Source organism: Streptomyces sp. NPDC056144 (genome assembly GCF_042264145.1).
Taxonomy (GTDB): domain Bacteria; phylum Actinomycetota; class Actinomycetes; order Streptomycetales; family Streptomycetaceae; genus Streptomyces.
Genome location: NZ_JBHJVF010000003.1, coordinates 481,442 through 538,521 on the forward strand (window position 1 = coordinate 481,442; position 57,080 = coordinate 538,521).

General features: G+C 72.2%; 48 protein-coding genes and 2 pseudogenes. 37 read left to right on the plus strand and 13 right to left on the minus strand.

Annotation, left to right across the window (positions count from 1 at the left end; genetic code table 11):
• Positions 1–128: 128 nt before the first annotated feature.
• The 6 genes from ACFC0Z_RS13030 (at position 129) to ACFC0Z_RS13055 (ending at position 6,481) form a co-directional block, all read left to right on the plus strand.
• The gene (locus ACFC0Z_RS13030) at positions 129–1,127 is read left to right on the plus strand and encodes an ABC transporter permease (RefSeq protein WP_376436131.1); all 999 of its coding nucleotides are present in this window, start codon (positions 129–131) and stop codon (positions 1,125–1,127) included.
• Entirely contained in the window at positions 1,124–2,230 is a 1,107-nt protein-coding gene (locus tag ACFC0Z_RS13035) for an ABC transporter ATP-binding protein (RefSeq protein WP_376436134.1), read from the plus strand. Before ACFC0Z_RS13030 ends, ACFC0Z_RS13035 begins: the two co-directional genes overlap by 4 nt.
• A 14-nt stretch (positions 2,231–2,244) precedes the next feature.
• On the plus strand, positions 2,245–3,408 hold the full coding sequence (locus tag ACFC0Z_RS13040) for an ABC transporter ATP-binding protein (RefSeq protein ID WP_376436136.1): 1,164 nt from the start codon (positions 2,245–2,247) through the stop codon (positions 3,406–3,408).
• 81 nt (positions 3,409–3,489) lie between these two features.
• On the plus strand, positions 3,490–4,167 hold the full coding sequence (locus tag ACFC0Z_RS13045) for a trimeric intracellular cation channel family protein (RefSeq protein WP_376436139.1): 678 nt from the start codon (positions 3,490–3,492) through the stop codon (positions 4,165–4,167).
• A 22-nt stretch (positions 4,168–4,189) separates the two neighbouring features.
• Entirely contained in the window at positions 4,190–5,041 is an 852-nt protein-coding gene (locus ACFC0Z_RS13050) for a thioesterase family protein (protein ID WP_376436142.1), read from the plus strand.
• A 276-nt stretch (positions 5,042–5,317) separates the two neighbouring features.
• On the plus strand, positions 5,318–6,481 hold the full coding sequence (locus ACFC0Z_RS13055) for a cysteine desulfurase family protein (RefSeq protein WP_376436144.1): 1,164 nt from the start codon (positions 5,318–5,320) through the stop codon (positions 6,479–6,481).
• Here the strand turns inward: ACFC0Z_RS13055 and ACFC0Z_RS13060 are convergent.
• Positions 6,474–7,133, minus strand: coding sequence for an N-acetylmuramoyl-L-alanine amidase (locus ACFC0Z_RS13060; RefSeq protein ID WP_376436147.1), 660 nt, complete (start codon positions 7,131–7,133; stop codon positions 6,474–6,476). The genes ACFC0Z_RS13055 and ACFC0Z_RS13060 overlap by 8 nt on opposite strands.
• Before the next feature lie 60 nt (positions 7,134–7,193).
• Between ACFC0Z_RS13060 and mnmA the strand changes: the two genes are divergently transcribed.
• Positions 7,194–8,330 carry a tRNA 2-thiouridine(34) synthase MnmA gene (gene mnmA / locus ACFC0Z_RS13065; RefSeq protein ID WP_376436150.1) on the plus strand — a complete coding sequence of 379 codons (1,137 nt, stop codon included), beginning with the start codon at positions 7,194–7,196 and terminating at the stop codon, positions 8,328–8,330.
• Between the two features lie 7 nt (positions 8,331–8,337).
• Here mnmA and ACFC0Z_RS13070 read toward each other — a convergent pair whose 3' ends face one another.
• Positions 8,338–8,835, minus strand: coding sequence for a hypothetical protein (locus ACFC0Z_RS13070; protein WP_376436153.1), 498 nt, complete (start codon positions 8,833–8,835; stop codon positions 8,338–8,340).
• A gap of 92 nt (positions 8,836–8,927) precedes the next feature.
• Between ACFC0Z_RS13070 and ACFC0Z_RS13075 the strand changes: the two genes are divergently transcribed.
• The 9 genes from ACFC0Z_RS13075 (at position 8,928) to gatB (ending at position 19,571) form a co-directional block, all read left to right on the plus strand.
• On the plus strand, positions 8,928–9,467 hold the full coding sequence (locus ACFC0Z_RS13075) for a TIGR00730 family Rossman fold protein (RefSeq protein WP_376436155.1): 540 nt from the start codon (positions 8,928–8,930) through the stop codon (positions 9,465–9,467).
• Between the two features lie 7 nt (positions 9,468–9,474).
• Positions 9,475–10,173, plus strand: a complete 699-nt coding sequence (locus tag ACFC0Z_RS13080) for an SDR family oxidoreductase (RefSeq protein ID WP_376436158.1) — start codon at positions 9,475–9,477, stop codon at positions 10,171–10,173.
• 2 nt (positions 10,174–10,175) lie between these two features.
• Positions 10,176–11,177, plus strand: coding sequence for a methionine synthase (locus ACFC0Z_RS13085; protein WP_376436161.1), 1,002 nt, complete (start codon positions 10,176–10,178; stop codon positions 11,175–11,177).
• A gap of 33 nt (positions 11,178–11,210) precedes the next feature.
• Positions 11,211–13,391: an NAD-dependent DNA ligase LigA gene (ligA, locus tag ACFC0Z_RS13090; RefSeq protein WP_376436164.1), complete on the plus strand. Its 2,181-nt coding sequence runs from the start codon at positions 11,211–11,213 to the stop codon at positions 13,389–13,391.
• A 312-nt stretch (positions 13,392–13,703) separates the two neighbouring features.
• The gene (locus tag ACFC0Z_RS13095; protein WP_376436167.1) at positions 13,704–15,854 is read left to right on the plus strand and encodes a putative bifunctional diguanylate cyclase/phosphodiesterase; all 2,151 of its coding nucleotides are present in this window, start codon (positions 13,704–13,706) and stop codon (positions 15,852–15,854) included.
• Between the two features lie 113 nt (positions 15,855–15,967).
• A complete protein-coding gene (gatC, locus tag ACFC0Z_RS13100) occupies positions 15,968–16,264 on the plus strand; it encodes an Asp-tRNA(Asn)/Glu-tRNA(Gln) amidotransferase subunit GatC (RefSeq protein ID WP_360812591.1) in 297 nt (98 codons plus the stop codon).
• Between the two features lie 6 nt (positions 16,265–16,270).
• Positions 16,271–17,770: an Asp-tRNA(Asn)/Glu-tRNA(Gln) amidotransferase subunit GatA gene (gene gatA, locus ACFC0Z_RS13105; protein WP_376436171.1), complete on the plus strand. Its 1,500-nt coding sequence runs from the start codon at positions 16,271–16,273 to the stop codon at positions 17,768–17,770.
• On the plus strand, positions 17,767–18,030 hold the full coding sequence (locus tag ACFC0Z_RS13110; protein WP_376436173.1) for a hypothetical protein: 264 nt from the start codon (positions 17,767–17,769) through the stop codon (positions 18,028–18,030). The genes gatA and ACFC0Z_RS13110 overlap by 4 nt, the downstream gene beginning before the upstream one ends.
• A gap of 29 nt (positions 18,031–18,059) precedes the next feature.
• Positions 18,060–19,571: an Asp-tRNA(Asn)/Glu-tRNA(Gln) amidotransferase subunit GatB gene (gatB, locus tag ACFC0Z_RS13115; RefSeq protein WP_376436175.1), complete on the plus strand. Its 1,512-nt coding sequence runs from the start codon at positions 18,060–18,062 to the stop codon at positions 19,569–19,571.
• Positions 19,572–19,673: 102 nt separating this feature from the next.
• On the opposite strand, the gene ACFC0Z_RS13120 is transcribed toward gatB, so the two are convergent.
• Both ACFC0Z_RS13120 and ACFC0Z_RS13125 read right to left on the minus strand, forming a co-directional pair.
• Positions 19,674–20,132, minus strand: coding sequence for a hypothetical protein (locus tag ACFC0Z_RS13120; RefSeq protein WP_376436178.1), 459 nt, complete (start codon positions 20,130–20,132; stop codon positions 19,674–19,676).
• Between the two features lie 75 nt (positions 20,133–20,207).
• Positions 20,208–21,152: a hypothetical protein gene (locus tag ACFC0Z_RS13125; protein WP_376436181.1), complete on the minus strand. Its 945-nt coding sequence runs from the start codon at positions 21,150–21,152 to the stop codon at positions 20,208–20,210.
• A 129-nt stretch (positions 21,153–21,281) separates the two neighbouring features.
• Here ACFC0Z_RS13125 and ACFC0Z_RS13130 point away from each other — a divergent pair, with 129 nt between their 5' ends.
• From ACFC0Z_RS13130 to ACFC0Z_RS13155, 6 genes are all read left to right on the plus strand, one after another.
• The gene (locus ACFC0Z_RS13130) at positions 21,282–22,277 is read left to right on the plus strand and encodes an ArsR/SmtB family transcription factor (protein ID WP_376436184.1); all 996 of its coding nucleotides are present in this window, start codon (positions 21,282–21,284) and stop codon (positions 22,275–22,277) included.
• Between the two features lie 132 nt (positions 22,278–22,409).
• Positions 22,410–24,650: an MMPL family transporter gene (locus ACFC0Z_RS13135; RefSeq protein ID WP_376436186.1), complete on the plus strand. Its 2,241-nt coding sequence runs from the start codon at positions 22,410–22,412 to the stop codon at positions 24,648–24,650.
• The gene (locus ACFC0Z_RS13140) at positions 24,628–25,200 is read left to right on the plus strand and encodes a GNAT family N-acetyltransferase (protein WP_376436189.1); all 573 of its coding nucleotides are present in this window, start codon (positions 24,628–24,630) and stop codon (positions 25,198–25,200) included. The genes ACFC0Z_RS13135 and ACFC0Z_RS13140 overlap by 23 nt, the downstream gene beginning before the upstream one ends.
• A gap of 35 nt (positions 25,201–25,235) precedes the next feature.
• Complete coding sequence (locus ACFC0Z_RS13145; RefSeq protein WP_376436192.1) at positions 25,236–25,796, plus strand: hypothetical protein; 561 nt, start codon at positions 25,236–25,238, stop codon at positions 25,794–25,796.
• Positions 25,797–25,991: 195 nt separating this feature from the next.
• On the plus strand, positions 25,992–26,189 hold the full coding sequence (locus tag ACFC0Z_RS13150) for a hypothetical protein (protein WP_376436195.1): 198 nt from the start codon (positions 25,992–25,994) through the stop codon (positions 26,187–26,189).
• 6 nt (positions 26,190–26,195) lie between these two features.
• The gene (locus ACFC0Z_RS13155; RefSeq protein ID WP_376436197.1) at positions 26,196–29,255 is read left to right on the plus strand and encodes an AAA family ATPase; all 3,060 of its coding nucleotides are present in this window, start codon (positions 26,196–26,198) and stop codon (positions 29,253–29,255) included.
• A gap of 114 nt (positions 29,256–29,369) precedes the next feature.
• Here ACFC0Z_RS13155 and ACFC0Z_RS13160 read toward each other — a convergent pair.
• The 3 genes and pseudogenes from ACFC0Z_RS13160 to ACFC0Z_RS13170 all read right to left on the minus strand — a co-directional run.
• Positions 29,370–29,465: pseudogene (locus ACFC0Z_RS13160) on the minus strand (DUF6191 domain-containing protein); the annotation flags it as partial.
• Between the two features lie 12 nt (positions 29,466–29,477).
• Positions 29,478–30,623: a PQQ-dependent sugar dehydrogenase gene (locus tag ACFC0Z_RS13165; RefSeq protein ID WP_376436200.1), complete on the minus strand. Its 1,146-nt coding sequence runs from the start codon at positions 30,621–30,623 to the stop codon at positions 29,478–29,480.
• Between the two features lie 197 nt (positions 30,624–30,820).
• Entirely contained in the window at positions 30,821–31,843 is a 1,023-nt protein-coding gene (locus tag ACFC0Z_RS13170; protein ID WP_376436203.1) for an aldo/keto reductase, read from the minus strand.
• A 75-nt stretch (positions 31,844–31,918) separates the two neighbouring features.
• Between ACFC0Z_RS13170 and ACFC0Z_RS13175 the strand changes: the two genes are divergently transcribed.
• The 7 genes from ACFC0Z_RS13175 (at position 31,919) to ACFC0Z_RS13205 (ending at position 42,545) form a co-directional block, all read left to right on the plus strand.
• Complete coding sequence (locus ACFC0Z_RS13175; RefSeq protein ID WP_376436206.1) at positions 31,919–32,884, plus strand: 2-hydroxyacid dehydrogenase; 966 nt, start codon at positions 31,919–31,921, stop codon at positions 32,882–32,884.
• Between the two features lie 570 nt (positions 32,885–33,454).
• Positions 33,455–36,280: a putative bifunctional diguanylate cyclase/phosphodiesterase gene (locus ACFC0Z_RS13180; RefSeq protein ID WP_376436683.1), complete on the plus strand. Its 2,826-nt coding sequence runs from the start codon at positions 33,455–33,457 to the stop codon at positions 36,278–36,280.
• A gap of 227 nt (positions 36,281–36,507) precedes the next feature.
• Positions 36,508–38,358: an acetolactate synthase large subunit gene (locus ACFC0Z_RS13185; RefSeq protein WP_376436208.1), complete on the plus strand. Its 1,851-nt coding sequence runs from the start codon at positions 36,508–36,510 to the stop codon at positions 38,356–38,358.
• Positions 38,359–38,389: 31 nt separating this feature from the next.
• The gene (gene ilvN, locus ACFC0Z_RS13190; RefSeq protein WP_360812721.1) at positions 38,390–38,917 is read left to right on the plus strand and encodes an acetolactate synthase small subunit; all 528 of its coding nucleotides are present in this window, start codon (positions 38,390–38,392) and stop codon (positions 38,915–38,917) included.
• 119 nt (positions 38,918–39,036) lie between these two features.
• Positions 39,037–40,038: a ketol-acid reductoisomerase gene (gene ilvC / locus ACFC0Z_RS13195; protein ID WP_376436211.1), complete on the plus strand. Its 1,002-nt coding sequence runs from the start codon at positions 39,037–39,039 to the stop codon at positions 40,036–40,038.
• A 237-nt stretch (positions 40,039–40,275) separates the two neighbouring features.
• Entirely contained in the window at positions 40,276–41,865 is a 1,590-nt protein-coding gene (gene serA, locus ACFC0Z_RS13200; protein ID WP_376436214.1) for a phosphoglycerate dehydrogenase, read from the plus strand.
• A gap of 98 nt (positions 41,866–41,963) precedes the next feature.
• On the plus strand, positions 41,964–42,545 hold the full coding sequence (locus tag ACFC0Z_RS13205) for a TetR/AcrR family transcriptional regulator (RefSeq protein ID WP_376436215.1): 582 nt from the start codon (positions 41,964–41,966) through the stop codon (positions 42,543–42,545).
• Here the strand turns inward: ACFC0Z_RS13205 and ACFC0Z_RS13210 are convergent.
• Together ACFC0Z_RS13210 and ACFC0Z_RS13215 are read right to left on the minus strand one after the other, a co-directional pair.
• Positions 42,517–43,508: pseudogene (locus tag ACFC0Z_RS13210) on the minus strand (NAD(P)-dependent alcohol dehydrogenase). The gene ACFC0Z_RS13205 and the pseudogene ACFC0Z_RS13210 sit on opposite strands and share 29 nt — an antisense overlap.
• A 183-nt stretch (positions 43,509–43,691) precedes the next feature.
• Complete coding sequence (locus tag ACFC0Z_RS13215; RefSeq protein ID WP_376436218.1) at positions 43,692–44,804, minus strand: PucR family transcriptional regulator; 1,113 nt, start codon at positions 44,802–44,804, stop codon at positions 43,692–43,694.
• Between the two features lie 190 nt (positions 44,805–44,994).
• On the opposite strand from ACFC0Z_RS13215, the gene ACFC0Z_RS13220 reads away from it, so the two are divergent.
• Positions 44,995–45,936 (plus strand): proline dehydrogenase family protein, encoded by a 942-nt coding sequence (locus tag ACFC0Z_RS13220; protein ID WP_376436220.1) that lies wholly within the window; start codon positions 44,995–44,997, stop codon positions 45,934–45,936.
• A 32-nt stretch (positions 45,937–45,968) separates the two neighbouring features.
• Positions 45,969–47,600, plus strand: a complete 1,632-nt coding sequence (gene pruA, locus ACFC0Z_RS13225; protein WP_376436223.1) for an L-glutamate gamma-semialdehyde dehydrogenase — start codon at positions 45,969–45,971, stop codon at positions 47,598–47,600.
• Positions 47,601–47,696: 96 nt separating this feature from the next.
• On the opposite strand, the gene ACFC0Z_RS13230 is transcribed toward pruA, so the two are convergent.
• The 3 genes from ACFC0Z_RS13230 to ACFC0Z_RS13240 are packed head-to-tail and all read right to left on the minus strand — an operon-like array spanning position 47,697 to position 49,836.
• Positions 47,697–48,440 (minus strand): hypothetical protein, encoded by a 744-nt coding sequence (locus ACFC0Z_RS13230; RefSeq protein WP_376436226.1) that lies wholly within the window; start codon positions 48,438–48,440, stop codon positions 47,697–47,699.
• A complete protein-coding gene (locus tag ACFC0Z_RS13235; protein WP_376436229.1) occupies positions 48,437–48,787 on the minus strand; it encodes a PadR family transcriptional regulator in 351 nt (116 codons plus the stop codon). The genes ACFC0Z_RS13230 and ACFC0Z_RS13235 overlap by 4 nt, the downstream gene beginning before the upstream one ends.
• A gap of 44 nt (positions 48,788–48,831) precedes the next feature.
• The gene (locus ACFC0Z_RS13240; RefSeq protein ID WP_376436231.1) at positions 48,832–49,836 is read right to left on the minus strand and encodes a zinc-binding dehydrogenase; all 1,005 of its coding nucleotides are present in this window, start codon (positions 49,834–49,836) and stop codon (positions 48,832–48,834) included.
• Positions 49,837–49,939: 103 nt separating this feature from the next.
• On the opposite strand from ACFC0Z_RS13240, the gene ACFC0Z_RS13245 reads away from it, so the two are divergent.
• From ACFC0Z_RS13245 to ACFC0Z_RS13260, 4 genes are all read left to right on the plus strand, one after another.
• Positions 49,940–50,878, plus strand: coding sequence for a LysR family transcriptional regulator (locus ACFC0Z_RS13245; protein ID WP_376436234.1), 939 nt, complete (start codon positions 49,940–49,942; stop codon positions 50,876–50,878).
• Between the two features lie 255 nt (positions 50,879–51,133).
• Positions 51,134–51,262, plus strand: a complete 129-nt coding sequence (locus ACFC0Z_RS13250; protein ID WP_360812697.1) for a hypothetical protein — start codon at positions 51,134–51,136, stop codon at positions 51,260–51,262.
• A 79-nt stretch (positions 51,263–51,341) separates the two neighbouring features.
• On the plus strand, positions 51,342–52,382 hold the full coding sequence (locus ACFC0Z_RS13255) for a 3-isopropylmalate dehydrogenase (protein WP_376436238.1): 1,041 nt from the start codon (positions 51,342–51,344) through the stop codon (positions 52,380–52,382).
• A gap of 258 nt (positions 52,383–52,640) precedes the next feature.
• Positions 52,641–53,732, plus strand: a complete 1,092-nt coding sequence (locus ACFC0Z_RS13260; RefSeq protein WP_376436240.1) for a branched-chain amino acid aminotransferase — start codon at positions 52,641–52,643, stop codon at positions 53,730–53,732.
• Between the two features lie 24 nt (positions 53,733–53,756).
• Here ACFC0Z_RS13260 and ACFC0Z_RS13265 read toward each other — a convergent pair whose 3' ends face one another.
• Positions 53,757–55,184: a cytosine permease gene (locus ACFC0Z_RS13265; protein ID WP_376436242.1), complete on the minus strand. Its 1,428-nt coding sequence runs from the start codon at positions 55,182–55,184 to the stop codon at positions 53,757–53,759.
• A gap of 123 nt (positions 55,185–55,307) precedes the next feature.
• Between ACFC0Z_RS13265 and ACFC0Z_RS13270 the strand changes: the two genes are divergently transcribed.
• On the plus strand, positions 55,308–56,327 hold the full coding sequence (locus tag ACFC0Z_RS13270; RefSeq protein ID WP_376436686.1) for an agmatine/peptidylarginine deiminase: 1,020 nt from the start codon (positions 55,308–55,310) through the stop codon (positions 56,325–56,327).
• A gap of 130 nt (positions 56,328–56,457) precedes the next feature.
• Complete coding sequence (locus tag ACFC0Z_RS13275) at positions 56,458–57,003, plus strand: TetR/AcrR family transcriptional regulator (RefSeq protein ID WP_376436688.1); 546 nt, start codon at positions 56,458–56,460, stop codon at positions 57,001–57,003.
• The last annotated feature ends 77 nt before the right edge of the window (positions 57,004–57,080 follow it).

Consider the following 57,080-nt stretch of genomic DNA (forward strand, 5'->3'; position numbering starts at 1 on the left):
TACGCGTTGTCCCTCCTCTCCGCGCGCCCACCGGGCCACCCGCCCGTTCGGGGGGGGGGGGGGGGGGGGGGGGGGGGGGGGGGGGGGGCCCCCGGGGGGGGCCCCCGGCCCCCCGACCGGCCGACCGCATGCTTGCATACATAGTCCGACGGCTCTTCGCAGTCGTCGCGATGCTGCTCGTCGTCACGCTCGTGACGCTCAGCATCTTCTTCCTCATCCCCAAGCTGACCGGCAGCGACCCTGCCGCGATGTTCGTCGGCAAGCAGGCGGATCCGGCTGCCATCGAAGGCGTCCGGCAGAAGCTCGGCCTGGACGAGCCGATCCTGGTGCAGTTCTGGCACTTCGTCTCCGGCATCTTCGTCGGCCGGGACTACGTGGGCGGTGGCGAGACCATCCACTGCGAGGCCCCGTGCTTCGGCTACTCCTTCAAGACCGAGCAGGACGTCTTCTCCATGCTCGTCGACGCCTTCCCGGTCACCCTCTCCATGGTCATCGGCGCCGCCGCGCTGTGGCTCCTCATGGGTGTGACCGCGGGTGTCGTCTCCGCGCTCAAGCGCGGCACGGTCGTCGACCGCACCGCGATGATCACCGCCCTCGCCGGCGTCTCGCTCCCCATCTTCTTCACCGGCATGCTGTCGATGTTCGTCTTCCGCACGCAGCTGGGCTGGGTCAACGCCTCGTACACGCCGATCTCCGACTCCTTCGGCGGCTGGTTCGGCGGCCTGCTCCTGCCGTGGGTGACGCTCGCCTTCCTGTACGCGGCGATGTACGCGCGTCTCACCCGCGCCACCATGCTGGAGGTCCTCGGCGAGGACTACATCCGCACCGCGCGGGCCAAGGGTCTGCCGGAGCCGGTCGTGCTGGGCAAGCACGCCATGCGCTCCACGATGACCCCCATCCTGACCATCTTCGGCATGGACCTCGGCGCCCTCGTCGGCGGCGCGATCCTGACCGAGACCACGTTCAACCTCCAGGGCCTCGGCTGGATGGCCATCAAGGGCGTCAGCGACCGTGACCTGCCGCTGATCATGGCCGTCACGCTCATCACGGCGACCTGTGTGGTCATCGCCAACCTCGTGGTGGACCTTCTGTACGCGGTGATCGACCCCCGAGTGAGGCTCGCATGACGGACAACCTGACGAAGACCGGCGCCGCCGTCGGGGAGCCGGTGGACACGGGGAAGCCCGCGCCGTCGAACGCGTTCCTCGACGTGCGCGACCTGAAGATCCACTTCCCGACCGAGGACGGCCTGGTCAAGTCCGTCGACGGTCTGACCTTCCAGCTGGAGAAGGGCAAGACCCTCGGCATCGTGGGCGAGTCCGGCTCCGGCAAGTCGGTCACCTCGCTCGGCATCATGGGCCTCCACACGGTCGGCCAGTACGGCCGCCAGAAGGCGAAGATCTCCGGCGAGATCTGGCTCAACGGGCGCGAGCTGCTCTCCGCCGACCCCGACGAGGTCCGCCGGATGCGCGGCCGCGAGATGGCGATGATCTTCCAGGATCCGCTGTCCGCGATGCACCCGTACTACTCCGTCGGCCACCAGATCGTGGAGGCGTACCGCGTCCACAACAACGTGGACAAGAAGACCGCCCGGCGCCGGGCCGTCGAGCTCCTCGACCGGGTCGGCATCCCCGAGCCCGACAAGCGGTTCGACAACTACCCGCACGAGTTCTCCGGCGGCATGCGCCAGCGCGCGATGATCGCCATGGCGCTCGTCAACAACCCCGAGCTCCTCATCGCGGACGAGCCGACCACCGCGCTCGACGTGACGGTCCAGGCCCAGATCCTCGACCTCATGCGGGACCTCCAGAAGGAGTTCGGCTCCGCGGTCGTCATCATCACCCACGACCTCGGCGTCGTCGCCGAGCTCGCCGACGACATCCTCGTCATGTACGGCGGGCGGTGCGTCGAGCGCGGACCGGCCGAGTCCGTCTTCTACGAGCCGCAGCACCCCTACACCTGGGGCCTGCTCGGCTCGATGCCGAGGATCGACCGCGAGCAGACCGAGCGGCTCATCCCGGTCAAGGGCAACCCGCCCAGCCTCATCAACGTCCCGAGCGGCTGCGCCTTCAACCCGCGCTGCCCGTACGCGGACCTCCCCAAGGGCGGCATCACGCGCACCCAGCGGCCCGAGCTGGCCCTCGCCGGCGAGCGCCACTACTCGGCCTGCCACATGCCGCAGGAGGAGCGCACCCGCATCTGGACCGAAGAGATTGCGCCGAAGCTGTGAGCGACAACGAAGCTGTGAGCGGCAGCGAAACCGCGAGCGAGAAGAAGAGCGTCGAGCCCCTGCTCAAGGTCAGCGGCCTGCAGAAGCACTTCCCCATCCGGAAGGGCCTGCTCCAGCGGCAGACCGGCGCGGTCAAGGCGGTCGACGGTCTCGACTTCGAGGTCTACCCCGGTGAGACGCTCGGCGTCGTCGGCGAGTCCGGCTGTGGCAAGTCGACGATGGGCCGGCTCATCACCCGGCTCCTGGAGCCGACGGGCGGCACGGTCGAGTTCCAGGGCAAGGACATCTCGCACCTCGGCGTCGCGGGCATGCGCCCGTTCCGCCGGGACATCCAGATGATCTTCCAGGACCCGTACGGCTCGCTGAACCCGCGCCACACGGTCGGCACGATCGTCTCCGCGCCCTTCAAGCTCCAGGGCGTCGAGCCCGAGGGCGGCGTGAAGCAGGAGGTCCAGCGCCTCCTCGGCCTGGTCGGCCTCAACCCCGAGCACTACAACCGCTACCCGCACGAGTTCTCCGGCGGCCAGCGCCAGCGCATCGGCATCGCCCGCGCGCTCGCCCTCAAGCCGAAGCTCGTGGTCGCGGACGAGCCGGTCTCCGCCCTGGACGTCTCCATCCAGGCGCAGGTGGTCAACCTCCTGGACGACCTCCAGCAGGAGCTCGGCCTCACGTACGTGATCATCGCGCACGACCTCTCGGTCATCCGGCACGTGTCGGACCGCATCGCGGTGATGTACCTCGGCAAGATCGTCGAGCTCGCGGACCGCAAGTCGCTGTACGAGAACCCGATGCACCCGTACACCCGGGCCCTGATGTCCGCGGTGCCGATCCCGGACCCGCGCCGCCGGGGCGCCAAGAGCGAGCGCATCCTGCTCACCGGCGACGTGCCCTCGCCGATCGCCCCGCCGGCCGGCTGCCGCTTCCACACGCGGTGCTGGAAGGCGACGGAGGTCTGCAAGACGCAGGAGCCGCCGCTCCTGGAGCTGCGTCCGGGCCAGCGGGTCGCGTGCCACCACCCGGAGAACGCCGAGGGCGTGACGGTTCCGGCGGCCCGCCAGTCGGTGGAGGTCACGATCACGAAGAAGCCGGAGGCGGCCGAGGCCGCCGACGCGACCGACGCGACCGAGGCCTCCGAGGCCCCGGAGGAGACGGCCAAGGACGACACGCCGGGCGAGTGATCCGGTACGCGAAAGGCCCCTGCCGCCACACGGAGGCAGGGGCCTTCGGCGTACCGGCGTCACAACCGGGACAATAGTGCGGTGCTCCACGATCTGTTCAGCCCCGATGTCCAGCACGCCCTGGACCTCGTCGGCATCTTCGTCTTCGCCATCTCCGGCGCCCTGCTCGGCGTCCGCAAGAACTTCGACGTCTTCGGCATGGCCGTGCTCGCCATGGTCACGGCCCTCGGCGGCGGTCTCCTGCGCGACCTGATCATCGGCGCCGTACCGCCGGCCGCGTTCACCGATCTCGGCTACTTCGTCATGCCGCTGGTCGCGACCGTCGCCGTCTTCTTCCTCCACCCGGAGGTCGAGCGGACCCAGACGGCGGTCAACGTCTTCGACGCGGCCGGACTCGGCCTCTTCTGCGTGACCGGCACGACGAAGGCGTACGACTACGGGCTCGGCCTCACCTCCTCGGCGGCGCTCGGTCTCGCGACCGCCGTCGGCGGCGGTGTGCTGCGCGACGTGCTCGCGAACGAGGTGCCCTCGCTGCTGCGCTGGGACCGGGACCTGTACGCCGTGCCCGCGATCGTCGGCGCCACGATGGTCGTCCTCTTCATCCGGTTCGACGCGCTCAACGCCTTCACCAGCGGCGCGGCCGTCCTCACGGCCTTCGCGCTCCGGCTCCTCGCGATGCGCTACCACTGGCGTGCGCCGCGCGCATGGAACCGCCGCTCGTCCGCGCGCGAGGAGCCAGAAAAAGCTACCGCTCAGTAGGTAGCTGCGGTACCGTCGCAGCATGAGCACGAGCATCGAGACGAGCACCGAGACGAGCAGCGAGTTCGACCGCGACACGGCGGTCACCCTCCGGACCCCCGGTGTCTACGACGCCGACCTCTCCGCCGGATGGACGATCATCCACGCCGTCAACGGCGGCTACCTGCTCGCGCTGCTCGGCCGCGCCCTCGGCGACCACCTCCCGCACCCGGACCCGTTCACGATCTCGGCGCACTACCTGACGCCCTCGGTGCCCGGCCCGGCCGTGATCCGCACGGAGACCGTCCGGACCGGCCGGACCCTCTCCACCGGACAGGCCTCGCTCTTCCAGCGCGCCGAGGACGGCACCGAGGTCGAGCGGATCCGCGTCGTCGCCTCGTACGGAGACCTCGACGCGCTCACCGACGAGGTCCGCACCACGGCCACGCCCCCGGCGATCCCGCCGATCGACCAGTGCTTCAGCGCCGCCGACGCCCCGGCCCCGAGGATCCCCGGCTCCTCCGCCATCGCCGACCGGCTCTCCCTCCACCTCGACCCGGCCTGCGTGGGCTGGGCGGTCGGCGCGCCCTCCGGCAAGGGCGAGATGCGGGCCTGGTTCGGGCTCGCCGACGGCCGCGAGCCGGACGCGCTCTCCGTCCTCCTGGCGGTCGACGCCCTGCCGCCGACCTCCTTCGAGCTGGGCCTCAAGGGCTGGACGCCGACCGTGGAACTCACCACCCACGTCCGCTGCCGCCCGGCCCCCGGCCCCCTCCGCGTCTCCATCACCACCCGCAACCTCGCGGGCGGCTTCCTGGAGGAGGACGCCGAGGTCTGGGACTCGGCCGACCGCCTGGTGGCCCAGTCCCGCCAGCTCGCCCGCGCCCCGCGCGACTGACACCACCGGCCCGCGGGCGGCGCCTGCCGTTTCGTTGTGGGCATGCGTTCCGCCGGGGCCGGGGGTCCCCCCTGCTCGAAGAGCTAGGGGGCGGGTGGGCACAACGGAACGGCGCCCCCTGCCGGGCCTAGGCTTCCGCGCCTTGACCCGCACCACGGGTGCCGCGCACATCTGCTGCGGGTTCAGGCGCAGGAGGGGGCGGGCGCGGCGTCCCGCTGGGGCGGAAACAGGCCAGGCGCGGGACGCCGGTCGGCGGGCTCGTAGAATCGACCCACCATGGCTTACCTCGACCACGCCGCGACCACGCCGATGCTGCCCGAGGCGATCGAGGCGATGACCGCCCACCTCGCCGTCACGGGCAACGCCTCCTCCCTGCACGCCGCCGGGCGGCGCGCCCGGCGGACCGTCGAGGAGGGGCGCGAGACGCTCGCCGCCGCGCTCGGCGCCCGGCCCAGCGAGGTCGTCCTCACCTCCGGCGGCACCGAGGCCGACAACCTCGCCGTGAAGGGCCTGTACTGGGCCCGCCGCGACGCCGACCCCCGCCGCACCCGCGTCCTCGCCAGCCCGGTCGAGCACCACGCCGTCCTCGACGCCGTCGACTGGCTCGCGACCCACGAGGGCGCCGAGGTCGAGTACCTGCCCGTCGACCGGCACGGCCGTGTCCACCCCGAGGCGCTCCGCGAGGCCGTCGCCCGCGACCCCGAGTCCGTCGCCCTCGCCACCGTCATGTGGGCGAACAACGAGATCGGCACCGTCATGCCGATCCGTGAACTCGCCGACGTCGCCGCCGAGTTCGGCGTGCCCCTGCACGCCGACGCGGTCCAGGCCGTCGGTCAGATTCCGGTCGACTTCGCCGCCTCCGGCCTCGCCGCGATGACCGTCTCCGGCCACAAGATCGGCGGCCCGTACGGGATCGGCGCGCTGCTCCTGGGCCGCGAGTACACCCCCGTACCCGTCCTGCACGGCGGCGGCCAGGAGCGGCACGTCCGCTCCGGCACTCTCGACGTGCCGGCCGTCGCCGCCTTCGCGGTCGCCGCCCGGCTCGCCGACGAGCGCCGCGAGGAGTTCGCCCGCGAGGTCGGCGCCCTGCGCGACGAGCTCGTCAGCGCCGTCCGGGCGGTCGTCCCGGACGCGATCCTCGGCGGCGACCCCGTCGAGCGGCTCCCCGCCAACGCCCACTTCACCTTCCCGGGCTGCGAGGGCGACTCCCTGCTCCTCCTCCTCGACGCCGCCGGCATCGCCTGCTCCACCGGCTCCGCCTGCACCGCGGGCATCGCCCAGCCCAGCCACGTCCTGCTCGCCACCGGCACCGACCCGGACCTGGCTCGGGGCACCCTCCGCTTCTCGCTCGGCCACACGTCCACCAAGGAGGACGTGGCGGCGGTGGCGGCGGCGATCGGCCCGGCGGTGGAGCGCGCCAGGACCGCCGGCCTCAGCTGAGCTTCGCCCGCTCCCTCTTCACGAGCGCCATGTACCGGTCCCAGTCCCAGTGCGGGCCGGGATCGGTGTGGTCGGTCCCCTCGACCTCCACGTGCCCGATGACGTGCTCCCGGTCGACGGGGATGCCGTACCGCGCGCAGATGTCCGCCGTCAGCCGCGCCGAGCCCGCGTACATCGCCGCCGTGAAGTCCCGCGGCCGGTCGACGAAGCCCTCGTGCTCGATGCCGATGCTCCGCTCGTTCATGTCCCGGTTCCCGGCGTGGAAGGCGACGTCGAGCTCCCGGATCATCTGCGCCACATGGCCGTCCTTGCGCACGACGTAGTGCGCGGCGGCCCCGTGCCCCGGGTTCTTGAAGACCTTGAGGGCGGTCGCGTAACTGCCCTGCACGACGTGGATCACGACCCGGTCGATCGTGTAGTCGTCCGGCCGGTCGGCCCGCCGCCAGTTCGCCCGCGCCGCCGCGGTCCACTGCGCGCCCTTGTGGTCGAGCTCTCCCTCGACCCGCTTCCGCTCCGTCCCCGGCAGCCGCCACCACGCGCGCGCCAGCTCGTCCTTGGCCAGCGCGGCCGTCCCGAGCACGGCCACCCCGCCCCCGAGCAGCACCGCCCGCCGCCCCACCCGCTTGTCCCGCCCGTTCGACTCTCTCCCCATGATCCTGAGAACGCTTGATCCCGCGACCGCGGTTCCCGCTGCCCGTACCCTGGTAGGGCTATGACTGAGACCTCGCAGCCCCCGCGTCCCCTCCGTGTCCTCGCCGCCATGTCGGGCGGTGTGGACTCCGCCGTCGCCGCCGCCCGCGCCGCGGAAGCCGGCCACGACGTCACCGGCGTGCACCTCGCGCTCTCCGCGAACCCGCAGTCGTTCCGTACGGGCGCGCGTGGCTGTTGCACGATCGAGGACTCGCGCGACGCGCGCAGGGCCGCCGACGTCATCGGCATCCCGTTCTACGTGTGGGACCTCGCCGAGCGGTTCCGCGAGGACGTCGTCGACGACTTCGTCGCGGAGTACGAGGCCGGCCGCACGCCCAACCCCTGCCTGCGCTGCAACGAGAAGATCAAGTTCGCGGCGCTGCTCGACAAGGCCCTCGCGCTCGGCTTCGACGCGGTCTGCACCGGGCACTACGCCACGGTCGTCCTGACCGAGGACGGCTCGCGCGAGCTGCACCGCGCCTCCGACATGGCCAAGGACCAGTCGTACGTCCTCGGCGTGCTCGACGAGAAGCAGCTCGCCCACGCGATGTTCCCGCTCGGCGACACGCTCACCACCAAGGAGGAGATTCGCGCGGAGGCCGAGCGGCGCGGGCTCGCGGTCGCGAAGAAGCCCGACAGCCACGACATCTGCTTCATCGCCGACGGCGACACCCAGGGCTTCCTCGCCTCCCGGCTGGGCAAGGCGGAGGGCGACATCGTCGACGAGACCGGCGCGAAGATCGGCAGCCACGAGGGCGCGTACGGCTTCACCATCGGCCAGCGCAAGGGCCTGCGGATCGGCCACCCGGCCGCCGACGGCAAGCCGCGGTACGTCCTCGACATCTCGCCCGTGAACAACACCGTCACGGTCGGCCCCGCCGAGGCCCTCGACGTCACCGCCCTCGCCGCGATCAAGCCCCGCTGGTGCGGCACCGCCCCCGAGGGCCCCGGCCGCTACACGGCCCAGCTCCGCGCCCATGGCGGCGAGACGCCGGTCCGCGCGGTCATGGAGGACGGCGAGCTCAAGGTCGTCTTCGACGAGCCCGTCCGCGGCGTGGCCCCCGGCCAGGCGATCGTCCTGTACGACGGCACGCGCGTGGTGGGCTCGGCGACGATCGCCTCGACGGTCCGCCGCACGGCCGAGAAGGCCGACGCCTGAGCGTCCTCTAGAGCGCCGGTTCCCCCAGGAAGGCCGCAAGGACCGGCGCCAGCACGTGCGGCGCGACCTCGTGGGTCTGGCCCGTGAGCGTGCGGTGCCGGGCCCGGGGGAGCGCCGCCGTCAGCGCGCGCGCCGCCCGCCGGGTCGCGGCCGGGCTCGCGCCCCCGTCGACGACCAGCACGCGCGCGCCGACGGCCCCCACCAGCCCGTACGGGACGGGGTCCGGCTCGTACAGCGACACCGCCCCCACCGGGAGCCCGGCCGCCGCGGCCAGGAGCACCAGCGCGCCGCCCGCGCCCGTGCCGTGGACGGCGGCCCCCGGCCCCGCCGCGCCGAGCACCGCCGCCAGGCGCTCGACCTCCCCGTCGGTGCCCACGCGCGCGCGTGGGGCGTACGTGACCACCCGGAAGCGCCGCGCCAGGAGCCCCGCCAGGCCGTGGCCCCCGCCTTCGTACCCGCTCACCAGCACGAGCGGCGGCCCGTCCCCGTACATCGTCTCGTCCATGGCAGGGCAGACCGGTCCCGCCGCCGAAACTCATCGCCCGGTCCGGCGGAGCCGTCCGACGGGGCCCTGTGCCGGGGCCCTACGGTGGAGCCATGAACATCTGCGTCTTCCTCTCCGCCGCCGACCTCGACGCGCGCTACACCGGCCCCGCCCGCGACTTCGCCCGGCTCCTCGGCAAGTCCGGCCACACCCTCGTCTGGGGTGGCTCCGACACCGGTCTGATGAAGGTCGTCGCGGACGGCGTCCAGGAGGCCGGCGGCCGGCTCGTCGGCGTCTCCGTCGACTTCCTCGCCCACAAGGCGCGGCCCGGGGCCGACGAGATGGTCGTCGCGGAGGACCTGGCCCAGCGCAAGGCGCTCCTCCTCGCCAAGTCCGACGCGATCGTGGTCATGGTCGGCGGCACCGGCACCCTCGACGAGGCCACCGAGGTCCTGGAGCTCAAGAAGCACGGCAAGCACGACAAGCCGGTCGTCCTGCTCAACACGGCGGGCTTCTACGACGGGCTCAAGGTCCAGCTCCAGCGCATGGAGGACGAGGGCTTCCTGCCCCGGCCCCTCGCCGAGCTCGTCGCCTTCGCCGAGGACGGCCAGGCCGCCCTCGCCCACCTGGAGTCGGGCGTCGGCCTCCGCTGATGCGAGCATGGTGCCCATGGGTACTCATGTGATCACCGGAGCCGGTTCCGGCATCGGCGCGGCCGTCGCGCGCCGCCTCCACGCGCGCGGGGACGACCTCGTGCTCCACGCGCGCGACGCGGGCCGCGCCAAGGAGCTCGCCGCGCGGTTCCCGGGCGCGCGGACGCTCGTCGGGGACCTGGCCGACCCGGACCGGCTCTCCTGGGCCTTCTCGCACCAGAGCCTGCCCGAGCGGGTCGACAGCCTCCTGCACATCGCGGGCATCGTCGACCTCGGCCCGGTCGGCGAGCTGACCCCGAAGACCTGGCACGCCCAGCTGAACGTCAACCTGGTCGCCCCGGCCGAGCTGACCCGCCACTTCCTGCCCCAGCTCCGCGTCTCCAAGGGCCACGTCGTCTTCGTGAACTCCGGCGCCGGGCTCGCCGCGCACGCCGAGTGGAGCGCGTACGCCGCCTCCAAGCACGGCCTCAAGGCCCTCGCCGACTCGCTGCGCCACGAGGAGCACGCCAACGGCGTGCGGGTCACCTCCGTCTACCCGGGACGCACCGCGAGCCCCATGCAGGCGAAGGTGCACCAGCAGGAGGGCAAGGAGTACGACGCCTCGAAGTGGATCGACCCCGAGTCGGTCGCGACGGCGATCCTGACGGCGATCGACCTCCCGCGCGACGCCGAGATCAACGACCTCACCGTCCGTCCGGGACGCTGACCGTGGCCGACGACACCACGCTCTGGGGCCCGGCCACCGGCGTCGGCTCCCTGCCCGGCGGCGACGCGCGCGAGGCCGCCAAGACGGTCACCGGCTCCTTCGAGGACTTCCCGTTCCTCGCGGAGCTGCCCGCGCGCGGTCCCGGCGCCGACATGATCGGCCGGACCATCGGCATGCTCGTCGACATGTACGCGCACGTGGAGCCGAGCGGCTGGCGGATCAGCGACCGCCCGGGCCGCGACACCAAGCGCGCCCGCTCCTGGCTCGGCGAGGACCTCGACGCCCTGGAGGAGTTCACCCAGGGGTACGAGGGACCGCTCAAGGTCCAGGCGGTCGGCCCGTGGACGCTCGCCGCCGCCCTGGAACTGCGCGGGGGAGAGGCGGCCCTCGCCGACGCGGGCGCCTGCCGCGACCTCGCCGGCTCGCTCGCCGAGGGGCTCCGAGGCCACCTCGCCGAGCTGTCCAGGCGCGTTCCCGGCGCGCGGCTCGTGCTCCAGCTCGACGAGCCCTCGCTGACCGCCGTGCTGCGCGGTCACGTCCGTACCGCCAGCGGCTACCGCACGTACCGGGCCGTCGACCGGCAGGTCGTGGAGAGCGCCCTGCGCGAGGTCATGGCCGTCCACGACGGGCCCGTCGTCGTCCACTCCTGCGCCCCCGACGTGCCGTTCGCGCTGCTGCGCAGGGCGGGCGCGGCCGGTGTCTCGTTCGACTTCGGCCTCCTCACCGAACGTGACGAGGAGCCGATCGGCGAGGCCGTGGAGTCCGGGACGAAGCTCTTCGCCGGTGTGGTGCCGTCCACCGACACGGCATTGTCGGACCCGGGGGGTAGCGTCATGGGAGTCAGGACGCTGTGGCGCAGGCTGGGGATGAATCCGGGGACTCTCGCCGAGTCCGTGGTCGTCACCCCGACGTGCGGGCTCGCGGGCGCTTCGCCCGCCTATGCCCGTGCGGCCCTCGCGCACTGCGCCCGGGCGGCGAGATCGCTCGCGGACAACCCAGAGTGACCGGGTTCTGAAAGCACGGGAGGACGGACGAAGGTGGCAGTCGAACAGGGGGCCCTGCCCGCCGAGGCACGGGAGAAGCACGCCGAGCTGGCGGAGCAGGTCGAGGAGCACCGCTTCCGGTACTACGTGAGGGACCAGCCGGTCGTCAGCGACGGCGAGTTCGACAAGCTCCTGCGCGCGCTCGAAGCGCTGGAGGAGGAGTATCCGGAGCTGCGGACGCCGGACTCGCCGACGCAGAAGGTCGCCGGGCAGTACGAGACGGAGTTCACGGCCGTCGAGCACCGGGAGCGCATGCTCTCGCTGGACAACGCCTTCGACGACGAGGAGCTCGCCACCTGGGCCGAGCGCGTCGCGCGGGACGTCGGCACCCCCGACTACCACTACCTGTGCGAGCTCAAGGTCGACGGCCTCGCCGTGAACCTCACGTACGAGCACGGTCGGCTGACCCGCGCCGCCACCCGCGGCGACGGCCGCACCGGCGAGGACATCACGCCCAACGTGCGGACGATCGCCGACATCCCGGAGCGCCTCCGGGGCGAGCGGATCCCCGACCTCGTCGAGATCCGCGGCGAGGTCTACTTCCCGATGGAGGCCTTCGAGGGGCTCAACGCCCGCCTGGTTGAGGCCGGGGACAAGCCCTTCGCCAACCCGCGCAACGCGGCGGCGGGTTCGCTCCGCCAGAAGGACCCGAAGGTCACCGCCTCCCGCCCGCTCCACATGGTCGTCCACGGCATCGGCGCCCGCGAGGGCTTCGAGATCTCCCGCCTCTCGGAGACGTACGAGCTGCTGCACGAGTGGGGCCTGCCGACCGCCCGGCACAACCGGGTGGTCGACTCCCTCGACGGCGTGCGCGAGTTCATCGCGTACTTCGGGGAGAACCGGCACTCCGTGGAGCACGAGATCGACGGGGTCGTCGTCAAGCTCGACGAGATCCCGCTCCAGGGCCGCCTGGGCTCCACCGCGCGCGCCCCGCGCTGGGCCATCGCCTGGAAGTACGCGCCGGAGGAGGTCAACACCAAGCTGGTCGACATCAAGGTCGGCGTCGGCCGCACCGGCCGCGTCACGCCCTACGCGCAGGTCGAGCCGGTCACGGTCGCGGGCTCCGAGGTCGAGTTCGCCACCCTCCACAACCAGGAGGTGGTGAAGGCCAAGGGCGTCCTGATCGGCGACACGGTCGTGCTGCGCAAGGCCGGCGACGTGATCCCCGAGATCCTCGGGCCCGTCGCCGACCTGCGGGACGGCACCGAGCGGGAGTTCGTGATGCCCGCCGAGTGCCCCGAGTGCGGGACGGCGCTGAAGCCGATGAAGGAGGGCGACATCGACCTCCGCTGCCCGAACGCGCAGACCTGCCCGGCGCAGCTGCGTGAACGTCTCTTCTTCCTCGCGGGGCGCCAGTGCCTCGACATCGAGAACTTCGGCGCGGTCGCCGCGGCGGCCCTCACCCGCCCGCTGGAGCCGGCCGAGCCGCCGCTCGTCGACGAGGGCGACCTCTTCGACCTCACCATCGAGCAGCTCCTGCCGATCAAGGCGTACGTCCTCGACCCCGACAGCGGACTGCCCCGCAGGGACCCGAAGACCGGCGAGGAGAAGATCGTCACGGTCTTCGCCAACCAGAAGGGCGAGCCGAAGAAGAACGCGCTCGCGATGCTGGAGAACATCGCCGCCGCGAAGACCCGGCCGCTCGCCCGCTTCATCAACGGCCTGTCCATCCGGCACGTCGGCCCGGTCGCGGCCGAGGCGCTGGCCCGCGAGTTCCGCTCCCTGGAGCGGATCGAGCAGGCCACCGAGGAGGAGCTCGCGGCCGTCGACGGCGTCGGCGGGATCATCGCCGCCGCCGTGAAGCAGTGGTTCTCCGAGGAGTGGCACCGCGAGATCGTGCGCAAGTGGCGCGCCGCCGGAGTCTCCCTGGAGGACGAGGGCGCCGCCGAGGACGAGGGACCGCGTCCGCTGGAGGGGCTGACGGTCGTCGTGACCGGCACCCTGGAGAAGTTCACCAGAGATGGCGCAAAAGAGTCCCTCCAAACCCGCGGAGCCAAGGTCACGGGTTCCGTTTCCAAGAAGACCTCCTTCGTGGTCGTCGGGGAAAACCCTGGTTCGAAGTACGACAAGGCCATGCAGCTGAAGGTTCCGGTTCTGGACGAGGAGGGCTTCCAAGTCCTGCTCGAACAGGGTCCCGAAGCCGCTCGGGAGGCCGCGGTCCCGGTCGTCGAGTAGCCCCTCCCGAGGCGCGGTCCGCTCACCCGCTCGGCGCATACCAGATCGTTACGGGTGGCGGGCCCGCATTCGGGCAAGAGAGGGAGAGCGCTGCCCGTCGGGGCCCTCGGCGGCCTAGTGTGGTGACCGTGCGTCTTGTCCCGCACGGCCGCGCGAGGGCTCGGCCGGTCGCGCGTGCCAGGGCGGACGGCCCAGTGGCACGAGAACGGCCGCCCGGTGGCAACCGCATGGCGGGCGGCCGGACGACCGACGGCCGCGTGACCCGCGGCCCATCGCACACAGGCGGCGCCGCCGCCTGTGAGAGGGACGGGAATGGAACCGACCGAGAGCGCCGCCCCGGCACCCCGGCCGTACGGCCGAGGGGCCCTCACGGGCCTCACGTCCCGGCTGCCCGCAGCCGTGGTCGCCATCGCCGCCGTCGTGCTCGTCGTCGGCGTCCAGCAGGCCCTGAGCGCCGGCCACGGACTCTTCCCCGGCGGCGCCGCCGGCTGGTCCCTCGCCGTCCTCACCGGGCTCATCGTCGGCCACCTGGTCGCCCTCGGCCGCGACCGCTGGTGGGGCGGCACCGGCTCCGGCGCCGCCCTCACCCTCGCCGTCCTCCTGCTGTACGGCTGGGTGCCCGCCGGACTCGTCTCGCTGAGCGTCGTCGCCCTCGTCGGCGCCGCCCGCCGGCACCGCTGGCGCCAGGGCCTGCTGCACGGCGCCGCCGACACCCTCGGCGTCGCCTCCGCCGCCCTCGTGCTCGCCGTCTTCGGAGACGTACCGACCGTCGAGGCGCCCTGGCAGCCCCTCGACTGGACCATCGGCGACATCCCGGAAATCGCCCTCGCCGCCGGCACCTACCTCGCGGTGACCCGGCTCCTCCTGTGGTACACGCTCGCCCCCCAGAACCGCGGGCTGCCCACCATCGCCCGCACCGCCCTCATGCGGCAGGGCCTCGTCGCCGTCGCCCTGCTCGGCATCGCCCCGCTGATCTGCGCCGTCGCCGCCACGCGGCCCGTCCTCCTGCCGCTCTTCGCGATCCCCCTCATCGCCCTCGACTCCACCCTCTGGATCGCCCGCGCCCGCGCCGAGGAACAGCTCCGCGACCCCCTCACCGGGCTCCCCAACCGCCAGTGGCTCCTGGAGCGCGCCTGGACCGCCCTGGAGGAGGCCGAGGGAGAAGGCGTCCGCGCCGCCCTCGTCCTCATCGACCTCGACCGCTTCCGCTCGGTCAACGACACCCTCGGGCACCTCGCGGGCGACCGGCTCCTCCTCCAGATCGCCGAGCGGCTCCGCCTCGCCCTGCCCCGCGGCGCCGAGGCCGCCCGCCTCGGCGGCGACGAGTTCGCCGTCCTGCTGCCCACCACCGACTCCACCACCAGCGCCCAGCGCGTCGCCCGCCACCTCGTCGCCGAGCTCTCCTCCCCGCTCGACCTCGACGGGCTCACCCTCGTCCTGGAGGCCAGCGCCGGCGTCGCCGTCTTCCCCGACCACGCCCTCGACGCCGAGGGACTGCTGCGCCGCGCCGACGTCGCCATGTACCAGGCGAAGCGCGACCGCACCGGCGTCGAGGTCTACGAGTCCAAGCGCGACTCCAACACGCCCGACCGGCTCGGACTCCTCGGCGACCTGCGCCGCGCCCTCGACGCCGGCGAGGTCGAGCTCCACTACCAGCCGAAGGTCCGCTTCGACGGCCAGGTCGCCGGCCTCGAAGCGCTCGTCCGCTGGGTCCACCCGGAGCGAGGGAAGGTTCCTCCGGACGAGTTCATCGCCATCGCCGAGACCTCCGGGCTCATGCCCCACCTCACCGAGTACGTCCTGGAGACCGCCCTCGCCCAGGTCGCCCGCTGGCGCTCCCAGGGGCTCAACGTCCCCGTCGCCGTCAACGTGTCCCCGCGCGACGTCCACACCCCCGGCTTCGCCGGAGCCGTCGCCGCCCGCCTCGCCCGCCACGGCGTCCCGGCCGGCGCGCTCCAGCTGGAGATAACGGAGCACGTCCTCCTCGAAGACCCCCAGCGGGCCGCCGACACGCTCAACGGCCTCACCGGCCACGGCGTGAAGATGTCCCTCGACGACTTCGGCACCGGCTACTCCTCGCTCGTCCACCTGCGCCGGCTGCCCGTCAGCGAACTGAAGATCGACCGCTCCTTCGTCGCCCGCCTCGCCGTCGACACCGAGGACGCCGAGATCGTCCGCTGCACCCTCGACCTCGCCCACTCCCTCGGCCTCCTCGTCGTCGCCGAGGGCGTCGAGGACGACGAGACCTGGGAGCGCCTGCGCGACCTGGGCTGCGACGCCGTCCAGGGCTGGCTGGTCGCCGCCGCGATGCCGCCGGCCGAGGCCACCGCCTGGCTCCTGGCCCGCGGCGAGCACGGCTGGCGCCGCCCCGCCGACCTCGCGGCGGAGCTCGCCGCCGCGGCCACCGCCGGGACCGCCGCCGAGGCCGACCTCGACCACCCCTCGGGCCACCCCGTGCCGTAGGGCCCGTCCCGGGCCCTGTCCAGGGCACCCGGCCGGGGCAAACCGTTTCACGGGCAGGGGCGACGGGCCCCTAGGATGGACCGACACCATCTAGCTCACCCGTGAGGAACCGCATGCCTGGCATCACGCGCGAGGAGGTCGCCCACCTCGCACGGCTGGCGCGTCTGGAGCTGCGGAGCGAAGAACTCGACCACTTCGCCGGTCAGCTCGACGACATCATCGGCGCGGTCGCCCGCGTCGCCGAGGTCGCCGACCAAGACGTACCGCCGACCTCCCACCCGCTGCCGCTGACCAATGTCATGCGCGCGGACGAGGTCCGTCCGTCGCTCACCCCCGAGCAGGCGCTCTCCGGCGCCCCGGCCCAGGAGCAGCAGCGTTTCAAGGTGCCGCAGATCCTGGGGGAGGACTAAGAAGCCATGACGGACAACATCATCATCAAGCTCACGGCCGCCGAGATCGCCGGGAAGATCGCCTCCGGCGAGCTCACGGCCGTCGAGGTCACCGAGGCCCACCTCGCCCGCATCGACGCCGTCGACGAGAAGGTCCACGCCTTCCTGCACGTCGACCGCGAGGGCGCCCTCGCGCAGGCCCGCGCCGTCGACGAGAAGCGCGCCCGCGGCGAGAAGCTCGGCCCGCTGGCCGGCGTCCCGCTCGCCCTCAAGGACATCTTCACCACGGTCGGCATCCCGACGACCGTCGGCTCGAAGATGCTGGAGGGCTGGATCCCGCCGTACGACGCGACCCTGGTCAAGAACCTCAAGGCCGCCGACGTCGTCATCCTCGGCAAGACGAACATGGACGAGTTCGCGATGGGCTCCTCCACGGAGAACAGCGCGTACGGCCCGACGGGCAACCCCTGGGACCTCACCCGGATCCCCGGCGGCTCCGGCGGCGGCTCCTCGGCCGCCCTCGCCGCGTACGAGGCCCCGCTCGCCATCGGCACGGACACCGGCGGCTCGATCCGCCAGCCCGCCGCCGTCACCGGCACCGTCGGCGTCAAGCCGACCTACGGCGGCGTCTCCCGCTACGGCATGGTGGCCTTCTCCTCCTCCCTCGACCAGGGCGGCCCCTGCGCCCGTACGGTCCTGGACGCGGCCCTCCTGCACGAGGCGATCGCCGGCCACGACCCGCTCGACTCGACCTCCATCGACGCCCCGGTCCCGCCGGTCGTCGAGGCCGCCCGCAACGGCTCGGTCGCCGGCATGCGCGTCGGCGTCGTCAAGCAGTTCCGCGGCGAGGGCTACCAGGCCGGCGTCGTGCAGCGCTTCGACGAGTCCGTCGAGCTGCTGAAGTCGCTGGGCGCCGAGATCGTCGAGCTGGACTGCCCGACCTTCGACCTCGCCCTGTCGGCGTACTACCTGATCGCGCCGTCCGAGTGCTCCTCGAACCTGGCCCGCTTCGACGCCATGCGCTACGGCCTCCGGGTCGGCGACGACGGCACGCGGTCCGCCGAGGACGTCACCGCCCTCACCCGTGAGGCCGGCTTCGGCGACGAGGTCAAGCGCCGCATCATCCTCGGCACGTACGCGCTCAGCTCCGGCTACTACGACGCGTACTACGGCAGCGCCCAGAAGGTCCGCACGCTCATCACCCGTGAGTTCGAGGCCGCCTTCGAGCAGGTCGACGTCATCGTCTCGCCGACCACGCCGACCACCGCCTTCCCGATCGGCGAGCGCGCCGACGACCCGATGGCGATGTACCTCGCGGACCTCTGCACCATCCCGACCAACCTGGCCGGCAACGCCGCCATGTCGCTGCCCTGCGGCCTGGCGCCCGAGGACGGTCTCCCGGTCGGTCTGCAGATCATCGCCCCGGCGATGAAGGACGACCGTCTGTACAAGGTCGGCGCCGCCGTCGAGGCCGCTTTCGTGGAAAAGTGGGGGCATCCGCTGCTTGAGGAGGCTCCGTCGCTGTGAGTACGAGTACGAGCACCAGCACCAGTGCGCTGCAGAAGGCCAAGGGTTTCAAGAAGTCCAAGGCCGGCACGTACCTGTCCATCGGCACCACCGCTTTCGGCCTGCTCGGCGTCGTCAAGCGCGGCCGTGCGGCCCGCAGTGAGCACGACACGCTCAAGCTGCTCGACGCCGTCGTGTCCGCCGCCGCCATCGCCACCGGCGTCGCTCTCCTCGTGCGCGAGCTCAAGCGCATCGGTGACGACGACGTCCTGTTCGGCTGAGCCCGAAGGCATCAGAGGGAATTCTCACCGTGACTGTCACTGAACTGCTGTCGTACGACGCGGCCCTCGCGGCGTTCGACCCCGTCATGGGCCTCGAGGTCCATGTCGAGCTGGGCACCAAGACGAAGATGTTCTGCGGCTGCTCCACCGAGCTGGGCGCGGACGCGAACTCGCAGACCTGCCCGACCTGCCTCGGCCTGCCCGGCTCGCTGCCGGTCGTCAACGCGATCGGCGTCGAGTCCGCCATCAAGATCGGTCTCGCGCTGAACTGCGAGATCGCCGAGTGGTGCCGCTTCGCCCGGAAGAACTACTTCTATCCGGACATGCCGAAGAACTTCCAGACCTCCCAGTACGACGAGCCGATCGCCTTCAACGGCTACCTGGACGTCCAGCTGGAGGACGGCGAGATCTTCCGCGTGGAGATCGAGCGCGCCCACATGGAGGAGGACACCGGCAAGTCCACCCACATCGGTGGCGCGACCGGCCGCATCCACGGCGCCTCGCACTCGCTGCTCGACTACAACCGCGCCGGCATCCCGCTCATCGAGATCGTCACCAAGCCGATCGAGGGCGCGGGCGAGCGGGCCCCCGAGGTCGCCAAGGCGTACGTCGCCGAGCTGCGCGAGCTGATCCGCGCCCTGGGCGTCTCCGAGGCGCGCATGGACAAGGGCCAGATGCGCTGCGACGTGAACCTGTCGCTGCGCCCGAACGGCACCAAGACCTTCGGCACCCGCTCGGAGACGAAGAACGTCAACTCGCTCCGCTCCGTGGAGCGCGCGGCGCGCTTCGAGATCCAGCGCCACGCGGCCGTGCTCACCGCCGGTGGCACGATCGTGCAGGAGACCCGTCACTTCCACGAGGACGACGGCTCCACCACCTCCGGCCGCATCAAGGACAACGCCGAGGACTACCGGTACTTCCCGGAGCCCGACCTCGTCCCCGTCGCCCCGGCCCGCGAGTGGGTCGAGGAGCTCCGCAAGGGCCTCCCCGAGCTGCCCCGCCTGCGCCGCAACCGTCTCCGCGAGGAGTGGGGCGTCTCCGAGCTGGAGATGCAGTCCATCCTCAACGCGGGCGCGGTCGACTCGATCGTCGCCACGATCGAGGCGGGTGCCGACGCGGCCTCGGCCCGCAAGTGGTGGATGGGCGAGCTCGCCCGTAACGCCAACGAGCAGGGCGTCTCCCTGGAGGAGCTGGCCATCACCCCGGCCGACGTGGCCCGGGTCTCGGCCCTGGTCGCCTCCGGCGACCTGAACGACAAGCTGGCCCGCCAGGTCATCGAGGGCGTCCTCGGCGGCGAGGGCACCCCGGACGAGGTCGTCGAGAAGCGCGGCCTCAAGGTCGTCTCCGACGACGGCGCGCTCGGCACGGCCGTCGACGAGGCCATCGCGGGCAACGCGGGCATCGCCGACAAGATCCGCGGCGGCAAGGTCGCCGCGGTCGGCGCCCTGGTCGGCGCGGTCATGAAGGCCACCCGCGGCCAGGCCGACGCGGCGAAGGTCAAGGACCTGATCCTGGAGAAGCTGGGCGTCAGCGAGGGCTGATCCCGGTCTCGTACGGAGTTCTCGTACGGATTTCTCGTACGGCTCAAGGGGGCGGCCCCGCACCGGAGTTCCGGTGCGGGGCCGCCTTTCGCGCGGGTGGGATCAGAAGCAGCGGACCGAGGTCGTCGGCCTGACCTGCAGGGAGCTGGACTCGTCGCGCTGGCCTACGCCGTTGCCGTCGTAGTAGTCGTCCGACAGCTGGTCGTGGGTCACGTAACTGCCCGGGTTCACACAGAAGTTGAAGTTCTGGTAGCCGGGGTCCCTGAAGTAGTGGCTCTCGTAGCCGCCGGTGCTGGAGTTGCTGGCCGACCACGAGTTGTCGTTCACCACGGCCCCGCTGGGGTAGAACGCGTCGTCCCTGAAGTCGGCGTCGCTGTTGAAGAAGTTGTGCGCGGAGGTCCCGATGCTGCCCTCGAAGACGCAGTGGTAGCCCGAGGGGCAGTTGGGGCCGGCCGACGCGGACGAGGCGGTCGCGATGCCGCCGCCCACGAGGAGCGCGGTCGCGCCGACGAGGACCGCGGCCTTCCGCCGGAGGCCGGACTTCGGGTGGGTCGTGGACATGGTTGATCTCCCTCTTGTGTCTGGGGAACATCCGCTCCTGGGACCAGCAGCGGAAACCTTTGATGGGGGGGGCGCTCAGCCCCGGGTACCGAGCACCTCGCCGGCCGCCTTCTCCTGCCGGTCGGAGAGCTTCTTCCAGTCCCGGCCGATGTCGGGGTGCCCGTCCAGCCACCGCTGCTGCACGGCGGCCAGTCGCTCGTACGCGGTGGTCAAGTACTTCGTCTCCGCCTTGCAGTGCAGATCCGCGGCGGCGACGGGACCGGTCCGCCGCTCCTCCGCCGAGCGCAGCGAGCGCTGCACCTGCACGGGGTCCTGGGCCTTGACCTTGGCCCGCTCCATGCACTCCCGCCAGCGCGTGGTCACCGCACGGAACGCGACGTCCTTCTCCACGTCCGCCCGGGCGTCCTCCTCCGCCTCGAAGAGCAGGATCCGCACCTGGAGCCAGCGGATCCGCCCGTCGCCGAGTATGCGTGTCTCCGCCTCGGCGAGACAGCCGTCGCCCGGGCGGGAGACGCTCAGCCGCTCACCCCTGACGGTGACCCGCTTGGCCTCGTCACCGAAGAGCGCCCGCGCGTACGCGTCGGTGCTCTCCGGGCTGCCGGGCTCGGGCGGCGTCTCGGGGGAGGCCGTGGGGGCGGCGGTGGGCGGAGTCGTGGACTCCAGGCCGAAGGGCTTCGGGTGCTCGCCGGTGCCGGCCGGGCTCGTGGGCGGGGGAGCGGGGGCGTACCTGTATCCGCGCGCCGCCATGCAGGCGATGGCGACCTTCCGCTGTGCCTGGGCGTCGCGCAGATGCGGGGTGAGGAGCAGGGCGGTGACGGGGGGCAGTTCGTGCGGTGCGGCGAGCCCGGCCGTGTCCGGGGCCTTCGACGGGGCCTTCGACGGGGCCTTCGACGGGGCCTTCGCCGGGGCGACGGCGGCGGTCGGCTTCTCGGCCGTACCGGAGCATCCGGCGCTCACGACGAGGGCCGCGCCGACGGCCAGAGCCCGTAAGGAGCGCCTCCTCGGCCGGGACTGGGGCATTTTTCGATCCACCGTCCTGTTGGGGATTCGTGCTGATCGGCACCGGACGGCTCAGAGTCTGCAGGGACGGGGGGAGCACGGTGAACATGTGTGCGCTGGAGCGTAATTTCCCAGGTGGGAGGGGCTGAGATGCTGCGCATTCACTTCACGGGGGAAGATCTCGCACGCATCCGGATCGCGAACGAGCCGGACCCGATGTGGGAGATGCTGCTCAGCCTGCACCGGCTGCAGAGGAAGGACGCGGGCGTCGTCCTGCAGCCGTGGCTGCGGGAGTCGCTGACGCGGATTCCCCCGACCACCAGGCTGTTGACGGCGCTCGTGCCTCCCGTCGGCATCGCTCCGGACTTCCTGACGCCCCCGGTCGGCGGGGGCCTCGCCGCCCAGGTGGAGGCGTTACGGTCCACCCCCCGACATCGGCTGCTGCGCGATCTCACGGGGTTCGCCCGGCAGGGCGTGTCGCGGCGGCCGCCGACGTGGCTCCGGGAGCTGGCGGAGGGGGAGTCCGAGGGGATCGGCCGCGTCGCGGACGCGGCGCACGCCTACGTCGACGCGGTGCTCGGCCCGTTCTGGGAGCGCATCCGCGCGCAGGTGAACCGTGACCGGGCGCGCCGCTCCACCCTCCTCGCGGAGGGTGGCTGGGACGCGGTCCTCAGCACGCTCCACCCGTCCGTGCGGTGGGACTATCCGGTGCTCCAGGTGGACGGCCAGGGTGACCGCGATCTCCACCTGGAGGGACGGGGGCTGCGGCTCCAGCCGGCGTTCTTCCGCCGCTGCGGGCCGCTCACGCTCGGCGACCCGACGCTGCCCCCGGTCCTCGTGCACCCGATCGAGCGTGACATCCACTGGGCGACCCCGGGCGCGGGTCCGGCGGACGGGCGGGCGCTCGCGGCGCTGATCGGCCCGACCCGGGCCACGCTGCTGTCCGCGCTGGCCGACGGCGCGGCCAACACGGGTGAGCTCGCCCGCCTCGCAGGTACGACGGCGCCCAACGCCAGCCGGCACCTCACGGCCCTGCGGGAGGCGGCGCTGGTCTCCAGCCTGCGCCACCGCAACGCGACGCTCCACACGGTCACCGACCTGGGTCTGGCCCTCCTGGAGGGCGGAAACCCGCGTATCCCGCTCTAGGACCCGACCTGGCGGGACCTACGACCCCACTCCGCCGCCCCCACCTGTGAGGATCGCCACGAAACGGACAAACGATCACGTTTGGCTGTAACAGTGGGCCGAGTATCGACCCAGTCGCAGGGAGAACGTCCTTTGGCAGCCATCGCCCGATGGTGCGTCCGGCACCGTCTCGTCGTCGTTCTCCTCTGGCTGCTCGCCCTCGGCGGCGCCGGGACGGGCGCGATCCTCGCCGGTAACGCGTACTCCAACGACTACGAGGTCCCCGGCACCGAGTCCGGCCGGGCCACCGCCCTGCTCGAACGGGGCTTCCACGGCCTCGGCGGCGACACCGACACCATCGTCTGGCACACCGGCCAGGGGAGCGTGCGCGCCGACTCCGTGCAGCAGCGCGCGACCGCGATGCTCGACGAGGTCGCGAAGCTCCCCGGCATCGCCGCCGTCAGCTCCCCGTACGGGGAGGCCGGCGCCGGCCAGGTCAGCGAGGACGGCCGCACCGCCTACGCCACCGTCACCTTCGACGCGCAGGCCGACGACATACCCAAGGCCCAGGCCAAGGCCCTCGTGGACACCGCGAAGGCCGCCGCGGACGAGGACCTCCAGGTCGAGCTGGGCGGCACCGCCGTCGCCCTCACCGAAGCCCCCGAGGGCCACATCGCCGAGGCCGTCGGCGTCGCCGTCGCGGCCGTCGTCCTCTTCCTCGCCTTCGGCTCGCTCGCCGCCTCCGCGCTCCCCATCGCGACCGCGCTCGTCAGCGTCGGCATCGCGTACTCCGGGATCGTGCTCCTCGGCCACGTCATGACCGTCGCCGACTTCGCCCCCATGCTCGGCATGCTCGTCGGCCTCGGCGTCGGCATCGACTACGCGCTCTTCATCGTCACCCGGCACCGCAAGGGCCTCAAACGCGGCCTCTCCGTCCCCGAGGCCGCCGAGACCGCCGTCGCCACCACCGGCCGCGCTGTCGTCTTCGCCGGAGCGACGGTCTGCATCGCCCTCCTCGGCATGCTGATCCTGCGGCTCAGCTTCCTCAACGGCGTCGCCATAGCCGCCTCCCTCACCGTGGTCCTCACGGTCGCCGCCTCCGTGACCCTGCTGCCCGCGCTGCTCTCCCTCATCGGGATGCGGGCGCTCTCCCGCCGCGAGCGCCGGGTCCTCGCCGAGCGCGGCCCGCAGCCCGAGCTCCCCACCGGCTTCGCCGCCCGCTGGTCCGCCTTCGTCGAACGCCACCCGAAGCTCCTCGGCGGTCTCGCCGTCCTCGTCATGGCCGCCCTCGCGCTGCCCACCCTCTCGCTCCACCTCGGCACCTCCGACCAGGGCAACAACCCGGCCACCGCCACCACCCGGCAGGCCTACGACCTGCTGGCCGACGGCTTCGGCCCCGGCGTCAACGGCCCCCTGACCCTCGTCGCCGGGCTCGACGGCGCCGACGACCGCGTGGCCCTCGACCAGCTGCCGGCCGCGCTCGCCGCCACCAGGGGCGTCGCCGCCGTCTCCCCGGTCACGTACAACAGCTCCGGCGACACGGCCGTCCTCACCGTCGTCCCCGACTCCTCGCCCCAGTCCAAGGCGACCAGCGACCTCGTCGACCGGCTCCGCACCGACGTGATCCCGAAGGCCGAGGCCGGTACCTCCCTCGACGTGGCCGTGGGCGGCGTCACCGCCTCGTACGACGACTTCGCCTCGATCATCGTCGGCAAGCTGCCGCTCTTCGTCGGCGCCGTCATCGCGCTGGGCTGCCTGCTGCTCCTGCTCGCCTTCCGGTCGATCGGCATCCCGCTCAAGGCCGCCGCCATGAACGTCGCCGCCGTCGCCTCCGCCTTCGGCATCGTCGTGGCGATCTTCCAGTGGGGCTGGGGGAGCGAGCTCCTCGGCCTCGGCAGCGCCGGACCGATCGAGCCCTTCCTCCCGGTGATCATGGTCTCCGTCCTCTTCGGACTCTCCATGGACTACCAGGTCTTCCTGGTCAGCCGAATGTACGAGGAGTGGCTGGAGACCGGCGACAACCGGCGTGCGGTCCGGGTCGGCCTCGCGGAGACCAGCCGCGTGATCAACTCCGCCGCCGTGATCATGATCTCGGTCTTCCTCGCCTTCGTCCTCTCCGGCGACCGGGTCATCGCGATGTTCGGCATCGCCCTCGCCGCCGCCGTCGCCCTCGACGCCTTCGTCCTGCGCACCCTGCTCGTCCCCGCCCTGATGCACATGCTCGGCGGCGCGAACTGGTGGCTCCCGAAGTGGCTCGACCGGATCCTGCCCCGCATCAGCATCGAACCCCCGGAGTGCCGGGAGGCCGCCGACGCCCGTGCGAAGATCCCAGGACAACGAGTGACGGTTTCGACCGCGGAGGAGAACGACGATGTTCGCGATATCGCTGGGTGACGACGGCGCCGAGCTGCGGCCCCTCGAACCCTGGCAGGCCGAGGAGTTCCTCGCCCACATGGACCGGGGCCGGGAGTACGTCGGCGAGCACATCGCCCTCCCCGACTTCGTCGCGGACCTCGACTCCGCCCGCTCCTTCCTCCGCTCGTACGCCGAGAAGGCGGCCGACGACGCCGGCCGGATCTACGGCATCTGGACCGACGGCACGCTCGTCGGCGGCGTCCTCTTCCGGACGATGGACGTGCGGTACGGCGTCGCCGAGGCCGGCTGCTGGCTGGAGCCCTCCGCGGCGGGCAAGGGGCTCATCACCCGGGCCTGCCGGGTCATCATCGACTGGGCGATCGAGGAGCGCGGCATCCACCGCGTCGAGTGGCACGCCTCCTCCAAGAACGAGGGCAGCATCGCCGTCGCCCGCCGCCTGGGCATGACCCGGGACGGCGTCCTGCGCGAGAACTACCCGCACCGGGGTGTCCGTACCGACACCGAGGTCTGGGCCGTACTGGCCCCGGAGTGGCGCGCGGCGAAGGCGGAGCGGGCGACCGCGTCTTAAGGCCCTTCTCATGTCGGCGCCCTAGCGTGCGCCGCATGGACATCACGAAGACCGAAGAGAAGCCCGAAGAGAAGCTCGACGAGCAGCCCGAAGAGAAGTTCGACGAGCAGGAGGGCACGGAGCTCGACGAGGGCGCCGACACCGAGGGCGTCGACACCGAGGACGAGGCCCTCGACGATCTCGACGAGCTCGACGCCGACCCCGCCCCCGCGGGGTCCGGCCTCGGCGTCGCCGGTGCCGCCGTCGTCTCCGGTGCCCTCGGCGCCGTCGCCCTCACCGGCACCTGGGCCGGAAAGGTCGTCGCCGAGCGCGAGACGCTCATCGGCCAGATCAACACCTCCCAGACCGGCAGCCCCGCCCAGCAGATCTCCGAGATCTACGGCGACGCCTGGCACAGCACCGCGCTCGTCAACGGCGTCTTCGCCCTCGCCGCGCTGGTCACCGCCGTCCTGGTCCTCGTCCTGGCCCGCCCCGAGCGCCCCGTCTGGGTCCGCGCGGTCGCGCTCGCCGGTGCCGTCCTGGGCGGTCTGGGGCTGCTCCTGTCGGTGGGTACCTACTTCGACCTGTTCCTGAGCCTGCCCACGACCGGTTCCTGAGCCTGCCCACGACCGGTTCCTGACCGGTCCCGACCGGATCCCGAGACGGCCTAAGGCATCCCCGAGGCCCGTCTAAGGCCCCCCGTACCCCGAACATGCGGCACTCGCCCGATGTGACGGCACCCCCTGGCGGACGACAGTAGAGGCATCGCAAGGAGCGATACCGACACCGGAAGAAACGCCAGGGAGAACACCATGTTCGAGTACGAGCTGCACCGCATGAACCACGCCCAGCTGGTCCGCGAGGCCGCCGCCCAGCGCCTGTCGCACGAGGCCGCCGAGACCACCGGGGCCGGCCGGGGCCGCGGCCTCTTCGGCCGCCGGCACGGGAGCCATGGCACGGAGGGGCGGGTGAGCGGCACCGACCGCGACCGCTTCGCCCGGGCCGCGTGACCCCATATGAAGGACAACGCGGTCGGTTGTGCGATGCTCGGCGCCGTGGAGACCAGGTCAGTCAGTCCCGTCTTCGTCGGCAGGGCCGGCGAACTCACCGCCCTCACCGAGGCGCTCTCCCGCGCGACCGCGGGAGAGCCCCAGGCCCTGCTCGTCGGCGGTGAGGCCGGCGTCGGCAAGACCCGGCTCATCGAGGAGTTCCTCGACACGGCCTGCGAGCGGGACGCCGTCGTCGCCCTCGGCGGCTGCGTCGAACTGGGCGCCGACGGTCTCCCCTTCGCCCCCTTCGCCACCGCCCTCCGCGGGCTCCACCGCAGGCTCCCCGAGGAGCTGACCGCCGCCGCCGACGGCCAGGAGAGCGAACTCGCCCGCCTCCTGCCCGAGCTGGGAGACCCCGGAGGCCACGACTCCGGCACCGACGAGGACTCCACCGCGCGCCTCTTCGAACTGACCGTACGGCTCCTGGAGCGGCTCGCCGCCGACCGGACGATCGTGCTGGTCCTGGAGGACCTGCACTGGGCCGACGCCTCGACCCGCCACCTCTTCACGTACCTCCTGCGCACCCTGCGGCGCGGCCGGATCGTGGTCGTCGCCAGCTACCGCGCCGACGACATCCACCGCCGCCACCCGCTGCGCCCCCTCCTCGCCGAACTCGACCGGCTCCGCACCATCCGCCGCATCGAGCTCTCCCGCTTCACCCGCACCGAGGTCCACCGGCAGCTCACCGGCATCCTCGCCGCCGAACCCGACCCCGCCCTCGTCGAGGAGGTCTTCGCCCGCTCCGACGGCAACGCCTTCTTCGTCGAGGAGCTCGTCGTCTCCCACGAGGCCGGCTGCGCCGTCGGCCAGCTCAGCGACTCCCTGCGCGACCTCCTTCTCGTCCGGGTCGAGACGCTCCCCGAAGACGCCCAGCGGGTCGCCCGGATCGTCGCCGAGGGCGGCTCCACCGTCGAGTACGGACTCCTCGCCGCCGTCGCCCGCCTCACCGAGGACGAGCTCATCGAGGCCCTGCGGGCCGCAGTCGGCGCCAACATCCTGCTCGCCGTCCCCGACGGCGACGGCTACCGCTTCCGCCACTCCCTCGTCCGCGAGGCCGTCAGCGACGACCTGCTCCCCGGCGAGCGCTCCCGCCTCAACCGCCGTTACGCCGAGGCCCTGGAGGCCGACCCCACGCTCGTACGGGCCGACGAGCGGGCCACCCGCGTCGCCACGTACTGGTACCACGCGCACGACCCGGCCAAGGCCCTGCCCGCCGTCCTGCGCGCCTCCGTCGCCACCCGCAAGCGCCACGCGTACGCCGAGCAGCTCCGACTCCTGGAACGGGCCATGGAGCTCTGGGACAAGGCCCCCGAGGAGATCCGCCGCGACCTGCGGCCCATGGACTACGCCGAGGCCTACCCGCCCTGCGGCTGCGACCCCGAGACCACCCCCCTCAGCTATCTCGACCTGCTCGCCGAGGCCGCCGTCGCCGCCCGGCTGAGCGGCGAACGCGAACGCGCCCTGAAGATCGGCAAGATGGCCCTCAGGCTCCTCGACGCCGAGGACGTGGGCGACCCCCTGCGCGCCGCCTGGTTCTGGACCGAGAAGGCCCGCCTCCAGTCCAACCTGGGCCGCGGCGACGGCTCGGAGGAGATCGCCCGCGCCCAGGAGCTCGTCAAGGGCCTCCCGCCGTCCGCCGTCCACGCCGTCGTCCTCGTCGGCGCCGCCGGCTGGGGCATGCTCCGCAACCCCGGCCCCGAGGCCCTCGCCGCCGCCGAACGTGCCGTCGAGTACGCCCGGTTGGTCAAGGCCGAGTCGATCGAGCTCAACGCCCGCCTCACCCTCGGCACGATCATGACCGCCGCCGGGGACGTCGAGGGCGGCCTCGCCGAGATGCACGCGGTACGGGAACGGACCACGGCCATCGGCCAGTACGGCGAGGCCTCCCGCGCCCACATCAACATCTCCTCCTCCCTGGAGTCCCTCGGCCGCTCCGCCGAGGCCGTCGAGGTCGCCGACTCCGGCATCCGGCTCGCCCGCACGTACGGACTGGTCGACAGCGTCGGCTGGGTCGAGGCCAACCGCGCCGAGTCCCTCGTCTCCCTCGGCCGCTGGGACGAGGCCCGGGAGGCCGCCGAACGGCTCCGGTCCTCCGCGACCAGCACCAAGCCCCTCGGCTCGGCCCACCTCCGCCTCGCCCAGATAGCCGCCGCCCGGGGCGAGACCGACGCGGCCGCCGCCCACCTCGCCGACGCCCGCGTCGCCTACGGCGCCCAGGACCCGATCCCGCAGTACACGCTGCCGATGGCCCAGGTCGCCGTCGCCGTGGCCGCCGCCGAGGGACGCGTCCTCGACGTACGGGCGGAACTCGCCGCCGCCGCGGAGGCCGGGTTCCCGCCCGGCACCCACCGCTACGGCTGGCCGCTCGTCCTCACCGCCGCCGTTGCCGAGGCCGACAGCCGGGGCCTGCCCGCCGCCGACGAGGGCCGCGCCGACGCGCTCGCCCTGATCCGCCGCTGCGTACGGTCCCTGGCGACCCCGGCGCCCGTCTGGGCCGCCCACTCCCAGCAGGTCTCCGAGGAACTGGCCCGCGCCGAGGGCCGGGACTCCGCCGCCCGCTGGACGGAGGTCGTCGCCGCCTACGAGCCCCTCGACCGCCCGGCCGACCTGGCCAGGGCCCGCCACCGCCTGGCCGACGCCCTGCTCGTCGAGGGCGGCCACCGGGAGGAGGCCGCGGCCCTGCTGCGCGAGGCCCGGGCCACCGCCGTCGGGCTCGGCTCCCGCGCGCTCCGGGAGGACGTCGAACTCCTCGCCGCCCGCGCCCGGCTCTCCCTGGTCCCCGAGAAGCAGGCGCCGGCGGAGGCGGGCGAGGACACCTTCGGCCTGACCCCGCGCGAACAGGGCGTCCTCCGCCTGGTCGCGGCCGGCCGCACCAACCGTCAGATCGCCGAGGAGCTCTTCATCTCACCGAAGACGGCGAGCGTCCACGTCTCCAACATCCTGGCCAAGCTCGGCGTCTCCGGCCGGGGCGAGGCCGCCGCCCTGGCCCACCGCCTCCACCTCCTGGACGCCGACACCGTCCTCTGAGCCGACCCCGCCGGCCGCACCCCCGCCCGGCGCCGTCGCCGGAGCGGGGAGCCGTATCGTGACGCGCCCCGAGAGCAGGTCTATCGGGCCGCGCGACGGGTCGGCGTCGCCCGGGTCCTCCCTGGTCAGAGCCTGTCTGCGGAGCTCCTCCTCGGTGTGTCTGCGACCGGGCGCGAAGAACTCCTCCAGTCCGCCGAACACGTCGGTCACCGCCTTTCCGTGTCAGTGCACCTCCAGCCGGAGGATCCTGTCGTCCCCGGCCTCGGGCGTCCCCCGCTGGTCGGTCTCGCTGGTCACCAGCCACAGCCGGCCGTCGCCCCCGGCGAGAACCGTCCGCAGCCGTCCGTACGCACCTCTCAGGAACGCCTCGGGCTCTCCGGACCGTTCCGTTCCGGAGAGAGCGATGCGCCACAGTCTCTGGCCCCGCAGCCCGGCCATCCAGATCGCGCCCCGCGCGTACGCGATGCCGCTGGGGGAGGCCTCCGAGGTCTTCCACTGGGCCACCGGGTCCACGAACCCGTCCCGTCCCGCCCTGCCCTCGACCGTCGGCCAGCCGTAGTTCCGCCCGGGCCGGACCAGGTTCAGCTCGTCCCAGGTGTCCTGCCCGAACTCGGCCGCCCAGAGCCGCCCCGCGTCGTCCCAGGTGATCCCCTGGACGTTGCGGTGCCCGTACGAATAGACCACCGAGCCGGGGAAGGGGTTGCCGGGAGCCGGACGGCCCTCCGGCGTCATCCGCAGGATCTTCCCGCCCAGCGAGGACCTGTCCTGGGCCAGCCCCGTCTGTCCGGTCTCGCCCGTCCCCGCGTACAGCATCCCGTCGGGCCCGAACGCGATCCGTCCGCCGTTGTGCACGAAGCCCTTCGGGATGCCGGTGAGCACCGGCTCCGGTGCCCCGAGCCGGTCGCCCTCCCCGCCCCCGTACCGCATCCGCACGATCCGGTTGTCGGACGCGGCCGTCAGGTACGCGTACACCCAGTCGTCCTTCACGGCGAGCCCGAGGAGACCGCCCTCGCCGCCCGGGACCACGCCCGGCACCTCGCCGAGCGAGGTCTTCGCGCCGCTGCTGCCGTCGACCCGGGTGATCGTCCGCTCGTCCCGCGAGGAGACGAGCAGAGCGCCGTCGGCCAGTTTCGCGAGGCCCCAGGGCGAGACCAGGCCCTCGGTGAGCGCGCCCGCCACGGTGACCCGCCCGTCGCGCGTGGTGGCCGGTGCCGGGGCAGGGGTCGAGGCGGCGGTCGAGGCGGGCGCCGTCGCCGGGGCCGTACGGGAAGGCGCACCGCCTCCGCCGCCACCCCCCGACGAACAGCCCGCCACGAGCAGCAGCGCGGCGGCGCCCCACAGGGCCTTCAGCACAGCAGGACGGCTCATGGTCCGTTCCCCTTCGACGAGTTCGAGCGGCTTCCCCACCTTTGATACACCGCCCGACCCGCTCCCGGCGGGCTTCGCGAGGGATCCCGGGGAGATGCCCGGGAGATCCCCGGGAGACCCTCCGGGCGCTCCTCGAACAGATCACTGAGTGCCCGTCAGGGAGGCCCCCGGTGATCCCCCCGAGGCCCAGGGGCACGTCAGTCCCAGGACCCCCGGGGCGCCGGAAGTGCCGCGATCTCCGCCAGGTCCGCCGCCGTGAGCAGCACGTCCGCCGCCCGCGCGTTCTCCACGACCCACCGCTCCCGCTTCGCGCCCGGCACCGGCACGACGTGCGGCCCCTGGGCCAGCGCCCACGCCAGCGCGACCTGGGCCGGGGTGACCTCGGCCCCGTGCCGGGCCGCGACCCGCCGCAGGCCCGCCACCAGCGGCTGGTTCGCCGCCATCATCTCGGCCGTGAAGCGGGGGTGCCGCGCCCGCGGGTCGTCCGACTCGAAGCCGCCGCCCGGCGTCAGCGTCCCCGTCAGGAATCCGCTGCCCAGCGGCATCGCCGCGAGGAACCCGACCCCGCGCGCCGCGCACCACGGCAGCAGCCGGGTCAGTGCCTCGGTCGACCAGACGGACAGCTCGGCCTCGACCGCCGCGACCGGGAAGACCTGCTGGATCCGCTCCAGTTGGCGGATCGTTCCCTCGTAGCCGTCGCGGGCGGTTCCGGTGGCACCCCTGCGGGCCGAGCGGGCGCCGACCGCGCAGAGGCCCAGCGCCCGCACCTTGCCGGCCGACACCAGCTCCGCCATCGCGCCCCAGGTCTCCTCGACCGGTACCTCGGGGTCGGCGCGGTGCAGCTGGTAGAGGTCGATCACGTCGGTCTGGAGCCGTCGCAGCGAGGCGTCGCAGGCCCGACGCACGTATCCCGGCCTGCCGTTGGCGACCACGTGCCGGCGCTCGCCGCCGTCGCCGACGAGCAGTCCGACCTTCGTCGAGACGAAGACCTCCGCCCGACGCTCCTTCAGCACCCGCCCCAGCAACAGCTCGTTGGTGAACGGTCCGTACATGTCGGCGGTGTCGAGCAGGCTCACCCCGGCGTCCAGGGCCGCGTGCACCGCCCGGAGCGAGCGGTCGCCCCGCTGCTGCGAGGGGCCGTACGCCCAGTTCATCGGCATGCACCCGAGGCCGATCGCCCCCACGCCGAGCGCCGTCGCCCCGATAGTCCTGCGCTCCACGTGCCGGTACCCCTCCCTCTGCCGTCCCCCAAAGTAACCAATGGGCCGCGGGATTCTTCGCATAGCCTCCCGGTCATGAGATACGCACAGACGCCCGCCGACGTGTGGCTTCCGGTTCCCGCCGACGAGATCGACGGACTGCCCGACTCGGGCGAGTCCGGGCTGAACTACCGCTTCTGGGACGGCGGACCGGAGTTCCCGGCCGATCCGGCGGACTGCGCCTTCTACGTCGTCCCGTACATGAAGGGTTCCGAGATCGCCGTGCGGCCGCTGGCCGCGATGACCTCGCTGCGGGCCGTGCAGACCATGTCGGCCGGCATCGACCACGTCACCCCCGGCATCGGTCTGCTCCCGCCGGGCGTTTCCCTCTGCAACGCGAAGGGCGTCCACGAGGCCAGCACCGCCGAGCTCACGATCGCGCTGATCCTGGCCTCGCTGCGCGGGGTCCCCGGTTTCGTCCGTGGCCAGGACGCCGAGGAGTGGCGGGCCGGTTTCTACCCGGCGCTCGCGGACAAGTCCGTGCTGATCGTCGGGTACGGATCGATCGGCGCGGCCATCGACGACCGGCTCGCGCCCTTCGAGTGCGCGCGGGTCGTGCGCGTCGCGCGCTCCGCGCGCACCACCGAGCGCGGCCCGGTCCACGCCCTCGCGGAGCTGCCCGCGCTGCTCCCCGAGGCCGACGTGGTCGTCCTCTCGACTCCGCTCACGCCCGAGACCCACCACCTCGCCGACGCCGGCTTCCTGGCCAGGATGAAGGACGGCGCGCTCCTCGTGAACGTCGCCCGCGGCCCCGTCGTGGACACGGCGGCCCTGCTCAAGGAGGTCGAGACCGGACGGATCGCGGCGGCGCTCGACGTGACCGACCCGGAGCCGCTTCCGCAGGGTCACCCTCTGTGGCACGCTCCCGGCGTCCTGATCAGTCCCCATGTGGGCGGTTCCACATCGGCGTTCATGCCGCGCGCGAAGCGCCTGATCGCCGGGCAGCTGCGCCGGTTCGCGGCGGGCGAGGAGCTCGCCAACGTCCTGCTGACCACGGGCTGACCACGGGCTGAGCCTGCGTCCCACGCGCGCGGGGGACCGTGCGCCCCCGCCGCGCGCCGCTCACGAGCCCCGGACAGTCACGGAGAGTACTGCGACCCTGTCCCTGAGTGACGGTCCTGGTGTATCGTCCCGGATCGGGGGACATGCGTCGATGTCGGGCTGACGCTGGGGAGCGAAGTGACGGGTCATCAGATTCCGAGGGGGGCGACGGGTGAAGCACGGCCGAAAGACCGACGGTCCGACGCGGCGGCGACGCCGCGCGCGAGCCTCCCGCGCCTCGCTGCCAGTCTCGCGCGTTCGGTGCCGTATCAGGCCACGGCGCGCCGCGCGCCACGTGACGACGCCGATCTGCCGTACGAAGAGGCCGGCCGCCACGAGGACGACCACGCCGCGGACCGCGACGAGCACCGCGACGACGGCGCCCGCACCGCGGACCGCGCCGAGGGCCAGGGCGACGGCGAGGGCGACGGGCGTTCCCCCGCGCATGCCCTCGGGCGCCCCGAGGAGCCGTCCGCCCGCCCGCACGAGCCGTTCCCGTCCGAGCGCGGTGACGCACGCCCGGAGGCCGCGGTGAGCGCCCCCGGGGCCGTCATCGCGCGCAGCCCCGTCGGCGAGACCGGACGCCCCGACCGCGACCGCCAGGGGATCGGCTCCGTCGTCGCCCAGATCGCCCTCGGCCTCGTCTGCGCGGGATACACCACCGGCGCCTCGCTCGGCTGGGGCTCCCCGGAGCTCGCCTTCGTCATGGGCGACTTCGGGCTGAGCGCCGCCGCGCTCACCGCCGCCGTCTCCTGCTTCCTCTACGCCCGCGCCCACCACGGCGGCGACCGCCCCGCCTGGCTGCTCTTCGCCTTCTCCTCGTTCATGGCCGCCGCCGGAAACGGCGTGTGGGGCTGGTACGAGGTCGTGCTCCGGGCCCCCGTGCCCGACTCCTCCATCGCGGACCTCTTCTTCTTACTCTTCGCCCCGCCCGCCGTCGTCGGCCTCCTCGTCCTCGCCAAGAAGCCCGTCACACGGGCCGGCTGGGTCTGTCTCGGGCTCGACGCCTGGCTGATCGCCGGCTCCCTGCTGACCCTCTCCTGGAGCCTCGCTCTCGCCCGCGCCGCCCACGTCGAGGGCGAGTCCGTCGCGCAGTCCGCGCTGGCGCTCGCGTACCCCCTGCTCGACATCGTCCTCGTCAGCATGGTCCTCGCGCTGCACTTCCGGCGCTCCCAGATCAACCGCTCCGCGACCAACACCGCCATCGCCGCGCTGGCCCTGACGGTGCTCTGCGACGCCCTGTTCACCTCGCCGCTGCTCCGCGAGAACTACGCCTCGGGCCAGCTGCTCGACGCCGGGTGGTTCGCCGGATCGCTGCTCCTCGCGTACGCGCCCTGGGGCGTGCGGCGGCTGCCCGACAACACCGCCACCACGCGCGGGCCGTGGCTGCACAGCCGTCCCGTCGCCGGTTCGCTCGCCGCCCTCACCCCGTACCTCGCCGCCGCGGTCTGCACCCTCGGCATCCTGTACAACGTCGTCGAGGGGCGCAGGGTCGACCGGGTGGTCGTGCTGACCGGCTGCGCCGTCGTCCTCGCCCTCGTCGTGCGCCAGGGCATCATGCTCCTCGACAACATCGCGCTCACCCACGAACTGGCGCAGAAGGAGAACCACTTCCGCTCCCTCGTGCAGGGGTCGAGCGACGTCATCATGATCGCCGCGCCGAGCGGAGTCCTGCGGTACGTGAGCCCGGCCGCCGCCGGGGTGTACGGGCGGGACGCCGAGGAGCTCATCGGCACCGAACTCGCGGGACTCATCCACCCGGAGGACCTCGGCGGCGTCGTCCACGAGGTGCGCCGTTTCCTCGCGGCCCTGCCCGCCGATGAGCCCACCACCCGGATCGAGTGCCGCTTCCGCTCCGGACGCGGGGACTGGCTCAACGTCGAGTCGACCGTCAACCGCCACCAGGGCGGACTGATCTTCAACAGCCGGGACGTGACCGAGCGGGTCAGGCTCCAGGCCCAGCTCCAGCACAACGCGGAGCACGACCCGCTCACCGACCTGCCCAACCGGGCGCTCTTCACCCGGCGGGTGCGGCAGGCGCTCGCCGGCCGCCGGGCCTCCGACGCCGGCACCGCCGTGCTCTTCATCGACCTCGACGGCTTCAAGGCGGTCAACGACCGTCTCGGACACCAGGCGGGCGACGACCTCCTCGTCCAGGCCGCCCGCCGCCTCCAGGAGTCCGTACGGGCCGGGGACACCGCCGCCCGGCTCGGCGGCGACGAGTTCGCCGCCCTCATCATCGGCGACGGCGGCCGCGAGCAGGCCGCCCGCGAGTGCCAGGTCCAGGAGATCGCCGACCGGCTCCGGATCACGCTCTCCCAGCCGTACCGCGTGGACGGCGGCACCGAGGTGCGCGTCGCCGCCTCCATCGGCGTCGCCTTCGCCGAGCCCGGCATCGAGGCCGGGGACCTCCTGCGCAACGCCGACCTCGCGATGTACCGGGCCAAGGCCGGGGGCAAGGACCGCGTCGAGCTCTACGCGCCCCAGATGCAGGCCGAGGTCGTCCGGCGGACCGAACTGGCCGCACGGCTGCGCACTGCCCTCCACGACGGCGAGTTCGCCCTGCTCCACCAGCCCGTCGTGGACCTCGCCACCGGCCGGATCGCCGCCGTCAGCGCCCAGGCCCGCTGGCGCTCGACGCAGGGCATCCTCTTCACCCCCGCCGAGTACCTCCGCGTCACCGACGACGGGGAGCGGACCGCCGAGCTCGGCCGCTGGCTCCTCGAAGAGGCCGTGGAGCAGGCCGCGGAGCGGGCGGGAATCGGCCATCGTGCGCCGGTCTGCATCCGGCTCTCCGCCGGCCGCCTCCTGGACAGCTCGGTCCCGCCCGGCTCCATCGAGTCCCTCCTGACCCGGCACGGGCTGCCGTCCGGCTCGCTGATCATCGAACTCGCCGACAGCGAGCGCACCTCGCTCGACGAGCTGGAACAGCGCCTCGCGACCCTGCGCCGCCTCGGGGTGCGGATCGCCCTCGACGGATTCGGCAGCGGACATGTGGCGATCGACGCCCTTCGGAGGCTTCCGGTCGACATACTGAAACTGGACAGGGGGCTCGTCGAGGGCGTCGTCGAGTCCGCCCGTCTCCGCAAGATCACCCGCGGGGTGCTCCGCATCGCCGGCGAGCTCGGCATGCAGACCGTCGCCGAGGGCGTCGACGTGCCGGAGCAGGTTCTGGCCTTGCGCGCCATGGGATGCAGCCACGCCCAGGGCATGGCCTTCTCGGGCCCGCTGGACGAGTACCGCCTGCGCAGAGCCCTGGTGCGGGACGAGTATCCGCTCCCCGGGGCCATGCCCGTACGTGTCGGAAACCGTCCGCCGTTCCGCTCACATAGTGAGACCCACGTCCCACCTGCTTGACATCCACACGGCGTGAGAGGGAGGGTCAGTGCCATGCGCACCCGAATTCTCGTACTTGGAAAGCGCGTCGGATGAGGCAGGGCCCTTCTAGGCCCCGCTGAGAAGCACCCGACGCGCTCCCCTCGCTTGCCTCACGGCACGAGGGGTTTTTTGTTGCACCGACTCCCTTCGAAGACGGTGCGAACCCCCGCAAAACACCTCGCACAAACCCTCTGCTTCGAGAAGAGATGATGATGACCGAGCAGGCCACCGGGCACCATCCGCAGCCGCGGCCCCGCGGCGGCGCGCAGCCCGCCAGCACCGTCGAGCACGTCACGGGTGCGCAGTCCCTCATCCGCTCTCTCGAGGAAGTGGGCGTCGACACCGTCTTCGGCATCCCGGGCGGCTGCATCCTCCCGGCCTACGACCCGATGATGGACTCGAAGAAGGTCCGCCACATCCTCGTCCGCCACGAGCAGGGCGCGGGCCACGCCGCCACCGGCTACGCCCAGGCGACCGGCAAGGTCGGCGTCTGCATGGCGACCTCCGGTCCCGGCGCGACCAACCTCGTCACCCCGATCGCCGACGCGTACATGGACTCCGTCCCGCTCGTCGCGATCACCGGCCAGGTCGCCTCCAAGGCCATCGGCACGGACGCCTTCCAGGAGGCGGACATCTGCGGCATCACGATGCCGATCACGAAGCACAACTTCCTCGTCACCAAGGCCGACGACATCCCGCGGACCATCGCCGAGGCCTTCCACATCGCCGCCTCCGGCCGCCCGGGCCCGGTCCTGGTCGACATCGCCAAGGACGCCCTGCAGGCGAAGACCACCTTCAGCTGGCCGCCGCAGACCGACCTGCCCGGCTACCGCCCGGTGACCAAGCCGCACGCCAAGCAGATCCGCGAGGCCGCGAAGCTGATCTCGGCCGCCAAGCGCCCGGTCCTGTACGTCGGCGGCGGTGTCATCAAGTCCGGCGCCACGGCCGAACTGCGGATCCTCGCCGAGCTCACCGGCGCCCCGGTCACCACCACGCTGATGGCCCTCGGCGCCTTCCCCGACAGCCACCCCCAGCACGTCGGCATGCCCGGCATGCACGGATCGGTCACGGCCGTCACCGCGCTCCAGAAGGCCGACCTGATCGTCGCCCTCGGCGCCCGCTTCGACGACCGCGTCACCGGCAAGCTCGACAGCTTCGCCCCGTACGCCAAGATCGTCCACGCGGACATCGACCCGGCCGAGATCGGCAAGAACCGCGCCGCCGACGTCCCGATCGTCGGTGACGCCCGCGAGGTCATCGCCGACCTGATCCAGGCCGTCCAGACCGAGCACAACGAGGGCAACAAGGGCGACTACAGCGCCTGGTGGAGCGACCTCAGCCGCTGGCGCGAGACCTACCCGCTCGGTTACGACCTGCCGGAGGACGGCAGCCTCTCGCCGCAGCAGGTCATCCAGCGCATCGGCGCCCTCGCCCCCGAGGGCACGATCTTCACCGCGGGCGTCGGCCAGCACCAGATGTGGGCCGCCCACTTCATCGACTACGAGCAGCCGGCCACCTGGCTGAACTCGGGCGGCCTCGGCACGATGGGGTACGCGGTCCCCGCCGCGATGGGCGCCAAGGCCGGTCTGCCGGACCGCCCGGTCTGGGCCATCGACGGCGACGGCTGTTTCCAGATGACCAACCAGGAACTCACCACCTGCGCCCTGAACAACATCCCGATCAAGGTCGCCATCATCAACAACGGCGCCCTCGGCATGGTCCGTCAGTGGCAGACGCTGTTCTACAACCAGCGTTACTCCAACACCGTCCTGCACTCCGGCCCGGACGACATCCAGGCGAACAAGGGCACCCGCGTCCCCGACTTCGTCAAGCTCTCCGAGGCCATGGGCTGCGTCGCCCTGCGCTGCGAGGACCCGGCCGACCTCGACAAGGTCATCGCCGAGGCGAACGCCATCAACGACCGTCCGGTCGTGATCGACTTCATCGTCCACGAGGACGCCCAGGTCTGGCCGATGGTCGCCGCCGGCACCTCCAACGACGAGGTCATGGCCGCGCGGGGCGTCCGCCCCGACTTCGGCGACGGCGAAGACGACTGAGCGCGCAGAGCGAAAAGGAAGAGACCCAGACATGTCCACCAAGCACACGCTCTCCGTTCTCGTCGAGAACACGCCCGGCATCCTCGCCCGGATCGCCGCCCTGTTCTCCCGCCGCGGCTTCAACATCGACTCCCTCGCGGTGGGCGTCACCGAGCACCCCGACATCTCCCGCATCACCATCGTGGTCAATGTCGAGGACCTGCCCCTGGAGCAGGTGACCAAGCAGCTCAACAAGCTGGTCAACGTCCTGAAGATCGTCGAACTCGAGCCCAGCGCTGCGATCCAGCGCGAGCTCGTCCTGGTGAAGGTCCGCGCCGACAACGAGACCCGCTCCCAGATCGTCGAGATCGTGCAGCTGTTCCGCGCCAAGACCGTGGACGTCTCGCCCGAGGCGGTCACCATCGAGGCCACCGGTTCGAGTGACAAGCTCGACGCGATGCTCAAGATGCTGGAGCAGTTCGGCGTCAAGGAGCTCGTCCAGTCGGGCACGATCGCCATAGGGCGTGGTTCGCGGTCCATCACGGACCGCTCCCTGCGCTCCCTCGACCGCAGCGCCTGAGAGTCACCGGAGGTCGACCGCCGGTCCACCCGGCGGTCCGACTGACGAGACCCGAAAACTTTTCTTCCGCTCCCCGCCGTACGGTGGGACGCAACACCAGCACCTCAAGGAGATTTCCAGTGGCCGAGCTGTTCTACGACGCCGATGCCGACCTGTCCATCATCCAGGGCCGCAAGGTCGCGGTGATCGGCTACGGCAGCCAGGGACACGCCCACGCGCTGTCGCTCCGTGACTCCGGTGTCGACGTCCGCGTCGGCCTCCAGGAGGGCTCGAAGTCCAAGGCCAAGGCCGAGGAGCAGGGTCTGCGCGTCGTGTCCGTCGCCGAGGCCGCCGCCGAGGCCGACCTCATCATGATCCTGACCCCGGACCCGATCCAGGCCAAGGTCTACGAGGAGTCCATCAAGGACAACCTGAAGGCGGGCGACGCCCTGTTCTTCGGTCACGGCCTCAACGTCCGCTACGGCTTCATCGAGGTCCCCGAGGGCATCGACGTCGCCCTCGTCGCCCCGAAGGGCCCGGGCCACCTGGTCCGTCGTCAGTACGAGGAGGGCCGCGGCGTTCCGTGCATCGCGGCCGTCGAGCAGGACGCGACCGGCAACGCCTTCGCGCTGGCCCTCTCGTACGCCAAGGGCATCGGCGGCACCCGCGCCGGCGTCATCAAGACCACCTTCAAGGAGGAGACGGAGACCGACCTGTTCGGTGAGCAGGCCGTCCTCTGCGGTGGCACCGCGGCGCTGGTCAAGGCGGGCTTCGAGACCCTGACCGAGGCCGGTTACCAGCCGGAGATCGCGTACTTCGAGTGCCTCCACGAGCTGAAGCTCATCGTCGACCTCATGTACGAGGGCGGCCTGGAGAAGATGCGCTGGTCGGTCTCCGAGACCGCCGAGTGGGGCGACTACGTCACCGGCCCGCGGATCATCACCGACGCCACCAAGGCGGAGATGAAGAAGGTCCTCGCGGAGATCCAGGACGGCACCTTCGCCAAGGAGTGGATGGCCGAGTACCACGGTGGCCTGAAGAAGTACAACGAGTACAAGAGCCAGGACGCCGACCACCTCCTGGAGACCACCGGCAAGGAGCTCCGCAAGCTCATGAGCTGGGTCAACGACGAGGAGGCGTAAGCCTTCCGGGAAGGGGTCGGACAGTGTGTCCGGCCCCTTCCCGCTTCGTTGGACACCTCGTCCAACCACGGACGGGTGATCCTTCCAACGAGGCGTATGAGCTGCGCCGACGCACCACTACACTTCTCAACAACATACGCGTCAGGCCCACAGCGTCGTGCGCTTTCACGCGGCAAGCCCCCTCCACCGCCTGCGGCCGTCGGGACGGCCGTCCGCACTGGATCTGTGAGGACTCACGTGAGCTCGAAACCTGTCGTACTCATCGCTGAAGAGCTGTCGCCCGCCACCGTCGACGCCCTGGGCCCGGACTTCGAGATCCGGCACTGCAACGGCGCCGACCGCGCCGAGCTGATCCCCGCCATCGCCGACGTGGACGCGATCCTGGTCCGCTCCGCGACCAAGGTCGACGCCGAGGCCCTCGCCGCCGCGAACAAGCTCCGTGTCGTCGCCCGTGCCGGTGTCGGTCTGGACAACGTCGACGTCTCCGCCGCCACCAAGGCCGGCGTCATGGTCGTGAACGCCCCGACCTCCAACATCGTCACCGCCGCCGAGCTCGCGTGCGGTCTGCTCGTCGCCACCGCGCGCAACATCCCGCAGGCCAACACCGCGCTGAAGAACGGCGAGTGGAAGCGCAACAAGTACACCGGCGTCGAGCTGAGCGAGAAGACCCTCGGTGTCGTCGGCCTCGGCCGCATCGGCGTCCTGGTCGCCCAGCGCATGTCCGCCTTCGGCATGAAGATCGTCGCGTACGACCCCTACGTGCAGCCGGCCCGCGCCGCGCAGATGGGCGTGAAGCTCCTGGCCCTCGACGAGCTCCTCGAGGTCGCCGACTTCATCACCGTCCACCTGCCGAAGACCCCGGAGACCATCGGTCTCATCGGCGACGAGGCGCTGCACAAGGTCAAGCCGTCCGTCCGCATCGTCAACGCCGCGCGCGGCGGGATCGTGGACGAGGCCGCGCTGTACACCGCCCTCAAGGAGGGCCGGGTCGCCGGTGCCGGCCTCGACGTGTACGCGAAGGAGCCCTGCACGGACTCCCCGCTCTTCGAGCTCGACCAGGTCGTCTGCACCCCGCACCTCGGCGCCTCCACGGACGAGGCCCAGGAGAAGGCCGGCATCGCCGTCGCCAGGTCGGTGCGCCTGGCGCTCGCGGGCGAGCTGGTCCCGGACGCGGTCAACGTCCAGGGCGGTGTCATCGCCGAGGACGTGAAGCCCGGTCTGCCGCTCGCCGAGAAGCTCGGCCGGATCTTCACCGCGCTCGCGGGCGAGGTCGCCTCCCGTCTCGACGTCGAGGTCTACGGCGAGATCACCCAGCACGACGTGAAGGTGCTCGAACTCTCCGCGCTCAAGGGCGTGTTCGAGGACGTCGTCGACGAGACCGTCAGCTACGTCAACGCCCCGCTGTTCGCGCAGGAGCGCGGTGTCGAGGTGCGCCTGACGACGAGCTCCGAGTCGCCCGACCACCGCAACGTGGTCACCGTGCGCGGCACGCTGGCGAACGGCGAGGAGGTCTCGGTCTCCGGCACGCTGGCCGGCCCGAAGCACCTTCAGAAGATCGTCGCCGTCGGCGAGTACGACGTGGACCTGGCGCTCGCCGACCACATGGTCGTCCTGCGCTACGAGGACCGCCCGGGTGTCGTCGGCACCGTCGGCCGCATCCTCGGCGAGGCCGGTCTGAACATCGCCGGCATGCAGGTGGCGCGCGCGGAGGAGGGCGGCGAGGCCCTCGTCGTGCTCACCGTGGACGACACGGTCCCGGCCTCGGTGATCACGGAGATCGCGCAGGAGATCGGCGCGGCCTCGGCCCGCTCCGTCAACCTCGTCTGATCCTCCCGCGGGCGGTCGCTCCGTACCTGGTTGCCCCGTACCCGGTTGCTTAGACGTACGTCTTACACGTGCGTCTAGCAGCCGGGTACAGTGCTGTCATGGGACACAAGGAAGACCTCCTCGAAGGCGCCAAGCGCTGCCTCCTGGAGAAGGGGTACGGGCGCACGACGGCCCGCGACATCGTCGCCGCCTCCGGCACCAACCTCGCCTCCATCGGCTACCACTACGGCTCCAAGGACGCTCTCCTCCAGCAGGCATTCCTCGCCCTCACCGAGGAGTGGGGCGGCCGGGCGGGCGCGGCGGGGACCGGTGAGGACAAGCGGGAGCTGCCGGCCGACCCGTATGCCCGCTTCCACGCCGTCTGGGAGCAGGTCATCGCCGCCGCCGGGGCGAGCCGACCGCTCTGGAAGCTCCAGACCGAGGTCGTCACCCGCCTCGACGACGACGAGAAGCTCCGGGACGCGATCAAGGAGCCCCAGCGCGAGGGGCGGCTCGGGATGGCCGAGGGCTTCCTCGGCATCGACCCCGAGGCGGAGCCCGAGAAGGCCAGGGTCGCCGGACTGCTCTGCCAGGCCCTCGCGACCGGCGTCATGATCCAGTGGATGGTGGACCCGGAGACGGCGCCGAGCGCGGACGACCTCACCGCCGGGCTCAGGGTCCTGATGGGGGAAGGCAGCTGAGGACCACCTTGGCGCGGGCGTGGCCCTCCTCGACGTACCGCAGGGCACGGTCCGCCTCGGCCAGCGGGTAGGTCCGCCCGATCACCGGGACGATCGCGCCGCTCTCGGTGAACTCCCGCAGCGCCGCCAGGTTCTCCCGGCGCGGCTCCGCCGTCAGGACGTGGAGCCGCCGGTCGGAGAGCCGGGCGAGCAGCTGCCCCTTCACGAGCAGCCCCATCGGCCCGAAGACGCTGCCGCCCTCGAAGAGGCCCCCGCCGGACAGGACGAGCACGCCGGTGGGGGAGAGGATCCGGCGGAGCTCGCCGAGCGAGCGGTTGCCCACCAGGTCGAACACGAGGTCGTAGCGGTCCGGCGAGGCGGTGAAGTCCTCCCGGGTGTAGTCGACGACCCGGTCCGCGCCGAGCCCCAGGACCAGCGGCGCGTTCCCCGTGCCGCACACCCCCGTCACCTCGGCGCCGAGCGCCTTGGCGAGCTGCACGGCGAAGGTGCCGACGCCTCCCGAGGCCCGTTGACCAGCACCCTCGTGCCCGGCCGGGTCCTGCCCAGGTCCCGTACCCCCATCAGCGCGGTGTTGCCCGCCAGCGGTATCGCCGCCGCCTCCGCGAAACCCGTCCCGGCCGGCTTGAGCTCCGTCGCCGACACCGGGGCGCACACGTACTCGGCGAAGGTGCCGGGGGCCTCGCCGAAGACCTCGTCGCCGGGGCGCAGTTCGGTCACCCCGCCGCCCACGGCCTCGACCACGCCCGCGAAGTCCCGGCCCCGGATCCGCTCCTTCGGTCTTCTCAGCCCCAGGGCGAACCGCGCCACGTACGGATCGCCGCGCATCAGGTGCCAGTCCGCCGCGTTCACCGAGGCGGCGTGCACGCGGACGAGCACCTCGCGCGCGCCCGGCACCGGCCGCTCGACCTCCGCGAACTCCAGCACGTCCGCCGATCCGTACCGCTCCTGCGTCCAGGCCCTCATGACGCCCCCTCGCTCGTCCCGGTCCCCTCGGAACGACCGTAGGGCTCCGGGGGCGATCCGGACCATCGGGGACGACCCGGACCGGTCCCTGACTTTCCCCGAAGCCCCCTCGGCCGAAAGGCTGACGGGGACCGCGGACGGGGACCGCTGACGGGGACTGCCGGCCGGGACTGCGGACGGGAACTACAGCCGGGCCGACTTCAGCGACATGTGGAGGAGCAGCCGGTCCTCGCCGTCGTCCAGGTCGAGGCCTGTGAGTGCCTCGACCCGGGACAGCCGGTAGTAGAGGGTCTGCCGGTGGATGCCCAGGGCCGCCGCCGTCCGGCCCGCCTGTCCCGCGTTGTCGAGGAACACCTCGGCGGTGCGGGCGAGTTCGGCGTGGGCGGGGGCGAGCAGCGGCGCCACGGCCGGGTCGACCTCGGGGTGGTAGAGCGCCGCGAGCAGGCGGTACGGGCCGATGCCGGCCCACTCCGCGACCGGGCCGAGCGTCGGCTGCGCCGTCGCCGCGCGGGCCGCCGTGTTCGCCTCGCGCCAGGCGGCCGGGAGCTCGGTGAGGCCCCGGCGGGGGGTGGCGATCCCGGCGGGCGTGGTGCCGCGCAGCCGGTCGGCGGCCTTGTGGGCGGGGGAGAGGTCCTCGGCCGTGCGCAGCCGGACGAGCACGGCGAGCGCGTCGCTCTCCGCCAGGGTGGCGACGGCCGCCGCGCCGGGCACGGCCCGGACCGAGGGGGCCTCGCCCTGCCAGGGGGTCACGCACACGACGGTGTGCAGGCCGTCCGCGCTGGGGCCGAGGGCGGCCCGCAGTGCCGCGACGGCCATGTCGCTCTGCCAGCCGCGCCCGGCGGTGAGGACCGCCGCGAACTCGCGCGAGATGTCGGCGCCCGCCTGTTCCTCGTCGGCGAGGAGTTCCCCGATCCGGCCGGCGACCTCCATCGCGGCGGCGAGCCGCTCGTCCGAGGGGCCGGGGCTGGCGTCGAGCAGCCAGACGTACCCGAGGACGACGCCCCGGTGGCGTACGGGCAGGCAGATCCGGTCCCGGAAGACGCCCGCGTCGGGGGCGGCCGGGATGCGGACCGGGCCGGTCGCCCGGGTGATCCCGAAGCCCTCGAACCAGGCGCGGACGGCCGGGGTGGACTTGCGGGTGAGGATCGAGCGGGTCCTGACCGGGTCCATGGCGGAGTCGTCGTCGCTGTCGTGCGCGCCGAAGGCGATCAGCCCGAAGTCGCGGTTCTCCAGCGTCGCGGGTTCGCCGAGCAGGGCCGAGATCTCGTCGACCAGGTCTTGGTAATCGCCCTTCACGGAGCCATTCTCGCACCCCTCCCGTGCCCTCTCAGACATGTGTATGAGACGCGGCGCACGGATGCGTGACAGCTGTAGATGGCGCAGGATCGGACTGATCCATAGGTTTCACGGTGGTTCTCCGTGCTGTTCCCGGTTCGTTCCCTTGATCCGGTTACAGCCCCCTTCTTCCCTGCCTTGGAGGTGCCCCGTGCTGGGTCCCGTGATCCTCGCCGCGTCGCGCAGCGACAAGATGCGCCGTCTGGTGTCGGCCGCCCCCGGGACCAAGCAGGTCGTCGCCCGCTTCATCGCCGGCGAGACGGTCGAGGACGTCGTCCCGATCGTCTCCGAGCTCAGCGGCCGTGGCCTGGAGGTCACCCTCGACGTCGTCGGTGAGGACATCACCACCGTCGAGCAGTCGTACGCCGCCCGTGACGCGTACCTGGAGCTCATCGGGCGCCTCAAGGAGCTGGGTCTCGGCGAGCGCGCCGAGATGTCCGTGAAGCTGTCGATGTTCGGCCAGTCGCTGGACCCCGAGGGCCCCGGAAGCGGCCACGCGCTCGCCCTCGCGAACGTGCGCCCGGTCGTCGAGGCCGCCGCCGAGATCGGCACCACGGTCACCCTGGACGCCGAGGACCACACCACCCTCGACTCGATGTTCGCCATCCACGAGGAGCTGCGGAAGGACTTCCCGCAGACCGGCTGCGTCATCCAGGCCTACCTCTTCCGCACGGAGGAGGACGCCCGCCGCCTCGCCGCGAACGGCTCCCGCGTCCGGATCGTGAAGGGCGCCTACAAGGAGCCCGCCGAGGTCGCCATCCAGGACAAGCCCGAGATCGACAAGGCGTACGTCCGGATCATGAAGATCCTCATGGACGGCGAGGGCTACCCGATGATCGGCTCGCACGACCCGCGCCTGATCTCCATCGGCCAGGAGCTGGCCCGCCGCGCCGGGCGCAAGCTGGACGAGTACGAGTTCCAGATGCTGTACGGCATCCGGAGCGAGGAGCAGAACCGTCTCGCCGCCGAGGGCCACCGCATGCGTGTCTACACCGCGTACGGCACCGACTGGTACGGATACTTCATGCGCCGCCTGGCGGAGAAGCCGGCCAACCTCCTCTTCTTCGTCCGCTCCATCCTCACCAAGGGCTGAGCCCCCACCTCTCACAAGGAGTTACGCGACTCATGGACGCTGTCACCCAGGTCCCCGCTCCGGTCAACGAGCCGGTGCACAGCTACGCCCCCGGTTCCCCCGAGCGCGCCCGCCTCGAGATCAAGCTCAAGGAGCTGGCCGAGAACCCGCGCGAGCTGCCGATGACCATCGGCGGCGTGAAGCGCCTCGGCGGCGGCGAGGAATTCAAGGTCGTCCAGCCGCACAACCACCAGGCCGTCATCGGCACCTTCCGCGGTGCCACCGAGCAGGACGCCCAGGACGCGATCGACGCCGCCCTGGCCGCCGCTCCGGCCTGGCGCGCGATGTCCTTCGACGACCGCGCCGCGATCATCCTGCGCGCCGCCGAGCTGCTCGCCGGCCCCTGGCGCGAGACGCTGGCCGCGTCCACCATGCTCGGCCAGTCGAAGACCGCCCAGCAGGCCGAGATCGACACCCCGTGCGAGCTCGTCGACTTCTGGCGCTTCAACGTCGCGTACGCCCGCCAGATCCTGGCCGAGCAGCCGCCGGCGAACTCGCCCGGCGTCTGGAACCGTCTGGACCACCGTCCGCTCGAGGGCTTCGTCTACGCGATCACGCCGTTCAACTTCACGGCCATCGCCGGCAACCTGCCCACCGCCCCCGCCCTCATGGGCAACGTGGTGGTCTGGAAGCCGTCCCCGACGCAGACGCACTCCGCCGTGCTCCTCATGGAGCTCCTGGAGGAGGCCGGCCTGCCGAAGGGCGTCATCAACCTGGTGACCGGCGACGGCATCGCCGTCTCCGAGGTGGCCCTGAACCACCGCGACCTGGCCGGCATCCACTTCACGGGTTCGACCAAGACCTTCCAGCACCTGTGGAAGACGGTCGGCAACAACATCGAGAAGTACCGCTCCTACCCGCGGATCGTGGGCGAGACCGGCGGCAAGGACTTCGTCGTCGCGCACCCCAGCGCCGACCGCGCCATCCTGAAGACCGCGCTGACCCGTGGCTCCTTCGAGTTCCAGGGCCAGAAGTGCTCCGCGTCCTCGCGGGCGTACATCCCGGCCTCCATCTGGAACGACGGTTTCAAGGAGGAGTTCGCGGCCGAGGTCGACGGCATCACCATGGGTGACGTCACCGACCTGTCGCACTTCATCGGCGCCGTCATCGACGAGCGTTCGTTCGCCAAGAACAAGGCCGCGATCGACCGTGCCGCGGCCGACCCGACCTGCACGATCATCGCCGGTGGCACGTACGACGACTCGGTGGGCTACTTCGTCCGCCCGACCGTCATCGAGTGCACCGACCCGGAGAACGAGGTCTTCCAGGCCGAGTACTTCGGTCCGATCCTCGCGATCCACGTGTACGAGGACGACCAGTACGACGCGATGCTGACCCAGATGGAGTCGGTCTCGGACTACGCCCTCACCGGCTCGGTCATCTCCGGCGACCGTGCGGCCGCCGCCTACACGATGGAGAAGCTCCGCTTCGCCGCGGGCAACTTCTACATCAACGACAAGTCGACCGGCGCCGTCGTCGGCCAGCAGCCCTTCGGCGGCGGCCGTGCCTCGGGTACGAACGACAAGGCCGGCGCGCCGCAGAACCTGATGCGCTGGACGCTGACCCGCGCCATCAAGGAGACGCTGGTCCCGCCGACCGAGTACGGCTACCCGCACATGGGCTGACGCCCCCTCCGCCACGCAGCGGCCCCCTCCGCCGCTGCGTGGCCCCCTGACACCGCCCCCCTCCTCGGTCCCCCAACTTGAGGACGGGGGCGGTTCTCATTCCGCCTTCGCGCTCCCGGTCCCCTTCGTGCTCCCGGTCCCCTTCGCCGTCTCCAGCTGCGCGGTCACCAGGCCGGAGACCGTGGAGGCGAGCGCGATCGTGATCGCCAGGCCGGCCGTGCCGAGGGTGCCGATGAAGAAGGCGGCCGTCGCGCCGCCGACCACGAGGACCCACAGGGCGAGCACCAGCTTGCCCGTACGGCCCAGGAACAGCTGCCGGCGCGGGGTGGCCGGCCGGGTCTCCAGGGCGCCCGCCGGGCCGGCCGTCGCCGCGCGCGGCCGCTTGAAGTAGCCGTACGCGAGCCACTCCCCGCACGGCTCCCAGCCCTCGGGTTCGAGCTCGGCCAGGACCTTCGCGCGGCGGCCGGCGAGCATCTCGCGGCGGTACTCCCAGCGCAGCGGCGCGGTCGTCGAGCGGCGGCACACGAACCGGCCTATCGAGTCGAGGGACTCGACCTCCCAGCCCTGGTCGCCGTGGACGGCGAGCATGCGGCGGTCGTTGAACAGGTCCGCGGTCCAGGTCCAGGACTCGGCGTGCTCGTCCGGCTCGCCCGGCGCGGGCGCGACCCCGCCGAGCTGCGCCGCGAAGGCGGCGGCGGGGCCGAACTCCCGCACCGGGTCCGTGCCCGTCTCGGCGAGGTGCGCCCGGAGGTCCTCGGTGGTCGCGGCGATCTGCTCGTCCGGCACCCCGGCGGTGCGCAGCGCGTCGGTGAGCTCGGTGAAGTAGGCGTCGGCGGTCATGGTCTGGTTCCCCCAGGGCTGAGCGGGCTGAGCAACGTCCGTACGGTGTCGTGGAAGCGCAGCCAGTCACGGCTCTCGGCGGCGAGGTGGTCACGCCCGTCCGCGGTGAGCCGGTAGTAGCGGCGCCCCGGTCCGCGCTCGGTGGCGCGGAACTCGGCCTCCACCAGGCCGGCCTGCTCCAGGCGGTTCAGGACGGGATAGAGCGTCCCGCCCTTGATCTCGCCGAGTCCCGCCTCGGCGAGCGCCTTGGCGATCTCGTACCCGTAACTCTCTCCGTCGGTCAGGCGGGAGAGGACGAGCAGGTCGAGGACTCCCTTGAGCAGGCTGGATCTGCGGTCTGCGGCCATGCGCTCATTTCAGCACTACCTAGGTAGGAACACAACCTAGATAGCTAAGCGGCGACCAGCATCTTTCCGAGGTTCTCGCCGGACAGCATCCCGAGGAACGCGTCCACGATCCGCTCGAAGCCGTCCGCCACCGTCGCGTCGAGCGGCAGCGCCCCGCTCCGCAGGTGCGGCACCACCAGGTCGTACAGCTCCTCCTGCGCGTCCGTGTGATCGCGGACCAGGAAGCCTTCGAGCCGGATGCTCTTGCCCACCAGGTCGAAGAGGTTGCGCGGGGCGGGCGGGGGAGTCGAGAGCGAGTGGTACTGGGCGACGGCGCCGACCCAGGCGATGCGGCCGTGCTCGCGCAGCGAGGCGATCGACGCCTCCAGGTGGTCCCCGCCCACCCCGTCGAGGACCGCGTCGAGCCCCTCGGGGGCGGCCTGCGCGAGGAGCTCCGCCACCGGGCCCTCGTGGTAGTCGAAGGCCGCGTCGAAACCGACCTCCTCCGTCAGGTACGCGACCTTGCGCGCCGAGCCTGCGCTGCCGACGAGCCGCCCGGCCCCGAGCAGCCGCGCGATCCGGCCCGCGGCCGTGCCCACGCCGCCGGCCGCCGCCGAGACGAACAGGTCCTCGCCCCGCTGGAGGCGCGCGATCCGGGTCAGTCCGACATAGGCCGACAGGCCCGTACCGCCGAGGATGCCGAGGTGGGCGGCGAGCGGGACGCCGGGGCCGAAGTCGGGGACCGGGCGGACCTCGCTCCGGGAGACCAGCGAGTGGGTGCGCCAGCCCTTGCGGTGCATGACGAGGTCGCCCGGCTTCAGCGAGGGGTCGCGGGAGTCGAGCACGCGCCCGAGGGCGCGGCCCTCCATCGGGGCGTTCAGGGTCCACAGTTCGTCGCCGTCCATCGCCTCGCGGTGGTACGGGTCCACGGACCACAGGAGGTTCTCGACGACGGCGGTGCCCGGTGCGGGGGACGGGACCGGGGCCTCCACGAAGGCGAAGTGCTCGTGCGAGGGGAAGCCGTGGGGACGGGCGGTCTGCTGGACGGTGATCATGGTCTCGTTCGTCATGCCGCAGACCGTAGGAAGGAATCCGGCGGCCGGGCAGAGGGTTGCCCTCATGGAACCGACCGATCCATGAACAGTGCTCATACGTCGAGGTGGGAGGCCCCTCGTGACCGATCTCGCGCCGCATGAACTGCGGGTGCTCGTCGCCGTCGGGCGCGAACGGGGCTTCTCCGCCGCGGCCGTCGCGCTCGGCATGACCCAGTCCGCGGTCTCCCACTCCGTGCGCGGCAGCGAGCGCAAGCTCGGGGCCGTCCTCTTCGACCGGGGCCGCTCCGGCGCGACTCCGACCGAGGCGGGGGAGCGGGCGCTCGCCCACGCCCGGCGGGTGCTCCGGCTCCTTGAGGTGATGGGCGCGGAGGTGCGGAGCGCGGCCGCCGGGCAGGGGGGCGGGCCGGGGGTCGGGCCGGGGGGCGGCGGAGCGGGCGGCGGAGCCGGCGGTGGGCCGGCCCCCGTCTCCGGGCCGCTGCGGATCGTCGCCTTCCGGAGCGCCGCCCTGAACCTGTTGCCCGGCGCGCTCGCACGGCTGACGGCCCGCCATCCGGGGGTCGTCCCCGAGGTGCGGATCGTCCGGGAGGTGGGGCGGGGCACGGCGGGCGAGGTGCTCGACGGGCGCGCGGACATCGGCATCGCGACCGTCGGTGCCACCTCGCCGGTGCCGCCGGAGCTGGTCGGCGGCGTCCTCAGGGAGGAGGGGTACGCGCTCGTCCACCCGGCAGGGCATCCGGCGCCGCGCTCGCTGCCGCTGGTCGACTGGGTGGAGAACTGCTCCTCGTACACCCGCGACTGGTGGGCGGCCCAGGAGTGGCTGCCGGCGGCGACGGTGGAGGCGGAGGACGACGGAGCGGTGCTCTCGATGGTGAGCACGGGTTTCGGCATGGCGGTGATGCCCGAGCTGTCCCTGGTCGGAGCACCGCCCTCGGTCGAGATCACCGATCTCGGACCGGAGCGCCCGACGCGCTCCGTGGGCTACGTCACCACCCCCGAACTGGCCGCATCCCTGGTCGTGCAGGCCTTCATCAGGGAGCTGCGGGCCACCGGGCGGTGACGGCCGACGGCCTGCCGGGTGACGCGCCGTCTCAGATAGTAGGAAGTCCGAGTAATTGTGGAGACAGATGCGGCGGCCTGCCCTAGCTTTGTAGAAGCCGAACGTCTCGCTTCATCAGCGAATGGCGGTCGAGAGCGCGACGCCCTTGTGCAGGCAACCCCTGCGGCGGCGCTCCCCGCCCCTTCCGGCGCCTTCGATCACAAGCTGATCTCCGCACGTCCGGATCACCAATTGATCTCAAGGAGTCGATCCCTCATGACCACGCAGACCACCCGCCGCGTCCGCCGCTCCGCCTCCCGCTCCGACGAGGCCCGCCAGAACGCCGCCGCCGCCCTCCAGCGCGCCCTCGACCGTCGTGACAACGGCGGCTCCACCGGCCACTGACCCGTCCGTCGAACCTGGCGCTTCGTCCACATGGCGGACGGAACGTGTCAGACGATGGGACGAAGAGTAGGGTGCCGACATGTCTCACAGCATCAATCTCGCAGTCATTCCCGGCGACGGCATCGGCCAGGAGGTCGTGGCCGAAGGCCTCAAGATCCTCGCGGCCGTCCTTCCCCAGGACGTGAAGCTGGAGACCGAGGAGTACGACTTCGGCGCCAAGCGCTACCACGCCACCGGTGAGACCCTCACCGACGCCGACCTCGACTCGCTCAAGAAGCACGACGCCATCCTGCTGGGCGCCATCGGCGACCCGTCGGTGCCCTCCGGCGTCCTGGAGCGCGGCTTCCTCCTGAAGCTCCGCTTCGCCTTCGACCACCACGTGAACCTGCGTCCCTCGAAGCTGCTCCCCGGCGTCGCCACCCCGCTCGCCGGGCAGCCCGAGATCGACTTCGTCGTGGTCCGCGAGGGCACCGAGGGCCCGTACACCGGCAACGGCGGCACCATCCGCAAGGGCACCCCGCACGAGGTCGCCACCGAGGTCTCGGTCAACACCGCCTTCGGTGTCGAGCGGGTCGTCCGGGACGCCTTCGCCCGCGCCCAGGCCCGTCCGCGCAAGAAGCTGACGCTGGTCCACAAGAACAACGTGCTGACCTTCGCCGGCCACCTCTGGACGAACATCTTCCAGCGGGTCGCCCAGGAGTTCCCCGAGGTCACCACCGACTACCTGCACGTCGACGCGGCGACGATCTTCCTCGTCACCGACCCGGCGCGCTTCGACGTGATCGTCACCGACAACCTCTTCGGCGACATCATCACCGACCTCGCCGCGGCCGTCTCCGGCGGCATCGGCGTCGCCGCCTCGGGCAACATCAACCCGAGCGGCGAGTTCCCGTCCATGTTCGAGCCGGTCCACGGCTCCGCGCCGGACATCGCGGGCCAGGGCAAGGCCGACCCCACGGCCACGGTCCTCTCCGTCGCCCTCCTCCTGCGTCACCTCGGGTACGAGGCCGAGGCCGCCCGGGTCGAGGAGGCCGTCGCGGCCGACCTCACCGAGCGGGGCACCGCTCCCCGTACGACGGCCGAGATCGGCGACGCGCTCGCCGCGCGAGTAGCGAGCTGACCCGGGCCGTCTGACAGAGAACTGACAGCAGCCGCCGGGTCGCACCAGGACCCGGCGGCTGTACCTGTGCGGTCGCCGGGTGCCACCATCAACCTGGACCGCCTTCACCCGTTTCACCCACCGGTCCCCACGAGCGATAATCGGACGTGGGGCCGCGGCATGCGCGCATGCCCGTACGTCCGAACGATCGGGGACACCTGTCACCGGCCGAGGCGTGGAAGCGGTCCGTCATACACAACCGGTGAAGGACACGCACTCATGACGACGCCCACGATCGAGCTCAAGCCCTCCTCCAGCCCGCTGTCCGACGCGGAGCGCGAGGCGATCCTCGCCGCCCCCGGTTTCGGCCGCTACTTCACCGACCACATGGTGACCATCCGCTGGACCGAGGGCCGCGGCTGGCACGACGCCCAGCTCGTGCCGTACGGCCCGCTCTCCCTGGACCCGGCCACGAACGTCCTGCACTACGCGCAGGAGATCTTCGAGGGCCTGAAGGCCTACCGCCGCCCCGACGGCTCGGTCGCCAGCTTCCGCCCGGACGCCAACGCCCGCCGCTTCCAGCGCTCCGCGCACCGCCTCGGCATGCCCGAGCTGCCGGTCGAGACCTTCGTCGAGGCCTGTGACGTGCTGGTCCGCCACGACGAGGCGTGGGTCCCGGCGCACGGCGGCGAGGCCTCGCTCTACCTGCGCCCGTTCATGATCGCGACCGAGGTCGGCCTGGGCGTCCGCCCGGCCAACGAGTACCTCTTCGTCGTCATCGCCTCCCCGGCCGGTCCGTACTTCCCCGGTGGCGTGAAGCCCGTCTCCATCTGGGCCTCCGAGGACCGCGTCCGCGCCGTCCCGGGCGGCATGGGCGACGCCAAGACCGGCGGCAACTACGCCGCCTCGCTGCTCGCGCAGGCCGAGGCGGCGGAGAAGGGCTGCGACCAGGTCTGCTACCTGGACGCGGTCGAGCACAAGTGGGTCGAGGAACTCGGCGGCATGAACCTGTACTTCGTGTACGGCGACAAGATCGTCACCCCGGCGCTGAGCGGCTCCATCCTGGAGGGCATCACCCGCGACTCCCTCCTCACCCTCGCGAAGGACCTCGGCTACGAGGTCGAGGAGGCCCGCGTCTCGATCGACCAGTGGCAGGCCGACACCGCGAACGGCACGCTCACCGAGGTCTTCGCCTGCGGCACCGCCGCCGTCATCACCCCGGTCGGCACGGTGAAGTCCGCGCGCGGCGAGTGGCAGCAGTCGGGCGGCGAGCCCGGCGAGGTCACGATGAAGCTGCGCGAGCGCCTGCTCGCCATCCAGACGGGCAAGGCCGAGGACGTCCACGGCTGGATGCACGAGCTCGGCAAGTAAGCAGCCGCTCCTTCGCGGTAGCCGCTACTTCACGGCGGTGGTGAGGGCTTCCGGGGCCGGTTCGGCCGCCCCGGGGGCCCTCTTCGGCGTCAGTACGGCGTACAGCGCGCCGCCCACGATGCCCGAGAGCACGAAGCTGCAGTCGATCCCGCCCGTCAGGGCGAGCAGCGGCCCCTCGTAGAGCGGCGTCGACACCGCGGCCAGGCCGACCGCCGCGCCGATCGCCCAGGAGGCGGTGGCGCGCGGGTGCCAGCCGCCCGAGAACCAGTAGATCCCGCCGCGTGAACGGCGGTTGTGGACCTGGAGCGCCTCGGCGTCGTACACCCCGCCGCACCGCGCGTGCCCGATCAGGGTGATGACCGCCCACGGCGTGCCGATCGCGGTGAGCAGCAGGACGAAGGAGGTCATCGCCGACTGGGCGTCCGAGGCGAAGTGGCCGAGGAAGACGAAGCCCGTCGCGACGGCCGCGACCACGAGCGTGGCGTGCGCGCGGGTGGCGCGGGGCAGGATCGCGTCGAGGTCGAGGCCCATCGAGTACAGCATCAGGCCCGCGTTGCCGACGGTTCCGGCGGTGGCCGCGAGGAGCAGCGGTATCAGGTACCAGACGGGGGAGGCCTCGACGAGCGGTCCCGCGTAGTCGAGGGCCCCGCGCGCGGCGAGCGCCGTGTACGTACCGAAGAGCTGCGGGATCAGCAGGCCGACGAGGAGGCCCAGACAGGTGGCTCCCCAGACCTTCTTCGCGCTGTGGCGCTCGGGGGACACGTACCGGGTGTAGTCGCCGAGCAGGGTGATGAAGGCGACCGGGCCGCTGAGGCCCGCGGCCACGGCGGAGAACAGCCAGGTCGGCCAGAACGAGCCGAGCAGGTACGGGGTGTCGGCGACCGGGGCCGCCGAGAAGTCCCCGGCGTACGCGACGAGGCCGATCGCGAGGAGCGCGGTCATGCCGATCGCGAGGCCCTTGCTGAGCCGGAGCAGCAGCCCGTACCCGTACACCGCCGCGACGACCGTGCAGGCGGCGAGCAGCGCGTAGACGGCGGCGTGCGAGGCGCCGCCGGCGGGCAGGCCGATCAGGCGGTCGAGGGTGCCGACCATGACGTCCCCGCCGATCCACAGCGTGAGCGCGGTGTAGCCGAGGGAGAGCAGCAGGCCGACCACCGAGCCGACGAGCCGGCCGCGGACGCCGAAGAAGGCGCCGGAGGAGGTGGAGAGGTTGGTGGCGGTACGGAGCGACACGAGGGCCAGTGGGGCGGTGACGGCGACCCCGACGACGGTTCCGGCGACGACGGAGGTCACCGAGGCCCACAGTCCGAGGCCGAAGGAGACCGGCAGCCAGCCGAAGACGATCACCCCCAGGCAGAGGTTGGAACCGAGCAGGATCGCGATCAGGTCGCGGGGCCCGCTGGTGCGCTCGGCCTCCGGGATGGTGTCGACTCCGCGCTGTTCTCTCGGCATGAGGTCTCCTTGGGGCAGAACTTTAGAGCGACGCTCAATGTGACTTACGCCTGTCGCCCACGTCAATGGTTGGCTGTACACCTCACACCATTTAGAGTGATGCTCAAAGAGGAAGGCTGAATGATGACCGCGTACCGCATGCCCGCCGAGTGGATGCCGCACGAGCGCACCTGGATGGCCTGGCCCAGCCCCAACCCCACCTTCACCAACGAGGACGAACTCGCCGAGGCCCGCGAGGCCTGGGGCTCCGTGGCCCGCGCCGTCCGCCGCTTCGAGCCGGTGACCGTGGTCGTCGCCCCCGGCGACGCCGCGTCGGCCGCCGCGCTCCTCGGCCCCGAGGTCGAGCTGGTCGAGCGGGACCTCGACGACGCCTGGATGCGGGACATCGGCCCGACCTTCGTCACCAACGGCACCGAACTGGCCGCCGTGGACTGGGTGTTCAACGGATGGGGCGCCCAGGACTGGGCCCGCTGGGAGCACGACTCGAAGATCGCCCGCCATGTCGCGGACATCGCCGGCGTCCCCGTACTCCCCTCGCCGCTCGTCAACGAGGGCGGCGCGATCCACGTCGACGGCGAGGGGACGGTGCTGCTCACCGACACCGTCCAGCTCGGCTCCGGGCGCAACCCCGAGTGGACCCGCGAGCAGGTCGAGGCCGAGATCCACGCCAAGCTGGGCACCACGAAGGCCATCTGGCTGCCGCACGGCCTCGCCGGCGACTACGGCACCTACGGCACCCAGGGCCACGTCGACATCGTCGCGGCCTTCGCCCGCCCCGGCACCGTCCTCGTCCACAGCCAGCAGGACCCGGCCCACCCGGACTACGAGCGCTCGCGCCTGTACGTGGAGATCCTGCGCGGACAGACCGACGCCCAGGGCCGCCCCCTGGAGGTCATCGAGGTCCCGGCGCCCACCGTCCTCAAGGACGAGGAGGGCGACTGGGTCGACTACTCCTACATCAACCACTACCTCTGCAACGACGGCGTGGTCCTCTGCGCCTTCGACGACCCGCACGACGAGCTGGCCGCCGAGATCTTCCGCCGCCTCTTCCCCGAGCGCGAGGTCGTCCTCGTCGACGCGCGGACGATCTTCGCGGGCGGCGGCGGCATCCACTGCATCACCCAGCAGCAGCCCAGGATCTGACCGGGCACAAGGGCCGGCGGGGGTGGGGTAGAACATACGGGTGAGTCAGAGCAGCAACCCCGGCCCCGCCGCCCCCTCCCGCCGCCGCAACCAGGCCGCCCCGCCCCGCGAGGACGTCCTCGCCGCGGCCATGGAGACCATCGCCGACCGCGGGCTCGACGGCCTCACCATGGCCGGGCTCGGCCGGCAGGTCGGGATGAGCAGCGGCCACCTCCTCTACTACTTCCGCACCAAGGACGAACTGCTGCTCCAGACCCTGGAGTGGAGCGAGGGGCGGCTCGGCGCCGAGCGCAGCGCACTGCTCTCCCGCCCCGGGACGGCGCGCGAGCGGCTCGACGGGTATGTCGAGGTGTACGTGCCCGAGGGCCCGCGCGACCCGCACTGGACGCTCTGGCTGGAGGTGTGGAACCGCTCGCAGACCGCCGACGACGACGCCCGCGCCCGCCAGGCGGCCATCGAGATGGCCTGGCACCGGGACCTCGTCGCGATCCTCGCCGAGGGCGTCTCGCGCGGGGAGTTCCGGGCCGTCGACCCGGACCGTTTCGCCACCCGCACCCGGGCGCTGCTCGACGGCTTCAGCGTGCACGTGGCCGTGGGGATCCCGGGCACGGGCCGCGACCAGGTCCTCGGCCACGTACGCGAGTTCGTGGAGCAGGAACTGCTGCCCGTATCGTGAGACCGGTCGCCGCCCGGGACCGCCCGTGTGTCAGACTTCCGGCGTGCTTGCTACCACGATGATTATCGGCAGCAGCG

What these genes read in the sequence shown, in the direction of transcription:
- ACFC0Z_RS13265 (WP_376436242.1), bottom strand. Translation starts at nt 55,184, where the DNA reads ATGCCGAGAGAACAGCGCGGAGTCGACACCATCCCGGAGGCCGAGCGC.
- ACFC0Z_RS13230 (WP_376436226.1), bottom strand. Translation starts at nt 48,440, where the DNA reads ATGACCGCCGACGCCTACTTCACCGAGCTCACCGACGCGCTGCGCACC.
- ACFC0Z_RS13240 (WP_376436231.1), bottom strand. Translation starts at nt 49,836, where the DNA reads ATGACGAACGAGACCATGATCACCGTCCAGCAGACCGCCCGTCCCCAC.
- ACFC0Z_RS13095 (WP_376436167.1), top strand. Translation starts at nt 13,704, where the DNA reads ATGGAACCGACCGAGAGCGCCGCCCCGGCACCCCGGCCGTACGGCCGA.
- ACFC0Z_RS13140 (WP_376436189.1), top strand. Translation starts at nt 24,628, where the DNA reads ATGTTCGCGATATCGCTGGGTGACGACGGCGCCGAGCTGCGGCCCCTC.
- ACFC0Z_RS13130 (WP_376436184.1), top strand. Translation starts at nt 21,282, where the DNA reads ATGCTGCGCATTCACTTCACGGGGGAAGATCTCGCACGCATCCGGATC.
- ACFC0Z_RS13165 (WP_376436200.1), bottom strand. Translation starts at nt 30,623, where the DNA reads ATGAGCCGTCCTGCTGTGCTGAAGGCCCTGTGGGGCGCCGCCGCGCTG.
- ACFC0Z_RS13150 (WP_376436195.1), top strand. Translation starts at nt 25,992, where the DNA reads ATGTTCGAGTACGAGCTGCACCGCATGAACCACGCCCAGCTGGTCCGC.
- ACFC0Z_RS13235 (WP_376436229.1), bottom strand. Translation starts at nt 48,787, where the DNA reads ATGGCCGCAGACCGCAGATCCAGCCTGCTCAAGGGAGTCCTCGACCTG.
- ACFC0Z_RS13205 (WP_376436215.1), top strand. Translation starts at nt 41,964, where the DNA reads ATGGGACACAAGGAAGACCTCCTCGAAGGCGCCAAGCGCTGCCTCCTG.
- pruA (WP_376436223.1), top strand. Translation starts at nt 45,969, where the DNA reads ATGGACGCTGTCACCCAGGTCCCCGCTCCGGTCAACGAGCCGGTGCAC.
- ACFC0Z_RS13255 (WP_376436238.1), top strand. Translation starts at nt 51,342, where the DNA reads ATGTCTCACAGCATCAATCTCGCAGTCATTCCCGGCGACGGCATCGGC.
- ACFC0Z_RS13155 (WP_376436197.1), top strand. Translation starts at nt 26,196, where the DNA reads ATGAAGGACAACGCGGTCGGTTGTGCGATGCTCGGCGCCGTGGAGACC.
- ACFC0Z_RS13185 (WP_376436208.1), top strand. Translation starts at nt 36,508, where the DNA reads ATGATGATGACCGAGCAGGCCACCGGGCACCATCCGCAGCCGCGGCCC.
- ACFC0Z_RS13145 (WP_376436192.1), top strand. Translation starts at nt 25,236, where the DNA reads ATGGACATCACGAAGACCGAAGAGAAGCCCGAAGAGAAGCTCGACGAG.
- ACFC0Z_RS13175 (WP_376436206.1), top strand. Translation starts at nt 31,919, where the DNA reads ATGAGATACGCACAGACGCCCGCCGACGTGTGGCTTCCGGTTCCCGCC.
- ilvN (WP_360812721.1), top strand. Translation starts at nt 38,390, where the DNA reads ATGTCCACCAAGCACACGCTCTCCGTTCTCGTCGAGAACACGCCCGGC.
- ACFC0Z_RS13125 (WP_376436181.1), bottom strand. Translation starts at nt 21,152, where the DNA reads ATGCCCCAGTCCCGGCCGAGGAGGCGCTCCTTACGGGCTCTGGCCGTC.
- ACFC0Z_RS13275 (WP_376436688.1), top strand. Translation starts at nt 56,458, where the DNA reads ATGGAGACCATCGCCGACCGCGGGCTCGACGGCCTCACCATGGCCGGG.
- ACFC0Z_RS13270 (WP_376436686.1), top strand. Translation starts at nt 55,308, where the DNA reads ATGACCGCGTACCGCATGCCCGCCGAGTGGATGCCGCACGAGCGCACC.
- mnmA (WP_376436150.1), top strand. Translation starts at nt 7,194, where the DNA reads ATGACTGAGACCTCGCAGCCCCCGCGTCCCCTCCGTGTCCTCGCCGCC.
- ACFC0Z_RS13080 (WP_376436158.1), top strand. Translation starts at nt 9,475, where the DNA reads ATGGTGCCCATGGGTACTCATGTGATCACCGGAGCCGGTTCCGGCATC.
- ACFC0Z_RS13260 (WP_376436240.1), top strand. Translation starts at nt 52,641, where the DNA reads ATGACGACGCCCACGATCGAGCTCAAGCCCTCCTCCAGCCCGCTGTCC.
- ACFC0Z_RS13075 (WP_376436155.1), top strand. Translation starts at nt 8,928, where the DNA reads ATGAACATCTGCGTCTTCCTCTCCGCCGCCGACCTCGACGCGCGCTAC.
- gatC (WP_360812591.1), top strand. Translation starts at nt 15,968, where the DNA reads ATGCCTGGCATCACGCGCGAGGAGGTCGCCCACCTCGCACGGCTGGCG.
- ACFC0Z_RS13250 (WP_360812697.1), top strand. Translation starts at nt 51,134, where the DNA reads ATGACCACGCAGACCACCCGCCGCGTCCGCCGCTCCGCCTCCCGCTCC.
- ACFC0Z_RS13030 (WP_376436131.1), top strand. Translation starts at nt 129, where the DNA reads ATGCTTGCATACATAGTCCGACGGCTCTTCGCAGTCGTCGCGATGCTG.
- ACFC0Z_RS13120 (WP_376436178.1), bottom strand. Translation starts at nt 20,132, where the DNA reads ATGTCCACGACCCACCCGAAGTCCGGCCTCCGGCGGAAGGCCGCGGTC.
- ACFC0Z_RS13050 (WP_376436142.1), top strand. Translation starts at nt 4,190, where the DNA reads ATGAGCACGAGCATCGAGACGAGCACCGAGACGAGCAGCGAGTTCGAC.
- gatA (WP_376436171.1), top strand. Translation starts at nt 16,271, where the DNA reads ATGACGGACAACATCATCATCAAGCTCACGGCCGCCGAGATCGCCGGG.
- ACFC0Z_RS13055 (WP_376436144.1), top strand. Translation starts at nt 5,318, where the DNA reads ATGGCTTACCTCGACCACGCCGCGACCACGCCGATGCTGCCCGAGGCG.
- ACFC0Z_RS13035 (WP_376436134.1), top strand. Translation starts at nt 1,124, where the DNA reads ATGACGGACAACCTGACGAAGACCGGCGCCGCCGTCGGGGAGCCGGTG.
- ACFC0Z_RS13070 (WP_376436153.1), bottom strand. Translation starts at nt 8,835, where the DNA reads ATGGACGAGACGATGTACGGGGACGGGCCGCCGCTCGTGCTGGTGAGC.
- ACFC0Z_RS13060 (WP_376436147.1), bottom strand. Translation starts at nt 7,133, where the DNA reads ATGGGGAGAGAGTCGAACGGGCGGGACAAGCGGGTGGGGCGGCGGGCG.